Below are 51,797 nucleotides of genomic sequence, written 5' to 3'. Positions count from 1 at the left end.
CTGAAAACCCTAAATTAGCTAAACATTATATCAAGAATTATGCTATGGAGGATAGTCACGGTTCTCCTGTTAATGTAAAAATTAAAGCAAGAGGTTATAGAGGAGCCGCTAGTTATAATTGGCACTCCCGTGGTGTATGGAGCCCTGATTCCATCTAAAAAGTTTAAGTTGGTCCTTTAATTTTAAATTGTGAATAAGGAGAATCATATTGAAGACTAAATTAAAAAAACTTATTGGAGCTATAACTATTGTAAGTCTTGTATTGACAGGGTTTGCCGTAAGCAATGCAAGTGCTAAAGGAAATACCAAAGATACTAATTTTTCTTTTCATTTCACCAACAGTACAAGTGGAAAATATGAATATACTGGTTCAAGAGAAAAACGTGATAATACAAGCGCTTATATGAGCGTTAAAAGCATTAACATGACAGGTTCTGTTCATTATTATGCAGAACTTGTTACCAGCTCCGGAAAAAGTTTCTCAAAACGGTATAGAAACGTATTTGGAAACAATTTCAGATTATACCCTAAAACCCAATACTTAAAAAACTATGCTCATGAGGATTATAAAAAAACCATTAAAGTAAAAATTAAAGCAACAGGTTATGGAACAGTTAATAGTTGGGGGGCTTCTGGAGTTTGGAGTCCTGATTCTATCTAAAAGGTTATTAATCTCAGATGATAAGATATGAAAGTTTCTTTCATATCTTATCCTTTATGTAAAGGAGATTTGCAATGTTTAAAAGCATAACAACTAGAGGTTTCACTAAAAGTACAACTTTATTTATTTTAGTTTTAGGTTCAATTATTGCTATCTTAGATGTGATAGAAAATAATGTTATTCACTTAAAACCATCTGATTATTGGGATTATCCTCTTGGCGTATATAACTGGTGGTTTTTATTTAACCCAGAAATATACCTTTCAATCATTATCACTGTTTTTCCATTGCTAGCATCAGTACCATATGCAGATTCTTATATAGAAGAAAAGAAAAGTGGATTTTTAAAGAATATTCTACTAAGGCAAAACAAAAACAAATATTTAATAACAAAGTTTTTCGTTAACTTTTTAGTTGGTGGGATGGCATCGATTGTTCCGCTTGTATTAAACTTAGTAGTTTATTTCTCCTTACTACCAGCTATTAAACCAAACCTATACTTTGGTAATATTCCTATTATTAGTTTTTTGCCTGATTTATATATAAACCATCCTTTAATATATATAATTTTAAGAATTGGAAACTGTTTTATGTTTGGAGGCATTTTTGCTTCAGTTGCTTTGACCTGCAGTCTTTTTGTCGAAAATCGTTATATAGTTATTGGAATACCTTTTTTTATTTACACAATTTTAGACATTATTTTAGACACATTACACTTTCAAAGTTACTCTCCGCTTAAATTTTTGTTTTTAGATGTCCCCTTTACATATGGAATCTACGTCATTACAGTTATAACAATAATCATACTATTTGTTGTCTTTTGTGTTGGAGGTAAAAAGAGTGAGAACATTTAGACTCTTCATTTATGTATGCAACCAAACTAAATATTCAATATTCTTAACTGTATATCTCGCTGCTTTACTCATGTACTACCAAATAAAAAATAATATTGACCTTGATCAGCTTTCGATATTTGATTTCCTATCTGACTTAAACGGTATCATGGGTCTTACTAATAAAAATGTGATGATTTTTATACTTATCCCAATTATTTGTTTGACAGTACTATTAATTATGAAACAAGAAGAAACATATAATAAAATAATTAAATTACCATCTAGAAAATCGGTGTGGAATAAACATGTAATAATTTCATTGGTTTATATCTTTCTATTGACATTCACTTTAGTCTTTGGAGGATATATAATTGGTGGATTAATTTTTGGTTTTGATAATAAATGGATAGGAAACAACGGACAAATTACTGTACTTTTAAACGAAAACAAGATACCGAATCCAGAACACTACTTAGATAAGCTTTCAACATTTAATATTTTAATAATTATATTTTCCACTAAGTTTTTGTGCTTATCAATCGTAGCATTAATTACGGGCATCATTAAAACCATTATAAAAAATAGCAGCTTGACTCTCTTATGTATATGCATATACAGTTACATTGATGCTATGTATTTAAATCCTTCTTTATTTATAAATAAATCTATCATCGATGTCAATAACTGGTTGAATTTAAGAAGTGTATTAATTAATAATATGTATTTCATCATCTTACTATTTGCTGTGTATTTAATTGGCCGAGAGTTATATTCGAGAAAGGACTATCAAAATTAGGAGGAAAAATGCTAAATGATATAAATATTGTATCCGAATTACTAATAAGAGATATACGTAACAATTTTCACAGAAACAAGTGGAAGTATTTATTACTTAGTATATTAATATGTTATATGTCAATAATAAACTCTAATCAGTTTGAAGATGCGTCTATAAGTATAATTGAACTTTTTTATCTAAACTTTAAGGATGTAGGCTTTATAGATAAATATGAATTAAGCAGTGTCCCAACAATTTGGATTATTATAAATGTTTTCGTGATATTTATATGTGGTGATGCATTGTACTATGATAGCAAATTAAATCTTTACCTTTTATTAAGAGTTCAAAAAATCCATCTATATTGGATTTCTAAAACATTGTTTATTATTTTAAATATAATCAGTACCTATCTAATTTTGTTTCTTGTTACATATATAGTAGGTTTGATATATAACTTAGACTCTTTACATTGGAACATGCGGGCTGTCAATATTATAAATGACTTAAGATATGTACAGGTTTCTGAAGGAGAACTTTTAATTACAATTTTCACGCTATATGTTTTAACATCTATATCACTGACTTTAATTCATGTATTTTTATCCCTTAATTTAAATTCTAACTATAGTTTTCTAATAGTTGCTATCGTCATATGTCTTTCAATATTTATAAATCATCCATTGCTCCCAGCAATACATTCAATGATTCTTAAACATACTATTTTTGAACCAAGTCATCATCTAACGCTTCAATATTCAATATGCTATAACGTCTTGTTAAGCATTTTTTTATTTATTGCTATTTACATTTCTTTATTAAAAAGGGACTTAATTTAAATGAAAGCAGAGGATTAACATGTCAAAAAGTACATATTTAAAAGTAGATCACCTTACAAAAAGAATAAGAAAGCAAGTCCTAATTGACGATATCAGTTTACAATTAGATCGAGGAAAAATTTATGGATTCACAGGGAAAAATGGATCGGGAAAAACAATGCTATTTAAGGCTATATGTGGTCTTATTAAACCATCAAGCGGATTTATAGAAATTAACGGGAAAAAACTTGGGGAAAAAATTTCTTTTCCAGAAAGTGTTGGAGCTATAATAGAATATCCAGGATTTTTACCTAACTATACAGGGTTTAAAAATCTTAAAATGATAGCGGATATAAAAGGAAAAATCACTAAGGATCAAATAAAAAACACAATAGAATCCGTCGGTTTAAACCCTGATGATAAAAGAAAATTTAAAAACTATTCATTAGGTATGAAGCAAAGACTTGGAATTGCCCAGGCAATTATGGAAGATCCAGAACTTATTATTTTAGATGAACCTACCAATGCTCTTGATAAAGATGGAATATCTCTTGTAAAAGATTTATTAATAGATTTAAAAGAGAAGAACAAATTAATTCTTCTTGCTAGCCATGAATCGGAAAGCTTAAAATTTCTTTCAGATGAAATTTTCACGGTTGAGAAAGGAAAAATTATCAATCATATAATACTAAAATCATAAGACATAAAATTCAAGGGAGAATTTTAAATGTTTAAAAAGAAAAAATATATACTATTACTAATAACTCTTTTTATATTATTTTTTGTTTATCGTGTCTACATAATAAACAAAAATGTTCCTACTGAATTTTCAATTGAGTATTTCCATAAAAAGGAAGTGATAAAATGTGAAAATATAAATATAAAGATTTTATCTTCTAAAATAGGAGACGCAAAAAACAACAATATAACACCAATAACAATTGAAGCAGAAATTAAAAATAAAAATGATCATGTAACAACTGATGGAGCATTGTTTATAGAAACAATGCTCGGTATAAACAATTATACAAGCCAAACCAATGAAGGCAATTTTGATATGAACAATTTAAAAAAAATGAAGCCCCACCAGTCAACTAAAATTAAATTGGTTTATCAGGTTAATGACTTTGCCCTTGAAAATAAAAGTAAAAATTTAATTTTGTATTTGCCAACTAAATTGTATAATAATGAAGCACACGATAAATATAATCAAGGGATTCGTTATGCTAAAGCAATTAAGCTATAAATAATATTAAAAAAAGGATTTCTAAGTTGAAAGTATTATCATCAACTTAGAAATCCTTTTTCGTTTGTTTTTAATTTCTTTTCACCAGCCGTTTATAAAATTTCGTAAACGGCTTAAATTTTTCATTCACAAGTCCTGTCACTTCCGCTATGATCTGCATAAAAATAATTAAAATGAAGATAATAAACAAAGAGAACCAAATTGTGGCACTTTTAAGTACAATTGCACAGATACTGAATATAAACCCTATCAGGTAAATAACAATAACCGACATCCGATGTGAAAGGCCAAATGCCATCAATCTATGGTGGATATGCGACTTGTCGGGTGCCGATATCGGCTGTTTGTTTAATATTCTCCTGATGATAGCAAATGTTGTATCAAAAATTGGCACGCCTAAAATAATAACCGGTATAACGATACTGAACAATGTTACGCTTTTATACAGACCTAATAATGAAAGAATCGAAATACTATACCCTAAAAAAAGTGATCCTGTATCACCCATAAAGATTTTTGCCGGGTGAAAGTTGTAAAACAAAAATCCAAGTGTGCTGGCGATCACAACCAATGAGAGCGACAGAATCAGTACTTTTCCGCCGGATAGCGCCATAACGGCGATTGTTGACAAGCCAATAACAGAGAGACCGGCGGCAAGGCCATCCAATCCGTCAATCAGATTAATCGCGTTTGTAATGCCAACAATCCATAATACAGTCAGCGGATAAGCCAGCCATCCTAACTCAAATCGTTCTGCTAAAAAAGGCACTGAGAAAAAGTCCATTTTTAAGCCAGTGCTTACAATCATAATGGCTACACCTAATTGAATCAAAAACTTAACTTTTGCACTTAATTGATATTTATCGTCAAGAATACCTAACACAATAATGATGAATGCTCCGACTGTAATAGCCGTCATTCTTGTTTCTGTGTAAATACCGGATGCAAGCACACCTGCAACCACCCCGATAAATATGGCCAGCCCGCCCATCCGGGGCATAATTTTGTCATGTACTTTTCGATTGCTGGGCTGATCAACTGCACCTATTTTAATCGCAATCCTTTTTACGATTGGGGTTATGATTAAAACTGTAAGCAGCGAGACAATAAACGCAACAACAATGCGAATCATGCGTTCGTCAAGCATAAAGAAGTCTCCTTTGGAATTAAATGAAGTCTTTATTTATATAGAGAACCGTTCCTTCCATTATACCTTCTCCTTAGTTATTATAACAAGCTTCATCAAAAAGAAACACGTTTAATCAAAAAACGCGCATCCCAAATTATAGGACTACGCATGTTTTTGAATCCCTGTATATTTCATAATTTGTTTAAATAAGCAATTCCAATCCTGTGCGCGGGCGATGTTTCTGCGTATTTCTTTATACGTTTCATCTCCGTTTTGGCCGATTACTTTTTCGCACGCAGCTATAAAATCAAGCGGATGATCGCCTTCTACATATTCGTATACATACGGCTTTTTCATTTTTGAAGTTGACGGAAGATTAGAACCGACAACAGGCTTTCCAGCCGCTAAAAATTCAAATAGTTTCAGCGGAAACACAGCTTGATTATACGATGATTTTTTATATGGCATGATGCCAATGTCAATAAGCTCCATATAATGCGGAACTTCTTTTGGGTCTGCCGGGCCGGTCCATATAACATTGGGAAGTCTCAGAAGCTCTTGAAACGAAACGTCGCCATTGGTGGCATCCGGGCCAACCCATAAAAATGTCCACTCAGGCTTTTGGAGCGCAGCCTCTTCAATCATTTTAAAATCGAGCTTAGGTTTAATCCCGCCGATAAAGCCTAATACTGTTCCTTCTCTACCCTGCAATATGCTGCGATCAGGAGCCGGTTGATTTGCAGAAAACAGCTCATATTCAACACCGTTTTCGACAGTATGCACCTTTTCTCGCCCTTCAGTCAGTTTTTTATCTACTTCTTTGTGAAGATAATCCGATGAACAGGTAATGGAATCTGCACGATATATAATTCTCAGCTCCGCCGATTTAATGACTTTTCGCCGGAATTCAGACAGCAGATTTGAACGGCCGCTGATCGGCGCCGCCCATAAATCACTGCAATCATAAATGACATGATCCCAGGGATACAGCGATGACAGCAGCGGGAACCCGGGGAACGTATACCATAAACAGCAGCGTTCACCGTTTGCAGAAGCAGAGGTCAGTTCATCAAGTAATGGTGAGAGCTTATGTCTGTAAAACACATCTGTGTATCGTCCGAAACGAAACATTTTTTTCTGCAGCAAGTCTTTGATAGCGAATTGCCTGATGCCTGAATGAACTTGCTGAAATTCATTTCCTTGGGGGCGCGGAGCCGGACACACCCAAATGACTTCCTTCGTTTCCTCCTGAGCAGCTAAAAATTCCGCCAGTCGATGCCTTCTGTATCTCAATTGGTCTTTTCCCCATTCGGCAGTGGCAACGATGACATGAATGATTGCTTCTTTTGTTTCCACCTTCATCACCTTTTCTCTCTGTTTGCGGCTATAATCTCTTTTTCACCGCATTTTTTGCATATTGAACAAAACACCATGTTGCTTTCATTAAATGTAGACGTTCGATCTCCCTATAGACAAACCACGTTTTTTTCGCAGCCTTCCATTTGTTGCTGGATATCGAGTTATTTACAAGCCGATATTCAGCCAGGCATTCATTCATACCATATGCGGTAAATCCCTTTTTCAAAAGAGACAGCCATGTGGCCAAGTCCTGTCTCGTTCTGATATTTGGCATTTGGATCTGTCCCGTTTGCTCCCTGTCAATCATCACCGTCAAGCAGCCGATAATCGTATTTTTCAGAGCGTCATCGTACGTCAGGCTTTCCGGAGCATGAATAAATTTATCGAGCGGGGTCCCGTCCTGCGCCATTAAGCTGTAGCCTGTGAAAGAAAACGCACAGGAACGTTCCATCATAAACTCAAGCTGCTTTTCCAGTTTGTCTTCTTTCCATTTGTCATCACTATCCAGAAATGCTACGTAACGTCCTTGAGCGCGCTCCAATGCTTTATTGCGAGCAACTGCAGCTCCGCTGTTCTCGTCCAGATACACCACATGAATTCTTTCATCTATCTTTTCATACTGCTGTAAAATGTCGCGTGTGCCATCCGTTGAGCAATCATCCACGATAATCATTTCCCAATGAGAGTGGCTCTGATCTAACACTGAATGAATCGTGTCTTCAATATAGTCACGCGCATTAAAGGAAGGCGTAATGACAGATACGAGAGGTTTCCAATTGGTCATGATCACATCTCCATCGTATGATTTTAAAAGGATTCCCTGAAAAATTCAGGAATGACAACGAACATAAAGGCAATCGTGAGGCCAATCATAACGCCGAGAACCGCTTTCTTTTTCGGAGACATTCCGCCGCCTGCTGTCTCACCTACGGTTTCAGAATCCGTGACACTGGCCGCTTTCAAATTAAGCTGCGTGTTTTTCAGCTCATACAAAAATCTCTCTTTATCCACTTTGGAATCCTCGCTCACCGACTCGCCTTCGAGCGCATCTATGCTGCGGCGGATGACGGCTTCTCTTTCTGCATACAGTTTTTGATCGTTTTTGAGAAAAGCAGAGGAAATGGCATTTAAGACGGATTCCGTTTTATCCTTATCCTTGTCGCTATAACTCAATGTCAGCAAAGATTTGGATTCCATTTTGATGGTAAGCTTCTCTTTGATCTCTGCCAAATCTTCATCCTTTTCGCCAGGAAGCGCCTCCTTCAAAAAAGAGTCGCTCTTGAGCAAAAGGGGAATCTCCTCTATGCTGTTATAAACCGGATGGTCATATCTCCCCACAGCTAAAGTGTCCTCAGCTGTATAGCTCTTTTGATCAGCGATCTGTGACGGCAGGATATACCCCGCCGCACCTAATATAATGGGCACTGCTATTATCCAAATGATATTTTTTTTAATGCGACGGGCTATTCTTATCAATATATCGTTCATATAAGTCTCCCTGCTTTTTGTAGTCTGTTTATCTGTACATCGGTTCAGGCATCTGTCTGGATCGCCTTAACACATTGACGGCGGCGATGACGAGTGCCAGAAATACCCAATGGAAAAATAAATTTGAAACAGAGCTTGGGCTGATACTAGATACCAGAAAACTGACCAGAGCAGTAATAAGCCCTTCTGTGATCAGTTTTGACTGATTTTCTAATTTTCTTTCATAAAATTTATAAAGCACCCATATGAGGTAGGCATAAACGGCCAGATATCCCAGCATGATGAACAAGCCAAAGTTAGTAAGGATTTCAACGAGCCAGTTGTGCACCTCTGCCACATTGTCAGTATCATATAAAGCATTGTGCTCAAGATAGTAGGATACATTCCCTGCTCCGACTCCGAATCCGTATGAATCAAGGAAAAAGTGCCATGCGTTTTTCAGCAGATTGGCCCGGGCCACATTTGATGGAAGCCTGTCATGAAATGAATGCAGTGTCTGTGGTGCCAGAAACAGCTCCCAAAACTTTGAATAAATTCGGCTGGCGAAAAGAACTGCAAAAATGGCAATTCCCGCCGCTGACAGCCATATGGCCATTTTCTTTAGAACAGGCGGCAAAACAATGAAGATATAGACAGCAATGCCTGCAAAAATCCCCAGAAGGCTGGCTCTTGAACCAGTGGCAAAAATTAAATACAACGTACAGAGCGAAAGCACAAAGCCAATCGCCTTGATGTATCCATTCTTTATGTTTTTCATCAAAGTGATGTAAAAAAAGAAGCTGATTGATAAAAAGGTCGCAAAGTCATTTTGATTAAAAAATACCGAGGTCGGATAATGCTGCTTATATTCCGGTCCGCTGTACAGCGTGGAACTCGGGAGATGATGATGGGTGATATGATTGTAAAAACCAATGATCATCAGGAATACTGTCATCACCAGCCAAATGGCATAAACAATCATCAGCCGCTCCATTTTTTGCACATACATGACAATGAGGTAAATGAAGAAAATTCCCATTGCCAATAAGGCCAAATATTTGATGCCGGCTGTCACCGACTTAGCCCATAGCAGAGAAACAAGGCCGTATATAAACCAAAAGGCGAAAAAGAGCAATATCCCTTTCACTTGCAGTCCGTTCCATCTTTCAATATGTGTTCGATTCCGAACCATCCCGATCACATGGAGGCACCCCGCTGCAATGAGCAGAAGCCTGTAAAGGAACAAACTGAAAAACCCAAGATGTATCGCGAAAAATGCATTATTTAAAAAAGTGCAGGCGATCAAAATATAGATTACAGCCATAAAGAGCCGTTCTTTTGTTGTAAATGCGGTTGCAAGCGTCAGCGCAAACAGACCGATCGCCAACACCGCAAGCAGGGCAGCCATCTGTACGAAACCTATATCTTTACGGATGGCTCCCAGCAATAGGACGACTCCAAATATGACAGCGGCCAGTAACGCAAGCGTATGGACCGCTGAACGTTTGATACTCACATGTTTAACCCCTTTCCTGATGTTTCAGGAGCCGGCGGCCGAGCCTAGCAGCCGGCAGCTTCAACCAAGTAACACTTTTTTCTTTTTATAAATTAACGCTCCCAAAGTCTTTAGCCAACTCCTCGAGCGGCAAGCCCGGAAAATACTTGTCAGAAGGTTCCGTTCCCCGAACAGCAGGACGGCCAATAGAGTGGTAAATGTATCCTGCTACCTGCATCTCTTCAAGTGAAAATAAATTTCTGCCGTCGATGATGATTGGCTGTTTTAAGAGGGTTTTCACCTTTACAAGCTCCATTTCTTTGACTTCCGGCCAGTCCGTTAAGATCAGGCAGGCATCTGTGCCCTCAATCGCATCATACACATCTGTGTAATACTCGAGCTGTTCGCCAAGGATCGCTGAAGCTTCAGGAATAGCGATCGGATCGTATGCTTTTACATGTGCGCCCAGCTGTTGCAGCATCGGAATAATATCAAGAGCGGGAGCGGATCTCACATCGTTTGTATTCGGCTTGAAGGCCAATCCGAGGACGGAAATGGTTCTTCCTTTGATGCTTCCCATAACAGTTAAGAGTTTATCTACAATATGAACGCGCTGCTTTTCGTTCGTTTCAATGACAGCTTCGATGAGCTTAAATGGATAGCCAGCCGATTTTGCGATTTGAAGCAGTGCGGTTGTATCCTTAGGAAAACAGGAGCCGCCAAACCCAATACCCGCTTTTAGAAACTTTCTGCCGATACGGCTGTCAAGCCCCACGCCATCAGCAACTTTTGAAACATCTGCGCCGACTCGCTCACAAATGTTTGCGATATCGTTGATAAAGGAAATCTTTGTCGCCAGAAACGCATTCGCGGCGTATTTAATCATTTCTGCACTTTCTAAGTTTGTTTTAATGACAGGAGCATGGAAAGGCTGGTGCAGATCCTCAATGATGGCAGCTGCTTTATGACTTGTTGAGCCAATCACGGCACGCTCCATCTTCATCGTGTCATGAATCGCTGAGCCCTCCCGAAGGAATTCAGGGTTAGATACAACATCAAACGAGAATCTTCCCTTTGAAGCTTTTTGAACGATAGATTGAACGAGTTTTCCTGTTCCGACCGGGACTGTGCTTTTATTTACGATCACTTTATAGCCGTTGAGGTGCTCACCAATTGTTTTCGCTGCCGCTTTTACGTATGTTAAATCTGCTTCACCTGTTTTGGACATCGGCGTTCCGACTGCAATATAAATAATGTCTGACGCCCGAATGGCGGACGGGATATCGTTAGTAAAGGACAGACGCTGATCCAGCACATTTTTTTCAACTAAGTCTGCAAGCCCTGGCTCATAGATCGGGATTACCCCATTTTTCAGACTTCTGATTTTTGATTCATCGATATCACAGCAAACAACTTTATTGCCAATCTCCGCAAAGCAAGTGCCTGACACGAGTCCTACATAACCTGTTCCAATGACAGCTATCTTTTTCACAGTGCTCATCCCTCTCCTGTAAAATGACCTTCCTATTTATATTGGTCGCAGTTTCTTACGATTAAACGGACGTTTTCATGACCGTCTGATACTGATGATGCAAGGCCTTGGCATTTTTTCCGGCGTCAAATTGAGCCTGCACGATTTCATACAAATCATCTGCTACTTCTGGTTTCCAAATTTGCTCATGTTCGTACAGAGCGATCGCCTCCGCCAAGGCTTGAGCCGATTTCGGTTGAATCAACAGATGCCGATGCTTTCCGAATAACGATGCCACACCGCCAACATCTGTACTGATGACAGGAACCCTTAGCGCCAGCGCCTCAATCACGACAGTCGGCATCCCCTCACTGTAAGAAGGAAGCACGAACATGTCTGCCGCAAGCAAATAGTCTCTTACCTTATGATTCGGCACTTGGCCTGTGACGATATGTCCTTTCTGGGTCAGCATTGATTTTGCCGGACCATCCCCGACAAAGACTGCCTTAGGAGGTTCCTTCAACGATTCGATGGCTTCAGACAGTTCAAAAATGCCTTTCTCCCTGACGAGCCGGCCCACATAGACGGCCAGACGCTGACCGAGCGGGAGCCCGAGTTTTTCTCTGATTTCTTCTTTTGTCTGCTTATTCTCCTGAAAGCGGCTGAGCTGTATGCCTATCGGCAAAACCGAGCTTTCAAAGCCAGATAGCTTTTTGGTTTCTTCCTGGAGCTTGTCGCTGACTGCTAAAACGGCTGACGCAGAACCTACCGCACGATTGAAGGCTTTAAACGCCCCTTTGCTGTAATGCGGATAGACATTCACATCACTTCCGTGCAAGGTCAGAACATAAGGAATTCGCTCTGACTCCGACACGACTGCCGCAGCCCCGCCCGATGGCATGGCAAAATGCGCATGAATTAGATCCGGATGTAAGTCGTGCTGTTTCATTGTTTTTAAAACAGATGATGCGATTCTTCGGTGAGGCTGCGCCCACTTCAGCTGGCCGGGAACTGCTCGATAGAAAGGCCGGTAAACCGGTATCCCCTTCCTAATCTCATACTCCGGTCTGGCATCCTTTTTTCGATATGCCTTTTTCAGCATGCGGACAGGCGCAGAGTGAAAAGGCCTTGGGCATATGACGGTGATATCAAGCCCGAGCTTTTGCAGCTCTTGCACCTGTGTCTCATGAAACACACCCTCACCGGGTTTCAGGCTGCTCGGATATACGCTTGTGATCCACAAAATCTTCATGACAAACGCCCTTTTCTTAGTAGTTTGCTTTTCGTTTGAGGGTACGCTTTTACTAAAAGAAAGAGATAGCATAGCGCCCCGGCCGCCACTGAAATGGCCAGCCGCATTTCTGCCTGCAGACTGAAGTGTTCCGTACCTAGGCTTACACCAAACGCGATGATGGCCATCACGGCTGTGAGCAGAAACGGCTTGATAATCGACTGGAAATAAGCTGAAAGGTTAAGTTTGATGACATAAGCCAGCAGCCAGCGTCCGATCAGGAAATTGAAAACGCTAATGATGGCGTATACCCATGCGACTGTCAGCAGACTTCCCGTTTGAACGGCTGCAAATAATGACAATCCGTACAGCAGCAGTACACCGGAATCCCAATAAAACGCTAAGTCCGCTCTTCCTTTAGCAAGAAGCACAGATCCATTTGGATTCATGAGCACTCTGAGTATCCCGACAATGGCCAGAACATTTAGGACTGGAACAGCCGCAAGCCATTTTTCTCCGAAAACTGCTGCGATAAAGGCGTCTGACACAGACACGAGCCCGATTAACAGCGGAAACGAAACAAGCGCCAGCATTTTTGTCATATTCAGAAAGCCTTCTCTGATCACGCTGTTTTCATATTTATTTTTTGCGAAAACAGGGAATGCCACGCGTGTCACGATCGGATTGATCTTCAAAACCGGAATGGTGACAATCTGGTAAGCAAGGTTATAAATCCCCAATGCTTCAGCACCAATAAAACGGCCGATCAATATCATATCGATATTCGCTCCCAGCCTATTCACAAGGCGGGATGAAAGCTGAAAGGCTCCAAAGGAAAAGAACGCCTTCATTCCCCTCAAGTCAAAAACAAAAGCGGGGTGCCATTTTTTCCGGTATACGGCCCAATATAAAATCCCTTTACTGGACTGCAGCAGCACTTGAGAAATGACGTACGCCAAAATTGCATCCATCATAAAAACCGCTACAGCTAAATATCCGAATGACAATACATTTGAAAAAATCTCAATTTTGCTTAACGTATTAAAATGCAGCTGCTTTTGCAGCATATACTGATACTGCTGTCCGATTGGCGCGATCAAAAACATAATCGCTAAAATCCGAATCAGAAACACCAGCTCTTCCCTTTGATAAAATCCCGCAATGACGGGACTGCTCACATATAAAAGAACAAACAGCAAAACGCCGGTCATAATGTTAAGCCAATATAATGTTGACATCTGGCGCTCCGTCGCATCATCTCTCTGAATTAACGCTGCGCCAAAACCCATATCAAGCACAATCTGGGCGAAAACTGTAACCGTTGTGATCATGCCGACGAGTCCAAATTCCGTTAAGGTCATCATATTTCCTAGCAGTGCAAACTGAACGATTTGTATGATTGTAATACACATGGTTGAAATACTTGTCCACTTTGCACCGCTCAAGATTTGTTTAGTAATACTTGGCATCATATTCCCTACTTCTTTTTAAGCTCAGATTGATGGTGAATGCAGGCATTCAGTTTTATCTTGCACCATCACCTGTCCAGACTACTTTACAAGTTTTTAACATAATTTTTAATTCCAAAGTGAAAGTCAGATTGCGAATGTAATATAAATCAAATATCAGCTTTTCCTTCGGCGTCATATCGTAACCGCCGTTCACCTGAGCCCAGCCGCTCAATCCCGGTTTAACAGCCAGACGCTGTGTAAAGCCTGGAATCTCATTCTGGAATTTTTCCGTAAACACAGGACGTTCCGGACGAGGGCCAATCATACTCATATCGCCTTTCAGCACATTAAATAGCTGAGGAAGCTCATCAATTCTCGTTCTTCTGATAAAAGCTCCGATCCTCGTCACCCGCGGATCTTGCTTCTGCGCCCAAACAGCACCGGACTTCTCGGCATCTATTTTCATGGAACGAAGCTTATAAAGCTTAAATGGTTTCCCGCCTTTCCCTACGCGTTCCTGCGTATATATGGCAGGCCCCGGCGTCTCCAAACAAATCAATATTGAAAATACCGCAATCATTGGCAGCGCAATCGCCAATCCAATGAGCGCAAACCAAATATCCATTACGCGTTTTACTGCCAAATAACGAGCCGTCTTTTCAGATAATGTAAATGAATGTATTTGCTGGACTGAGAATTCACGACTCACATTCATGCTTTTCTCTGCACTCACTGACACACACCTCACGATTTGTTTGGGATGTTATGATGACCTATGCCAGTCAGTTTAGCAGACGGATGTTAATTGGATGTAAATGGTATGTTAAGAAGTGTGAATTTGTTATTTTTTCTGACATTTAATCGTAAACTTTTTATTGTTTTAGACACTTTTTTTAAAAATTAAGCATATTGTATAAAAAAAGAGACAAACCATTTTGCAGATTTGTCTCTTTTCGCTGCGAAGCATTTAATATTGAAAATAAAATTTTGATTTAGAGGTTAGCAGCTTGTACTGAACTTCAACCATTTTATTGAAGAATAACATGGATTTTCGTTCCACGCTTTTTGTGTCTAGGATAATTGCTTGGTTATCTACTTTTGCACTGATTTTATTTTGAGAAGTGTTTATCGCAAATTGAATTAATCGCTCTTTCTTTACATGAGCTAGCTGTTCAAGCAAACTCTGCACGTTTACCGTCAATTTTGTGCAATTAGGCTCTAAATCAATACGTTTTACTGGTAATGAAATTTCAGACTGTCCAGTATTCACAATGATTTTTGAATGATTTGGCAAACAGATTTGCTTATCTTTAAAAACAAATGATAAATCTTTTGATTCTGTCTGATAGGAAAGTTCAGCTGCTGTATATGCATGTTTCTTGATATCAATCGAAAGATTATCATAGTTCATTGTAAAATATGGTCTAGCGCTGAAGATAAATAAAGCATTATGTCCTAAATACATCGTCTTGGTTGAATATTTGTACGGGGCTCGTTTGTTTCCGATTCTTCCCCTTAGTTTATAGCCATCTATTGATGATTCAATAAAGAAATCCCAAACGCCTAAGTCTTCTTCAGCAGATGCTAATTCACCAAACTTACACTCAAATGTAAACGTAGAATTTTCAAATGAGACTGGAGAAATATATTTTTCTGCTTTCGTATTGCGATGAACAAACACTCCTGTTAGCGACTGATTACAATTTGTTTCATCATCCGCTAATTTGTGTTTAATCGTTCCCTCAATCCTGAGGCAGCGATCTCTGAATTCAATATTCTGCAAATGATGTTCAAGCTTGTTTTTATAATTTACCTTTAACAATTCTTCAGAGATGGGATACCCCTCTAAGCTTGGATAACGTGCAATTAAATTCCCATTATGCACAGTACAGAACTTTTTAATGTCCTGCTCCTCTCGTTCATATTGGGTTAATCCTTGCAAATCATTATTTCGAATAAACAGCAGCCTTAATTTAATATGCGGAAGTACAAATTGATCCACCTCTTCAGGCACTGTTCGAATAAATGATGACAGGTATTGAAACCACTCTGCTCTTACTTCTTCTTTTTTTATTTTAATGGTGACATTTCTGGTCCGAGAAAAATCAAAATGCCTATTTAAAAATACTGCCATCAGCTTAATTTTTCTGTCTTCTTCAAGGTCACTGGCTCTAATTGCACGAATAATATCTTCCATTGCCTCATAAAAATTATCCGGAGAAACATAAGCGCTACTCATATGATCTCCGTCTCGTTTGACAGCATAGTAATAATCATAGTCAGCTAAAACAGATATCTTCTTTGCTTTCAAATATGCCTTCATCGTAAAGACTTGATCCTCTGCTGCCTTTATATGAGTAGGAAAAGTTATCTGATTCTCTTTTAAAAGTGATGTCTTATATAATTTTGTAGGTCCCAGACTAAAAACAATTCTAGAATCTACCAAATCAACATCGGAGTTTGTTTCATTAAACATTGATTTCGGAACGCCTCTGCCGTTTACCCCTTTTAATTTCCCCAAAGTAATATCAGATTGATTCTCCTTTGAGAAATTATACCATCTCAATAATGCTTCATTTCCTAAATAATCATCGGAATCAACAAATAGAATGTATTCACCCTTGGCAATTTTTATAGCATCATTCCGCGGAGCACCTGGACCGCCTGAATTTACTGTTCTTTCAATAACAACAACATTTTCATATTTCTTTTTATATTGATTCAAAATGTCTAAAGATGAATCCGTAGATTTATCATCAACACATATAATCTCATAATCCTCTTTTGGCATCGTTTGATTAACTAAGCTGTCAAGACATTCGGAAATAAGATCTTCTGAATTATATACAGGGATAACAATGCTTATTTTCATCGATTACCTCACTACCCTAATGGATCGGTTATATTTTTGCCTAATAATTATATCAAATACATCTGTTAATAAGAATAGGCCTAACCTTAAATTTTGTTAAACTTTTACATAGCATTTAGTATACCTTTAAAATTTTTCTCATTTTATCGTATAAAAAAGCTTGCCGGCAATTCCTGATGGGTTCTGCCGGCAAGCCGCTATCAATGTATACAAATTTTCCTAATAATAACCAATGATTCCTTCATATATTGCTTGAGCTGCTTTTTCTTGGTACAAAGCACTCTTTAGTTTACTTGCGTCGTTCACATTTGATATGAATGCCAGCTCCACTAAACTGCTTGGCATTGTTGATTCTCTGATAACATGGAAATTCCCGATTTTCACGCCTCGGTTTTGAGTATTGAGTGCTTTATAGAGTCTGTTTTGTATTTCTGTCGCAAGCCGTTTGCTGTTATCTGCCTCATACTTTGTATAATAGTATGTTTCAGTACCGGTTGCAGCAGGACTCGCTGAATTGGCATGAATACTCACGAACAGGTTTGCATTATTGCTTTTAGCTTTGGCAACCCGTTCAGAAAGCTCTAAAAAAACATCTGTAGATCTGGCCATAACCGGAATCGCTCCGCCTGCAGAGAGTTTGCTGTTTACAATCTTTGCTACGGCAAGATTAACGTCTTTCTCCTTTAATCCGTTACCGACGGCACCGCTGTCATAGCCCCCGTGTCCGGCATCCACAAATACCTTTTTGCCTACAATTACATTTTTCAGCTGGTTGACGACATTAGTTGTAACAGAGATAGTACCCCCGAGTACAGTGAACGTATTCTTGCTGTTTGAACCGATGACTGCTCTTGTGGCAGTCGGCAGTGAGCCGGCATCCGTAAATAGCATTGGACGATTTTGTTTAGCCGCCAGAACGGAACCCGCTAGAGCATCCGCATATTGATAGCCATTGCTGACAAAAGCGGCTTTTGATGAAGAATAATATTTTTTCGCTATGTTTGCAGCCACTTCGAAACGGCTGTTTCCGCCGATTCTTGTTGGTGAAGGAAGCTGGCTGTAAACACTTTTTGAGACACTGATTTCTCCCCCGACCACAATAGTCGATGTTGTTCCTTTGCTGCTCATCGCATTTTTCGTTGGTTCAGGAATGGAGCCTGCAGTCGTCAGAAGAATGGGAATGCCATTACGTGCAGCATAAGAACCGATTGCCAGACTGTCAGCATATGCCGTTCCATTTGCGATTACTGCTTTTGAATTTGAAGACAATTTTTTAGAAATATTTTGAGCAACTTCGTAACGGCTTCTTCCGCCGATTCGTTCCACTGTGGAAACACCCAAATTTTTAATTTCACTTACAACATTGTTAGACACACTGATCGATCCGCCAATGACGATGACCTTGCTCGGTTTAAGCTGGCTGATTCTGTTTTTCGTCGGTGTAGTCAGTTTAGATGATTCCGTTAATAGTATCGGAGCATTGTATTTATAAGCCAGAGGAGCAGCCGTTAATACATCGGCATATGCTGTTCCGTTCGCCACAACAACCGTGCTCGCACTGCTCCATCCTTGTTTTGAAACATTTACAGCAACCTCATATCTGCTTGCTCCATCCAGCCTTGTAACAGAGTTGGCCGCAAACACATTTGGTACAAATAACACGACTCCTAATATCAGCATCGGTATGCTTTTAAGAAAGATCCGCAAAGATAGTCCCTCCAAAGATTGATTATGATTCGTACATCAAATAACGAACGAAGGAGGCATACGCCTCCCTGGACTGCTATCAATCTTTTAATAGCTTGATAGAGTCGTTCCTGGATAGTAAAAACTTAAGATCGTTGTATAGGATTGTCCGGCAGCAGCTCTGGCATTGGCTCCGTACTGGCTCATGCCTATGCCATGTCCGTATCCTTTGCCGCTGATGATAAAGGCGTTTGTATTGCTTGAGACAGACGCATATGTACTCTTCATATTCGAAGCTCCAAGCATTGTTCTCAGCTCTGTAGTTGGTACAGAAATTGTTGCTGTTTTTTCACTCAGGCTTCCATTTGAAAGAATGTAGCCATTTGATTTTTCTTTCACGAAATATGAGAATGTTACACTTGCTGTTTCCGGCCGCTGACCGGCAGTTTTCTCCGTGCTGAATTTCACACTGGATATGTTCGTGATTTTGATAGACTCGGCACTGCTATATTTATTTTTAATAAACCAGCTTTTCAAACCGCTCAAATAGGCTGAGTTCGTTTCATTTTTAGTGCTCCACCAGGATCCCGGGCTTTTCAGATTCAGACTGCTTTTATCAAGCTGGGTTTTGTTTAAAGACAGAGACCAGCTGATTTGCGGGTCGTACGTATCTTTTTTGGCGATTAAATAAGGAAGCTGGCTGCTCCACACCTCGCCGCTCGCTTCTGTGTAGCCGCCGTTACTTGAGGAATACGTAGCCGAAATCAAATTGCCATTGTGTTTCAAAACTTTTCCTTTTGTAGCTTCTACTACTTCTGAAGTTTTCGAATTCCAGTCATATCCGCCATATACCTGAAAAGCGGTGGTGTCTTGTACTTCTTTTCCGGCCGAGGTGATGGAATAAGTTCTGGCAGCGACAGCTTGAGCTTTAAGCGCTTCTTTCTGCCAGCTCGCCGGCATCTCATGAGGTACAACACCCTTTAAATAATCTTCAAAAGGGATATCCACATTGATCGGACGAACGTATTTGCCTGACTCAATCGTAAATTTCATGTTTCCGAGATATGGCGTTCCATTCAGACTGATAGAATTTGTCGTTGCATATTTTTTAGGATTTGCTGTGAAAGAAGTTCCAAGCGTCTTGATGGCAGTGCTGTTTTTATAAAGCACTAGATTTCCGCCGGATAACTTGACTGTAAAGCCAGTTCCTGCAAAAGTATCTGCCAGTTTGTTCTTTAGCGTATCGCTGATGGAGATGCTTCCTCCAAGCAGCGCAAATGACTGAGTTCCTTTTGTTGCAACTACATCAGCGACTGGTGACGGCAGGCTGCCGGGTTCAACTAGCAGTAAAGGACTGCCTTGCTTCGCGGCAAGCACAGACCCCGTCAATGCGTCCGCAAAGGTTTGACCGTTTGACATGAATACCTTTGTTGCTTTCATATTTAATTCTTTTACGATATTGGCAGATACCTCATACCGGGAAACCCCGCCAATCCGTTTCACAGTCGCCTGCTTTTCTAAAGTTGCTTCCACGCCAGTGCTGACACTCAACGGACCGCCGACTATTGTTACGTTGCTCGGAATTTTGTAATCGCTGCGGATGTTATTGTCTCCCGCAAGTAAAATCGGATAACCGTTCATTGCAGCATATGGCGCGATTGACAGGGCATCTGTAAAGACCATGCCCGTAGCCACTACTGCCTGGCTGTAATTCCCCATTCGATCGGCTATGTTTTTAGAAACTTCGTAACGGGTTGCTCCGCCAATCCGATCGATAGAACCGTATTTTTTTAATGTATTTTCTACATTTTTAGAGATACTGATTGTCCCGCCAATGATAAGAATATTGTCAGGATTTAGTTTTGCAATTTCGCTTTCTGTTTTTGGTGTTAGCGAATCTGAGTCTGTTAATAGAATCGGTGCATCGTACTTTTTGGCAAGCGGTGTTGCTGAGAGCGCATCTGCAAAAGCGTCTCGATTCACAACGACCACAGTCGTTGGATTTGTCCATCCGGCTGAAGCTACATTATTGGCAACATCAAAACGGGTTGCTCCCCCATATCGCTCTGTATCCGCAATTCTTGAGCCGGGAATTTCATAACCGCCTGTGATATCGACATCCAAGCTTGATTTGCTGCCTACATAATTACTCAGCTTAACAGAAATGGTTTTATCAGCGGCTTTCGCAGACTGCATAAACGATGGGCATGCTAAAGCTGCCGCAGTGACTGATGATAGAAGCAAGAGCTTCATTTTTTTCAAAATATGGAACCCCCTAAGAAGTTTTTATTACTTTGTCTCAAGATCCTTAAGCATTAAGACACCATTTGAATCCTTTGTATATTTGACCACAACTTTTTGTCCTTCTGAAATGCTGTTCATTTTGTCCTGAAGGTCTGAACCAACCTGAATCGAAGTCTCTGTACCATCAATAGTGACTGCAATCGTATGGCTGTCCGCCAAACCGGCAAATGTTCCTTCCTTCGTTACAGTCTCTTCAGCAGCCGCATCCTGGCTACCTGAATTTGTTTCTGAACCTGATGAGTTCTCAGTTGTCCCGCACGCAGACAAAAGAAGCAGCATTGAGAACATTAAAATAGCAAATTTTTTCATTCCTATATCACCTCTCCACTTTTTATCGACAATTTTAAGCTTATTTTAAGATTTCTTTCAAAACAACGAAAAATTTTTGCGGATTTTTTTAAAATACCGAAATATTTGTACCCGTCTACTGTGATGAATTAGAAAATTTTTAGTCATTTTCAAGTATTAAGAAATTTATAATTGATTGCACTTGATTACAAAAAAGTCGAGAAAATTTATTATGAGAGCTGAAAAATTGAAAGGTATATTTTAAATTAGCCATTGTGGCGTTTGTAAGTGGAACTGGCGGCTATGCATACTACTTAGACATGGTCAGCATTCCGCGTGACACATATACAAAAAATTATCGGGAAAGGCACAATGGATAAAATCAACCATTCATATGCATTCGGCGGTACGCAGATGACGGTTGACACGGTTGAGAACTTCCTCGATGTTCCGGTTGATTATTTTGTAAAAGTGAACATGGAAAGCTTTAGAGACGTTGTTGATACACTTGGCGGCGTCACAGTAAACAGCACATTCGCGTTCAGCTATGACGGTTATTCGTTCGGCAAAGGAGAAATCACGCTGAACGGAAAAGAGGCGCTCGCCTATACCCGGATGAGAAAAGAAGATCCAAGAGGCGATTTTGGCCGTCAGGACCGCCAGCGCCAAGTGATCGAAGGAATCATTAATAAAGGCGCAAATATTTCTTCCATCACGAAATTTGGAGATATGTTTAAAGTCGTTGAAAAAAATGTGAAAACGAATTTGACCTTCGATGACATGTGGGATATTCAATCCGACTACAAAGGCGCTCGTAAAAATATCAAACAGCATGAATTGAAAGGTACTGGCACGAAAATCAACGGAATTTACTACTATCAAGCAGATGAAAGCGCCCTTTCAGATATCACAAAAGAGCTGAAGGAAAGCCTCGAAAATTAAAACAAAAAGAAGCTTCGCACAGTGTGCAAAGCTTCTTTTTTATTTGCCTGTAAATGAATCTGGATGTTCTTTCCGAAACCCGTAGTGAAACAGCAATTCTTCCACAATTCGTCGGGAAGCCTCTCCATCGCCATACGGATTAGAAGCGTAGGACATTTTCTTGTACTCATCATCATCAGTTAACAGCTGTTTTGCCAACTGATAAATGTTTTCCTCAACCGTCCCTGCAAGTTTCAGCGTTCCTGCTTCCACTCCTTCAGGGCGTTCCGTCGTATCGCGCAGCACAAGCACCGGTTTCCCGAGAGAAGGCGCTTCCTCCTGCACGCCGCCCGAATCTGTCAAAATAAAATGCGATTTTGCCGCAAAGTTATGGAAATCAATGACTTCTAAAGGTTCAATCAGATGCACTCTGTCAGAATCACCAAAATGCTTCTGAGCCGCTTCCCGGACAACAGGATTCAGGTGCACAGGGTAAACGACCTGTACATCGTTAAATTCCTCAACAATTCTTCGGATAGCCTTGAACATGTTTTCCATTGGCTCACCCAGATTTTCCCGACGGTGCGCGGTCAGCAGAATCATTTTATCCTCACCTACCTGATCGAGGACAGGATGAGAATAGCCTTCCCTCACCGTTGTGCGGAGTGCATCAATCGCTGTATTGCCTGTCACAAAAATAGAGTCAGCCTTTTTATTTTCTTTTAATAAATTGTCTTTCGCCTGGCCTGTCGGCGCAAAATGCAAATCAGCAATTGCCCCGGTCATCTGGCGGTTGAGCTCTTCCGGAAACGGGGAATACTTATTCCCTGTACGGAGCCCGGCCTCCACATGGCCGACAGCAATTTGATGATAAAAAGCAGCTAGGCTTCCGGCAAACGTCGTCGTTGTATCACCATGGACAAGCACAATATCGGGTTTAATATCTTTAAACAGCTCATCCAATTTCACAAGTGCGTTGGATGTAATCTCTGCCAGCGTCTGCCGCTCCTTCATTATGTTCAAATCAAAATCAGGCTTAATGTGAAATGCATCTAGAACCTGATCTAGCATTTGTCTGTGCTGGGCAGTGACCGTCACATAGGAATCTATTTCAGGATATTTTTTCAATTCCAGCACAAGCGGTGCCATCTTGATCGCCTCAGGCCTGGTCCCAAAGACGGTCATGACTTTTAGTTTTTTCATATTTGTCACCTGGTTTCTTTGTTTAACGGGCTGTTAGATAGAATTTTGATTGGTCTGATTGTATAAATAGGTCTACTTTCTTCTTTATTTTAAAGCACCACAGCTTTTTTTCAATATTTTTACTGCAAAAGTACACGCTGACATCCTTTTTTGGAACCAATGTCGTTTTGTATGAATTTATTGATAAAACGATATTCATGTTTTTCAAGTGAGCCGGGGCAAACTTTTGTTCAACTAGATTCCGGTCAACCTGTATCACTGTCCCATCAACAGAACTGATTTGATTTTTTATTGGGATTAAAAACTCTTGATTATTGCATTCCAGCAATAATAAGGATTGCTTCGGAAAGAACAATTGGCTTCCAGGAAATACGAACGTTAAATCTGAATCATTATTTTTAAATTCCACTTTCAAAACTTCTTGCTTTCTTATATCCACAGACAGATTACCGTATGTTTTTGTAAAGTATGGCCTTGCGCTAAAAGCGTATTTCCCGTTATTCCCAATATATTTAGCATGTTTTGAATAAGGATACGGTTCTCTGCTGCTGCCAATTCGGGCGCGTTTTTTATACCCGTCTATCTCCGATTCAATAAAGAAGTCCCAAACACCAATATCTTCTTCATGAACAGCCAAATCAGTAAACTTCGTGAGAAATTCAAATTCTCCGTCCTTAGAATATACCGGAGAAATGATTTTTTCAGTTTTTCTTTCGCGATGCACCCAAATGCCTAATAAAGTTTGCATAGCTTGTTGCTCTGGTTGTAAAGCCGTGTGGGTAACCGATCCTTTTAATGAAAAAGTATCGTTCTTCATTTGAAATTTGCTCACGTAATGACTGATTTTATTTCTGTCATCAATAATCCGTTCATTCTCTGTTAACTGATACGGCATAAGGCTGGGATAGTTTGCTATGATATGACCATTTTCAACAGACGTAAATTGAGTCATATTTTCTTTATCAGCTTCAAACTGCTTCAAGCCCTTTAAGTCATTCTGACGTACAAAATATAATTTTAACCGCGTATGGGAATGAACAAGCTTATCAATTTCCTGCGGAATATTTTGTTCAACAAAATGATGCAGCTCTGTCATCCATAATTGCTGTTCCTGCTCACTCTCGATCGTTACGGTAAAGTCCGTTGTTCTGGAAAAATCAAAATGGCGATTTATAAACTTCGCCATAAACTTCATTTTGCCGGTATGAGAAAGACGGCTCTCACAAATCATATCTATGATTACCTTCATTGCACCGTAGTAGCTTTGAGGCGCAACATAAGCAAATGTCATATGCTCGCCGTCATGCTGTACAGCGTAGTAATAATCATAGTCGGCCAAGACAGAAATTTTGTCCGCTTCTAAATAAGCTTTCATGACAAATACCTGATCCTCTGTGGCCTGTATATTGGAAGGGAAATATATGTCATGATTTCTAAGCAGTGAAACTTTAAAAAGTTTTGTCGGGCCAATTGAATAGACAAGCGGAGATTTAACAAGATCCGCCTCAGGTTTTGTTTCTTTAAAAATAGCTTGCGGAACCGATCTGCCATTTACACCGACCATTTTTCCAAGCACAATATCTGAATCGTGCTGTTTTGCAAATTGATACATTCTCTCAAACGCTTCAATTCCTAAATAATCATCGGAATCAATAAAAAAAATGTATTCACCGCTGGCCGCGCGTATGGCTTGGTTTCTTGGTTCTCCTGGCCCCCCCGAGTTTTCCTTTCGTTCAATAACCGTTATATTAGAATACTGTTCACTGTATTTTTTCAATATTGAAACCGTGCCATCCTGAGAACAATCATCTACACAAATAATTTCATACTCATTATTCGGCATGGTTTGTTGAACCAGACTATCCAGGCAGCGGGAGATAAAATGTTCTGAGTTGTATGTGGGTACTGCTGCAGTAATTTTCAACATTACACCTCTATCCTTATCCGCTTCTATTTCTTCACAAAGCTCATATAATGAACAAAAATGGTATAGAAATGCACTATTTCGTCATTTCAAATACTTCTTCCCATCTTTCAAACAATCGGTCTTCACTATATTGTGTATCCATTAAATTCTTTGCATTCTTTCCATATTGAATGGCTTTGTCTGGGTTGTCGTACAAATAAATGATACTCTCAGCAAGCATTTCAATATCATCAGGTTCTACAAGCATTCCCGTTTCGTGTTCTTTTATGAGCTCTCTTGGGCTGTATTTCACATCAAAACTGATAACAGGGGTTGCGCACGAAAACGATTCACAAATGGCAAGACTGAACCCCTCAAATTTTGATGTTAATAATGTAGCAAGCGCCTGCTGATAAAATGGAGCAGGATTTGCAATATAACCTTTTAAATGTACATTATCCAGCTGAAGATCATCAATCAATTGCTGGTATTCCTCGTGGCCAGGGCCGCTGCCATAAATATTAAGGACAACCTCAGGACGCGATTTTTTTACGATTTCCATTGCTTTTATGACCTTATCGATCCCTTTTTCCTCATGATATCTGGCCACCATGACAAATTCGTTTTTCTTTTTTTCATACGTTTGTAATTTTTCAAGCCTTCTTGGAGCATGGGGAATAACAAAAATATTATTGTTCGATTCGAAATCCTTCATGATATCTTCTTTTTGTTCATTCGTTAATACGATCAGCCCGTCATAATCTTTAATATGTTCCATCGCGTATTGATGATTTTTCCGAACTTTGCTGCCTAATGTGTATGGATAATCTAAATGGTTTGAATGAACACAGTAAAATCGTTTTGCCAATCCTTCACGCATTTCATTTACTTTTGAAGCACTTCCGACCCCATCACAGATAATAATAGGGTCTTTTTCTTTTTCACATAGCTTTTCAAGCCAATGTGTATGAAATGTGTGCTTGTTTTTGAAAAATACAGCTTCCTTTTCATCTCGTTCAAACAGCATAACTCCCTGACTGGCTCCTGTATTAAAATGGTGCCATTCTGTTAAATAACAAAAGCCGTCCGGTGCTGTGTAGTGAATTTGATTGATTTTTCCGCTTCTCGTATCGAAAAACACAGTTTTATTTACATAAGCGCCAGAAAAGAATTCCCGCTTTGTCAGCTGCATATTTTCATTGAAATGATCCACATATAAAAGGTTATTCGACTCATCCCACTTTTTCTTTTTTATATATAAACCATTCTTGAAGTATTCCGTTTCTAATTTTTCTTCGTTATGAAAAACGGCATATGGTTCTTCAAAGCGATTACGATTTTGTTCATAATAACTTTGTTGTGCATTTCCGACTTTTATATGCTTATGCTGATTTTTATAGTCATCATAAATATTGAGGATATTTACATCAGCATGCAGTCTTCCTGCGTTCTTCAGTTCTTTCTCTATCTGATCATAATTCTCTTTATAATCAAGTGTGACCAAATCGATTTTATGGCCGCGCTCCGCAAATGTAAAAGATCTTGACATCATCGAGCTTGTAATGCCGCCTTTTTCAATGTCTATTTCATATATTAGTGAAAAGATCCTTCTCATCTTCAAGCTCCTTCTTCTGGTAAAGCTTTTTCTTCTATTTTTTTGCAAACAGCCGTTTCATTAATTTTCTCCTAAGTCCCTCGGCTGTATGAACATGCAAATAATTATTTTCTACTGCCAAAGTAATTTGCCAGCCCAAAATACTTTGTTCAGATGATGGAATTTCCTTTGGATCGGTGACTCGTACACTCGATGCAAAGAAGCTATTATCCCACTCTGAACAGAGATACAATTCAATCATGGACAGCTGATCTAATACAGAATGAACATAGAGAGTACCGCTTACAGTAAACATCAGCTCTTCCTCACTGCTTACTTTTGCGTTATATGTAATTTCAGTACCGCTCTTCTTATTTTTTAATTTCCAATACATTTTGTGACGGCCTACAGAATGGGTCGGAACGTCGCCTTTAAACTCGACCTTGGCTGACAAATATAAGTCGGATTTTGATTGCCATTCTGCCGTTAACAGCTCAACATCCATATCTTTCAAGTGATTATTAAAAGGCACCTGATCAATTAGTTTGTCTACAAAACGTTTGCGGGTAAATGGCTCTTCAGAAACATAGTAAATATTTGTGCGAGGTCCCGTTTTTTCAATCGTGTCATGATATCTCTTCAATGAAGGGACCACGAACGCATCAAGGTGGCCTATTTCCTTTTCAGGATTGTCTAACAGCTCATTCGTCTCTATAAAACCTAAGTACATGGATGAACATTTAACCGAAAGAGACTTCAGTGTTTTATATATCTCGAATTCTGATGTTAAAAATAAATATTCCGTCTTATTTATCAAGCGGCTTAGAAAATAATAGGAAAGTTCATTTTCTGAATACAATACATTGACTATATTCTCTTTTTCGTCAAAAATGACAATTTTTTCAGTTGTTTCATCATTCTTATACCATTTGGTCATATAACAGGTGCCATCTGCTCTTAAGTAAAGATGCTGCTTCGGTTTGTTAGTCTCCAGATTCATGTACATTAAACTGTGTACATAGCCGGATGAATCGTATTCTTCTCTTTTAAACCTTTGCCTGTTTTCATTAAAGTAATCAATAACAGCAAGTTCTCCTGATGCTGTAAACCTTTGGTATTTGATATAACGCCCATTATGGTAATAGCGGTAAATGGGCTTGTTCGGTTCTTGAATATATGTTAAACCTTCTTGTTCAATCGGATGCTTAATTTTATCTTTCTGAGGTTCATATCCTTTAAAGTAGCTGTACATATTGATAACAGCAGCATCTTTAAAAGAAGAAGGCCCATTAGGCTCATGATTAAAAGTGACAATTTCCATTGGATAATTCCAATCGATTGTATTAATACTAAACTTTTTTGCAGCCTGCAGTCTTGAACAAACATATGCTAATTTTGGGGTAGAAACCTTCATCGTCATCATCTATTTTTTACCTTTCGAAAAAATTCGTACAGTCACATTTTCAGAACTACATTATAACATTTTTGCTTATATGGCTCTAGCTATAATCTAGAGTCCACACGCTTTTGGTTGATATTAAAATATAATTAAAAGTGTTTATCGATATCTATCGCTAAATAAACATTTATTTATGGTATTTTCCTTCACTTTTCTGATCATAAAGTCTATGAATTTACCCTTGTTTAATATTGGTTTTTCCTATATCATTAACTGTGTTTATCAAATTTATTTTAGGGTACTAAATGTAGAGAATGGATTTGAAACTATATCTTTAAAGATAAAGGAAGGTGCTTATATTGAAAAAAGTACGGAAGGCTATAATCCCTGCAGCTGGTCTCGGTACAAGATTCTTGCCGGCTACGAAAGCAATGCCGAAAGAAATGCTTCCTATCGTTGACAAGCCAACCATTCAATACATAATTGAAGAAGCTGTTGAATCTGGTATTGAGGATATTATTATTGTAACAGGAAAAAGCAAACGTGCGATTGAGGATCATTTTGATTACTCTCCTGAACTTGAAAGAAACTTAGAAGAAAAAGGGAAAGTTGAACTCCTTGAAAAAGTGAAAAAAGCCTCTAACCTGGCTGACATCCATTATATCCGCCAAAAAGAGCCTAAGGGACTCGGGCACGCTGTCTGGTGCGCACGCAACTTTATTGGCGATGAGCCTTTTGCGGTTCTGCTTGGAGACGATATTGTCCAGGCTGAAAAGCCAGGATTGCGCCAGTTAATGGATGAATACGAAAGAACACTTTCTTCCATTATCGGTGTTCAGCAAGTGCCTGAAGAAGAAACACACCGCTACGGCATAATCGACCCACTGACTAGTGATGGCCGCCGTTACCAGGTGAAAAACTTCGTTGAGAAGCCCCCTAAAGGAACGGCTCCTTCTAATCTTGCCATCTTAGGCCGTTATGTATTCACACCTGAAATCTTCATGTATTTAGAAGAGCAGCAGGTTGGCGCTGGTGGAGAAATTCAGCTGACAGACGCTATTCAAAAGTTAAATGAAATTCAAAGAGTGTTTGCTTACGATTTTGAAGGCAAGCGTTATGATGTTGGTGAAAAGCTTGGCTTTATCACAACAACTCTTGAGTTTGCGATGCAGGATAAAGAGCTTCGCGATCAGCTCGTCCCATTTATGGAAGGTTTATTGAACAAAGAGGAAATCTAAACAACAGGGCTATTGGACATTCATCCAATAGCCTTTTCTTATTTCGTCATCAAGGTTAGCGTATGCTCTTCATTATCAACTGCAAAAACCCTATCAGCTGTATTCACAAGAAAACGATTCTCGCTGCTGTCATACAATACATCGGTTTCACTTAAAGATAGTGATGCCGGGGTAACGGGAGAAATGTTGTAAAAGATAAGCTCTGATGCTTTATCATCCTCCAGCACATAGCTGATTTTTTCATAATCAAAATCCAACGTTTTTCTGCCGTCAGCTGTATCACTTTCAGTAAAGCCTTTCATTTTAGAATGAATAGTGACACTGCTTTCTCCAAGAAACGTCAAAAAATATTCATAGGAATCTGCTGCAGTTTGCTGGATATAAGGTGTAAAAGCAGAAATCTGCAACTCTGTCTCCTTTAAGTTAGTCTCAACATCCTTCTGGCTAACATAAAAGGATTTTCCGTCAAACTTAATTTTAGCAATTTGTTTACTTTTAGCGCTAACCGGCACCTTTGTACCAAATTGAAGCGTAACGTCAGCCTTATGCTTTAAACCTTGATCTTTATAGACAACTGCTTTTTCAACATCAATAAAGCCTTGCTTATTGACAGTCGTTAAGCTATCTTTTGCCTTAGTTTTCACACTGCCCTCATGGTTCTTCACTTCATTTTGCGGAATAGCGCCAAGCGAAGCAATTGTACGAAGCGGGGCATTAAAGAACATTGTTCCTGCAGTAAAAACCGTCAGGATAGACAAAATAGCAATTTGAACAGCATTAGCCAGTGATTTAGGCTTTTTCTTCTTTTGCCGGAAACGGGCAAAAGCTTCAGGATCTTCTTTCTTCCGCTCTTCCGTTTGCTCTTTTTTATATGTCTCTTTTTCTTTTTTCGACAGCTTATTAAACCAGTCAATAAACGCTTTGTACTCTTTGACAACCGTTTTTGTTTCATCAAACATCCGAAGCTCGCCGTAGTGCATCCAAGCGACGCGGTCACACATCTTTTCAATCTGGCCGATGGAGTGGCTGACAAAGAAAATGGTTTTTCCTTGCTTTTTAAACTCATTAATTCTGTCTACACACTTCTGATAAAACGTTTGGTCCCCTACGGAGAGCGCTTCATCAATAATTAAAATGTCAGGGTCAATATGCACGGAAATCGCGAAACCGAGACGCGATTTCATACCGCTGGAATAGTTTTTAACCGGCTGATTAATAAAATCGCCAATCTCGGCAAATTCCACGATACTGTCGTACATATCATCAATTTCTTTATTGGTTAACCCCATCATCAAACACTTAAGCCGGACATTGTCCCGGCCCGTCAATTGGTTATTTAAACCGGCAGCAATCGCAATCAGCGACGGCTGGCCGTTCATTTCAATTTCACCGCTGGTCGGCGGAATAATTTTAGCCAGCAGGTTAGACATGGTCGATTTCCCTGACCCGTTTATCCCTACAAAGCCGATTGTCTCTCCCTCATACACGTCAAAGGAGACATTCCGCACAGCAAAAAAACCATTATCCTTAGCCGGAAAAAACAATCCTTTAATCTTGTCCGATTGTTTTTTATACAAATGATATTGCTTTGAAACATTTCGAAACGAAACTTTTAGTTTCATCGTACAATCTCCTTACGTATTAAAGAAAGTCAACAAACTTGTCTCTGAATTTCATATGCAGGATAGAACCTACTAACAATAAAAGGAATGTGAACAGCCAGAAATACAGCGTGTATTTCATGTCTTGGAAGAACCATTTGCCATCTAAGAAGCTGTTCCGGAACCCTTCTATAAGATAATAAATCGGGTTTAATTTAATCACAGGAAGAAGACCAGGATAATTCTTCCCAAGTTGCTCTGTGATATTCCAGAAAACCGGAAGCAAAAAGAACAGTAATCTGGTTACCGCTTGCAGAAAAAATTGATAGTCTCTGACAAGCACACTGATTGTAGAGTTAAACAAGCTAAACGCAAACATAAATACAATCATGCAAATAAAATAATAAAAATATTGTATCCAATGCAAGTCGGGATACACACCGCTTGCTAAAAGGACTATAACATAAATACCCATCATCACAAAATAACTAAATAAATTTGATGCAATCACAACAGATGGAAGCGAACTAATTGGAAAATTCATTTTCGCAACCATATTGATCCGTTTAAATACACTGTTTGATCCATCAAGAATCGTCGGACTAATAAAAAACCAAGGAATCAAACCAGCCAGCATCCAAACAATAAAAGGCACTTCGCCGATACCGGTTACGACCGGCTTACTGTTGCGGATCCCCATGCCAAATACAAACCAGTACGCCAGCATTTGAATGAGTGGGTTTAGAAACTGCCATAATACACCAAGATAATTCATCTGATACTGAGACTTTGTCTCATACGAAGCCAAGCGCAAAATTAAAGGAAATGATGTCACTTGCTCTTTTACGATTTTTACTAATGCATTCATTGTTTATCTTCCTTAGACTTAAATGTTTTTTGGATCTTTCGGTTAAAGAAATTTGAAAGCACCGGTCTTATTTTAACAGATGTTGAGCTTTTTTTCATTTACTGCATTAGATAAATTCCTCTCTAAATTTAGTTAGTCGAAAAAAACATACCGGGCCAGTAAATTATAAGCAAATTTAACGTGAATTTAAAGGAAGAACTGTTTGTACTGTTTTCAAAATTCTATTAACCTAAAATTTCCTTAAAAGTTTAATGTCTCTCCAACAAGCATGTCCATTTCTAGGTAAATAAGGTCCAACCTTGATATATTTACCTTTTTCAGGTCTGAATTTTAGTGTATACCTAAGCCATTTGTTATTACACAAGTCTTGTATATCAGTTGTCTTAACATTTCTGAACCAAACTGCATCTGTTTGCAAATATTTTTCCGAAGAGTCAAACATCCTTATAGAAAAAATACACTTATAACTATCGATTAAATTAATATCAGAAACCTTAATATCAAAAGATAATTCAAATTCTTTGTGACCATCAGCATTAATTTCAATTGCATTCGACCATACTTGGTTATTCTCGTCTTTTACTAACCTTCTTTTTGAAATACTTAAAACGTTGTACTCTAGTTTGTCAGAATCAGGATCTTTTATTTCGAATTCATTCTGCCAAAATGACCAGTTGCTCTTGCCTAAAGAAAATGTTGGATTCTTGATTAAGTTATTTTCTTTATTTTTTTTGATTTTTATCCTTGGATCATCAAGTATATTCCTAAAATCGTTCGTTATAATTGATAGGAATTTACTGGTAAAGTCCAAATAAAATTCATTAACATAATGTAAATAAAATAATCCCCATTTGTGCATAGGATCTAATAAATAATATTTATCTTCGTAATCGATGAATTGTACGTCATGATTTTTTATAACATAATTATCTAGTCTATCCCAAATTTCATTATACAGAGAAGTATTAATCTGTTTTACTTTTGTAGTCTTGCTAAGATATTTATAAGAACCGGATATTTCATCATAATAAACATCTGAAAATCTTGCTTTATTAACAACCACTTTACAGTTAGGTAAATTTTGATTTAAAAAATCAAAAAGATTTTTTATTGATTCTTTCCATCGCTCGAAATAGTGTGTAAAGTCTTCTAATAAACTCAAAGGTTCTCCTTCTTTAAAAGTCTTATACAAAGTCGTCTTACTAAAGAGCCACCGTTTATTAGTAATAGTACTACCTTCTAACTCTCTAATACCATAAAATACATCAGCATAAAAGTCTAAAATAAGATAATCTGGCTCATTAATAATTAAAGTATCTAATATGCTTTTATCTAACTCTGTCTCGAATTGTCTCTTATCAAAAGGTTTCAAATTGTCTAGTTTTTCATAATCAAAAGCAATTGGATCAGCCATTAATGATATGATAGACATTTGGTTTTGATGAACAACACAACTATAATATTTTTTATAGTTTTCTATAAAACAACTATTAAAATTATCTCTTGAAACACAACTACCTATAATAGCTACCTTCAACATAATTTCCCTTCCTTTTAAAAAAACCCATAACATTGAATAATGCTATGGGTTTTCAAATATGTTAATCAACGTTTAAGAATTTCTTTACAACTTTTTCAGAAGCATTTCCATCGTCAAATTCACAATATTTTGCTCTAAAACTATTATATTTTTCACCATATTGGGTAAAATAATTATCTAATTTTTCGATAGAATCAATCAATGACATATTATCTCTTACTAATGGTCCCGGAGCTTCATCTTCAATATTCAAGTACATACCTCGAAGATTATCCCGATACTCCTCTAAGTCATACGTGAAAAATATCATTGGTTTCTTTAAAATACCATAATCAAACATTACAGATGAATAATCAGTGATTAGAACATCCGAAAGTAAATATAAGTCTTGAATATCATCGTAATTGGAAAGATTATAAGCAAATCCCTTGAAATCGCTAATATCAAGCTCATCAGATATAAAATAATGTAGTCTTAATAATATTACATAATCATCTTTCAGTTTTTTTCTGAGCTTCTCTAAATCTAGTTTCAACTCAAATCCATTTTTAACTCTAAAAGTTGGAGCATATAATATAATCTTTTTATCATTTGGTAAGTTCAACTTCTTTTTCAATTGATTTCTAAAAACTTCATTATTGTCTTTGAATAATTTATCATTTCTAGGGTAACCCGTTTCAAGTATTTCATTTTTATAGTCATAAATTCTTCTTGCTAGATCACTAACATATTTGCTTGGTACAGTTAAATAATCCCATCTGCCGCACCGTCTCAAGAATCTATTTCTCTTATCTTCTGTATCTACTTCTCCAGGGACATCTAACCCTAGAGTTTTTAGCGGGGTGCCATGCATAGTTTGTAATTCAACTGCATTTTTTCTTTTTTCATAAAAATCTGGGAAGTTAACATTATTCACAAAGTATTTGGCACGAGCCATATACTGAAAGTATTTCAAAGACTTTATTTTAACTTTAATTGCTTCTCCATCTACTTTTACATAATCATTATTTACCATCCAAACACATTCATATTCTGGATAATGTTCGTTTATATAATCATATATAGCTTTAGGGTTACAACTAATTTGTTTGCCCCAGTAACTTTCAAAAACAATTGTCTTCTTTTTCATTGGTAAAAGTCTGAAAAGCGGATAAAGAAATTTTTCTATCACTTCTTGCCTACGAGGACCTCTCTCAATCCAATTCCATTCAAATATATTATTAATACTTATATTGTCCTCTTTTGTAACATATGGAGAATACTTTATATTACCGACAGTTTTTTTAGGGAAATTTATTTCTTTATCTCTTACTTTTATACGTTTTAATTTTTTAAAGCTCTTATTACCCTTTACTGTAAATTCTAAGTAAACTCTCCATACTCCGTATTCTTCATTGAATGGAGTTCTGACTTTATTGTTTGAAAGATCGAAACCTGTTTTAAGAAAAAACTCACCCTTCTCTTTGTATTCTCTAAGTATATTTCCAGAAACCGTGTGACCTGTCTCCACATTCTTTAAGACCATATTGATATCGGTTAAATTTTTTAAAGTTTTAATATATTTATCCGTAATAGATGCTTCTATTAATAAATTCTCATTTGAAAAATTAATATCCTTAAGATACGCTGTGTAATTTCTTGTTAGAATTCTTAGGTTTCCTGCTGGGCTAGCATCTATTGAAATCTCTTTAGTATCAAGAACAATATTTTCAACTTTTACACTTTCCAAATAAGTTAAAGGTTCATTATCATTATTATACCTTACATAGCCTATTAACTCAGTATTATTTTTTAATCTATTAATGGTTGATTTAGGGATTATTGTTTTAAAACTGTTCGAATGTCCATCCTTTTCCATATAATATCTATATTGTTCATTCTTATCATAATCTCTAAATAGAAGTTGGCATTCGTTTAATGGTAGAGACGTCTCACCTTTAATGATTAAATTTCCATTTTCATATATTAAACTGTTAACCTGAGTAGTAACAGGTCTTAAGTCTAAATATAAGTCCCATGAACTATTGTATTTGATGAAAATCCTTCTCGAGGAGTAGACTCTGTGCTTTGGTCTAGGTTTTTTACCACTAACAGGTTCACCAATTCTATAACTTCTCGTTTTTCCAGAACAGTTAATCTCTACCCATATTTCTAGTTTTCCAGAAAGCCTGTCAAATAAATCATTTGTATCTACTTCAATAATATATCCGGACCAATCATAGTTATTAACCCTTGAAAGAGGGATATTATTATTTTTTTTGGTACCGAATTTTAATGTTATATCTGGCCTTTTTACTGAAAAACAATTTATGAATTTCTTTTCTCCCGAAATTGGATCAAAAACATAAGCCTTTAAACTAACATCTTTTTTTCTTTTTATGTCAAGATGTCTAATAAAATGATAACCTTCAATACGGATTACGGAGCTATCCCATTCTACTCTTTCTATTTTTCTTTTAATAGTAAACTCACTGTCTGGTTTACAAATATCTTTTGGAAGTTCCTTCCCAAATGGGAATTCCCAAAAGAATTGACCCTTTACTTTTTTAGGCTTACTATATTTAAATTCATTCTTTTGGAACTTTAAAACATCGAGTAATCTTTCAATATCATTTTTAGAAATAAAATAATACTTAGCTCTATCTATTGCATTTAACTTTCTAAACGTTTCATCTGATATAGTTTGTAAGTATGTTGACACTTTGGTCATAAAAACTTTAATGTACTCAGAATCCGCAGTGTCTAATATATTCAAATAGAGTGGGATATCAAGACTCAGGGCTTTATAATCCTTTAAATCCTTTAGTTCCCCTTTTATATTTGCATGATTAAAAAAGGAATCAACTAAATCTAATGCTTTTAATCTATCTGTAAGATTAACCAGATCATTTCTCTGTTGTGTTATTGATTTATCCCCTGCTTCCCGGGCTCTCCAAAAATAAATAAAATCTTCAAGAACACTAACTGACTCAGCTTTATAATGTGCAGGTATTGTTACAGGTAAATCTTCATATAGCATGCCCTCAGGAAATTTAAAATCATTTTTTATCCAAAATTCTCTTCTAAATATCTTATTCCATGCAGTTGTATCATAAATTAATTCGTTATTTTTGGTAATATGAGTTTTAGGAATTGTATCACTAAATACTTTTTTATGAAGTCCAGAACCATAAACCTTAGTCGAGTTGAACCTTTTTACATTCCCTATAACAATGTCTGTTTGATTTTCACTAGCTAATTGATACATTTTTTTATATGCATCTAAACTTAAATAATCGTCTGAATCAACAAAGGCTATAAATTCACCTTTTGCATATTGGACGCCATAATTCCTGGCATGCCCTAGACCGCCATTTTCTTTATGATAAGAATAAAAGTTATCGTACTTAGAAGAATATTCATCCATTATTAATCCACTATTGTCTGCTGAACCGTCATTTACCATTAAAACTTCAATTGATTTTAATGTTTGATTAGCTAAAGAATCTAAACATTCTCTTAAATATTTTTCAACATTGTAAACTGGAACAATTACACTAATCTTAGGTTTTCTTTTTGTCACTAACTCTCTCTCCTATTTCTTTACCAAATATCTTATCAACAACTCTTTTTGCAGCTTTGCCATCTTCATATAAACAAAACTCATTATAAAATTGAGTATAATTATCATGCAACTTGGGATTTTTCAGTAGTTTTTTTAATTCTTCAATTAGATTATCTGTATTGTCTACTACATTACCAGGTGCATTTGATTCAAAATCAAAATAAAATCCTCTAAGTCTATCTCTATAGTACTCTAAATCATAGGCATAAAATAATATTGGTTTTTTTAAATTAGCAAAATCAAAAAAAACAGATGAATAATCCGTGACCAAAATATCAGATATAATATATAAGTCTCTTATATCTGGATAATCAGAAACATCCATGATAAAATCCTTATAATCGACAAGCTCAAAGTCTTGATTAACCAGATAGTGCATTCTAAGTAAAATTATAACTTGATTCCCCAATTCCTTTTTTATCTTTTCTAAATTTAAATTGAGATCAAATTTGTAATTGCCTTTTGAATAAAAATTATCATCCCTCCACGTAGGGGCATACAATATTATTTTTTTTCTCCCTAAACCTAATTTCTTCTTGAGTTTTTCTTTATAGAGTTCTATATCTTTTTGATATAGTATGTCATTCCTAGGGTAGCCAGTTTCAATAACTGTATTATTGAATTGAAATGCTCTCTTAAATATTTCTGTTGAATATCTATTAGGAGATATTAATATATCCCACTTACTTGATTCTTTAGAGAAATTTTTTTTGTACTTTTCTGTAGTAGTTCCCGGCATACGAACTACATCCATATCATTAGCTAGTCTCTTTAATGGTGTACCATGCCAAGTTTGGATGTATATTGTTTTTTTAGGCTTTGGAAGCCATAATGGTAACCTGCTATTTGTTACCCAGTATTTTGCAGTTGCCATTTTCCATAACCAAGAAAGTGTAAATCGATTATTGTACTTTAAGCCTTGTCGGTTAAATTCATGTTCGTATTTTCTATCAACACTCCAGACCATATCAAAACCATATTTACTATTATTCTGCTGCAAATACTCGTATATCGCCCTTGGATTACAACTAAATTGTTTACCTAAATAACTTTCAAAAATAATCATTCTCTTATTTTTCGGTAATGTACCTATTACCGAAAAAAGTATGGAGTAAATTTTAATTAAAATGTTTTTCTTTTTCATTTAAAGAAGCCTTCCATCTCACTTTTATAAACTACTTGTAATAAATTAAAGAGGCAATACAAGAAAAAAAGAAGCAACGTTACATTACTTCTAAAGATTTGCTATCTCTTTTTTTATCTTAGTCGTAGAAATCCCTTCAGTTCTTGGCAGATAAACAACCTCACAATGATCTTTTAAGAAATCAAATTTACCTTCCCAATCATTCCCCATCACAAAAACATCAATGTCATATTCCTTTATATCAAGTATTTTCTGATCCCAACTTTTTTCAGGAATTACTTCATCTACATAGCGTATTGTTTCTAAAATTAATTTTCTATGTTCATAACTATGATAGGCTTTTTTTTGTTTCTGTAAATTAAATTCATCAGTACTAATTGCAACCACTAAATAGTCACCAAGTTCTTTAGCACGTTCAAGCAATTTAATATGACCCCAATGAAGCAAGTCAAACGTGCCATAAGTAATAACCTTTTTCACTTTAAAAAACTCCTTTCAGGGTTGAGAGAAAAGACCGAGCTTTTTTACAATCTCTTAATAATTCCGACATAATTTTCACATATCCTTAATATTTAACAATAATAGCATAATCACCTATAAAAGTTAAGGGGATTTAAAAAACAGAAAACTACAGTAGTGTTAAAGACCTGTTGTCAATAGTTCTATTTTAACATTTCAGATCATTACCCGACACCAAACTTACTGATTTTTTTCTAAAGCCTGTGAAACGATTTTCTTTCTGCTGCGTCATTTATTCTGTACACCCTCCTCATATTAATTCATCGTCAAAACGTGAAGGAATTGTAATGTGAATGTTAAAAGTTCCTAAAGATTTTTGTGGTAAAATAGAGTAAGATGTTTTCAGGCAAAGAGTCTTTAATCAAACTATACGAATGACACGTGTTTTTTATAGACATATAGATGAAAAGGAGGGTTGATACGATGCAAACGAAACCCATTAATCAATTAGATTTTGTAGACAGTGAACTAACTTCATTTGTATCACATTTAGAAACGTCATATTTAGATCAGAATAAAGGTGCGTTCATCGTAACAGCGAATCCTGAAATCGGATTTGAAGCAATGCAGAATCCGCGTTATGAAGCGGTTCTTTCGTCTGCTGATTTTATTTTGCCGGATGGAATTGGTGTTGTAATGGTTTCCAAAATGATTGGAAAACCTCTTCAATCCAGAATCGCCGGTTATGATTTGTTTACGTCTCTGCTTGAGAAAGCCGACCAAAAGAAAAAACGGGTTTTCTTTTACGGTGCGGCTAAGCATGTGATTGCGGAAACAATTGAGCGAGTTAAACGTGATTTTCCCGGGATTGAAATTGCCGGATACTCTGACGGCTATGTGAAAGATCAGCGTGAGGTGGCGGACAAAATTGCGGCCTCAAATCCTGATATGGTATTTGTCGCATTAGGTTATCCTAATCAGGAGTTCTTTATCCATAAATACCGCCATTTATTCCCTCAGGCTGTTGCTGTAGGGCTGGGCGGAAGCTTTGATGTGTTCAGCGGCAATGTAAAAAGAGCGCCCTCATTTTTTATCCGTTTTCACCTTGAATGGATGTACAGGCTGATTACCAACCCTGCCCGCTGGAGAAGGATGCTGAGCATTCCTAAGTATGTTACAGCCGTGCTGAAACATGAACGGGCTTCAGCAAAGCCGCAATATACAGGACAGGTTAAAGATCAATCACGCCATCTGTAATCGGCCTTAAAGGAGCTATGGTATGTAATGAAATGCATGAATCATTCGCTGAGCCTGCGGACAATCTGTGAAAGCCGTTTTGAGCTGATGACAGATTGAAATCCTGGTTTGCGTTTTTTTATTATTTGTTCATCAAAGTCATTGGCGCATTGCTGTTTTGGGTCAAGCCGGGCAATCAAGTGACGCTTCTGGTTTCCTTTCCTGATAATGCCCGTGCCATATTAAAGGAATACCAGAAGGGGCACTTTTCATTTCCCATTTATGTACTGCTGACCCAGCATGCCAAGTCGCTGGAAAAAGAATTTCCTGAGCTTACTGTTTCGGTTATTAACGAAAAACACCCGCTTCATATATGTAAAGCGATCTTTTCTATGCTGAGCAGTAAGACTGTGATTGTTGATAACTATTTTGTTTTGACAACTGTTCTGACCAGCAGGCCTGATATCGAGTGTATCCAAGTTTGGCATGCGAACGGGGCGTTTAAGCGTTTTGGGTTAAAGGATATCAACACACAGAATCGTTCTCGGGCTGACGTAAGACGCTTTCGAAAAGTGTATGCTTCATTTGACAGGATTGTCGTTGGTTCTGAACATATGGCTGACATATTCAAGGAATTTTTCGATATAAAAGGTGATAAATTTCTTCGGTTTGGTGTGCCTTTAACCGATGCTTACTATGAGGAGCAGGAAAACAGCAATGACCTTAAAAGCAAATATCATCTGCCAGTGGAGAAAAAAATCATTTTGTATGCGCCGACCTTTAGGGACGACCAGTTCGAAAGATTTTCGCTGCCGTTTTCAGAAAAACAGCTGCAGCATGATTTAAAAGGTGAATATATACTTGCAGTAAAACTGCATCCTGTTATGAAGCAATCTGCTGAATTACCTGAGGATAGTGCGTGGATAAAAGATGTGTCAGATCTCCCTCTTGCAGACCTTTTAAAAATGAGTGATCTGTTAATATCAGACTATTCTTCTGTCCCATTTGAATTTGCGCTGCTGGACAAACCCATTTTGTTTTATACGTATGATATGGAAGCTTACAACAAAAACCGCGGTTTAATTCGGCATTATACAGAGGTGATCCCCGGGGTGCCTTGCTGTGATTCAGGAATGCTCTTGGAGCAGCTGAAAGATATGGACAAGCTCCAATCCGAAGTAGAGCGCTTTTCACGTGAGTGGAATCTGTACTCTAGAGGGCATGCCAGTAAGCAGCTTTTAAGCTATGTGAATGAGAAATCAAGCTGATCTTTATATATAATAGAGGTCGGTATTGCAAATAATATGAAAACCTTTTATAAAACATTATGAGTTGTAGTAAGGAAGGAGTCATTTTATGATTTATGCTGAGATTCTAGCCGGTGGAAAAGGTTCCCGCATGGGGAACGTCAATATGCCAAAACAGTTTTTACCGTTAAATAAACGCCCTATTATCATTCATACGGTTGAAAAGTTTTTATTAAATGACCGTTTCGATAAGATTTTAATCGTTTCACCTAAAGAGTGGATTAACCATACAAAAGACATTTTAAAGAAATTCATCGGGCAGGATGATCGCCTGGTTGTTGTTGAAGGCGGCAGTGACCGTAATGAGTCTATTATGAGCGGCATCCGCTATATTGAAAAAGAATTCGGCATTCAGGATGATGACGTGATCATCACTCATGATTCTGTGCGTCCATTTCTGACTCATCGCATTATCGACGAAAACATTGATGCTGTTCTTCAATACGGTGCGGTCGATACTGTGATCTCAGCCATTGATACGATTATCGCTTCAGAAGACCAGGAATTTATTTCTGATATTCCTGTCCGCGATAACATGTATCAAGGGCAAACACCGCAAAGCTTCCGGATCAGCAAATTGGTCGAGCTTTATAATAAACTGTCCGATGAACAAAAAGCTGTCCTGACTGATGCTTGCAAGATCTGTTCGTTAGCAGGTGAAAAAGTGAAGCTGGTCCGCGGTGAAGTCTTTAATATTAAAGTAACAACACCATATGACTTAAAAGTGGCTAATGCCATTTTACAGGAGCGAATTTCACAATGATTAATCAAACGTATCGTTTAGTTTCTGCCCGACAATTTGAAGTGACGTATAAAGATAAAGTTGTCCATTCAGATAAGGTCGTCGTCCGGCCCACCCATTTATCGATCTGTGCTGCCGACCAGCGCTATTATACTGGCTCACGCGGCAAAGAAGCGATGGATAAAAAACTGCCGATGGCTCTAATTCATGAAGGAATCGGGAAAGTCATGTTTGATCCGACAGGCACATTTAAAGTCGGAACACGGGTTGTTATGGTGCCGAATACACCGGTTGAAGAGCATGAAGTCATTGCGGAGAATTACCTGCGTTCCAGCAGATTCCGTTCAAGCGGCTATGATGGATTTATGCAGGATTACATGTTCATGGCGCCGGATCGGCTCGTTGAACTTCCGGACAGCATTAATCCGCATGTCGCAGCCTTTACTGAGCTTATTACGATTGCAGTTCACGCGCTTTCCCGCTTTGAGCGTATGGCACACAAGAAGCGCGACACATTCGGTGTCTGGGGAGACGGAAATCTCGGATTTATCATGACGCTTCTCCTGAAGAAGAAATATCCGGACAGCAAAGTGTTTATCTTCGGAAAAACACCTTACAAGCTTGATCATTTTTCTTTTGTTGATGCAGCTTATCAAATTAACGACATTCCTGAGGATGTCAGACTCGATCATGCCTTTGAATGTGTAGGCGGTCGCGGCAGTGAAAGCGCAATTGAGCAGATCATTGCCCATGTTCACCCTGAAGCCTGTGTAGCGCTCTTAGGCGTATCTGAATACCCTGTTGAAATTGAAACGAGAATGGTGCTTGAAAAAGGAATTACGCTGATCGGCAGCAGCCGCAGCGGACGCGAGGATTTTGCCCGTACTGTGGACTTTTTAGCTCAATACCCTGAAGTCGTTGATTATTTAGAAACATTAGTAGGCGGACGCTTCCCGGTACGCAGTATTGAGGAAATTACAAACGCGTTTGAAGCAGATTTGACTTCATCTTGGGGAAAAACTGTTATCGAATGGGAAATTTAAACAGTGAAAACATTCCTTACACGAATCGTAAAAGGAGTATTCGGCACTGCTTATAAACTATTGAGCGCTTTATTACCAGTACAGCACAACAAAGTTGTCATAGCTTCCTATCGTGAGGATCAATTAAGTGATAATTTTAAAGATGTCTATGAAAAGCTGAAGCAAGATCCGTCTCTTCGCATCACCCTGCTTTTCCGCAAGATGGATAAGGGGCTGGTCGGACGAGCTGCATATTTGCTTCATCTTTTCAGCTCGCTATATCACCTTGCCACGTGCCGTGTGCTTTTGTTGGATGATTATTACTTTCCTTTGTATGTTGTGCCAAAACGCAAGGAAACTGTCGCCATCCAGCTTTGGCATGCTTGCGGCGCCTTTAAAAAATTCGGCTACAGCATAGTGAACAAGCCGTTCGGCCCATCTTCTGATTATCTGAAGATTGTTCCCGTGCATTCTAACTATGATTATGCCATCGTCAGTGCACCCGCTGCCGTGCCGCATTTTGCCGAGGCTTTTCAAATGGAGGAAAAGCAGATTTTGCCGCTCGGCATTCCAAGGACGGATTATTTTTATCATAAGGAACATATGCGCACTGTACTGGATGAGTTTCATCAGGCTTATCCTGAACTTAAGCATAAGAAAAAGCTTTTGTATGCTCCTACTTATCGAGGCAGCGGACATCATCAAGAGGGTGACGCTACCCCGCTTGATCTGCTACAATTAAAGTCGGCGCTACACCATAAAGATTATGTCGTGATGCTCCATCTTCATCCGTATATGCGCAAGCATGCGCACACGGAAGAGGATGATTTTGTGCTGGATTTAACCGATTCGTACTCTTTGTACGATTTGATGGCAATCTCCGATGGGCTGATAACCGATTATTCTTCAGTCATTTTCGAATACAGCCTGCTGAAACGTCCAATGTATTTTTACTGCCCGGATTTAGAAGACTACTTGAAAGAACGTGATTTCTACTATCCGTTTGAATCGTTTGTACCCGGGCCGATTTCGAAAGACGTTCCATCGCTTGTACACGATATCGAGAGTGATCACGAGGCTGATACGAAGCGGATTGAAGCTTTTTCACAGACATTTATTACCCATCAAGACGGCAAATCTTCAGAGCGGGTAGCCGATTTTATTTCATCATTTTTAACATCTGGTGCCGATTAGGAGAAAGTGAGGTACAAAGTGAAGCTGGCCAGAAAGATTAAGAACAGACTTTTCAGATCAAAAAAGAAAACGAAAAAAGAAAATGCAGCTGTTATTGTCAATCAGACAGATAACAGGGTTTTTTCTCTTTTTGATAAAACGAAGCGAATTGAAGAAAACCAGCAAGTCCCTGTCAGAAAAATTTCTGAGTTTTCTTGGAATGGGTCAATTCTTAAAATTGCGGGTTATATGTATATCAAGGGCTTACCGCTTCAAAAAGAGGATCAGGTTCGAAAACGTTTATTATTGGTGAACAACGGTGTTTTATTTACAGCTGTTTCACTGCGGGATATTCCGGTAGATCAGCTGTCAATTGATACTTCAAATGTGCCAGGGGCCTATAAGTGGGCAGGATTTTCACAGCAAATTAACTTTTCTAAGCTGATGAATGACAAGCCTCTTCCGCAGGGCGAGTATAAGCTGTTTCTCGAAATTGAAGCTGTAGATGATCAAAATGTAAAACATCAGGAAGTGCATACGGTTGGAAACGTCAGCAATTTCCTCTCTAATGATGTGTATGCCACAAAGATGGAATTTCATTCTGCTAAAAAGCTGATGAAGTTCAATTTGATTGTTAACTATGATGAGGGCGAAAAGACCATTAACTTGTCTTGCAACAAACTGCAGGAAATCGATCCGAGCCTTTTGGAGCTGGATACTGGAAAAGAAGCAAACCGCTTTATGCGCAAGCTGAATACGAGCTTATTCCATTTTGCTTATGATGTATTCCGCCTGCTGCCAATTAAGTCCAATAAGATCGTCTTTGCTTCTGACAGCCGGCTTGATATGACAGGAAACTTCGAATTTGTTTATGAAGAACTGCTGAAGCGTGAAGAAAACTTTGATTTCAAATTTTTCTTAAAGAGCAGCATTCGAGATAGAAAAAGCCTGTCTGAACTGATGTCTATGGCTTATCACTTTGCGACAAGCAAAATCATTTTTATTGATGATTTTTATCCGATCATTTATCCGTTGAAAATCCGTAAAAATGCTGATCTTGTCCAGCTGTGGCATGCTGTCGGCGCCTTTAAGACATTCGGCTACAGCCGAATCGGGCTGCCGGGAGGACCTTCGCCGCATTCGAAAAACCATAGGAACTACACGAAGGTTATTGTCAGCTCTGAAAATATACGAAAACACTATGCAGAGGGCTTTGGCGTAGACATAGAGAACGTCATCGCTACCGGCGTACCTCGAACAGACTTCTTCTTTGATGAAGCGAAGAAGGCATTTGTAAAAGAACGTCTCTATACAGAATATCCGTTTCTGAAGGACAAAAAGGTCATTCTTTTTGCGCCAACCTTCCGCGGAAACGGTCAGCAATCAGCTCATTATCCTTTTGAAGTGCTTGATTTTGACCGTCTGTATCGTGAGTTAAAGGATGAATATATCTTCTTATTCAAAATTCATCCATTCGTACGTAATGATGCCAATATTCCTTATCAGTACAGTGATTTCTTTTATGATTTCTCCTCGTTCAGGGAAATTAACGAGCTATTGCTAGTAACAGATGTTCTGATCACGGATTACTCTTCTGTCTGCTTTGAGTATGCTTTATTAAATAAACCGATGATCTTCTTCAGCTATGATGTAGATGATTATATTCGCAAACGTGATTTCTATTATGATTACTTTGACTTTATTCCTGGTCCGCTTGCGAAAACGTCTGATCAAATGATTTCGATCATTAAAGAAGAGAAGTATAACTTTGAGCAAATTGATTCATTTGTTCATTATTTCTTTGATGATCTTGACGGAAAAGCAAGTGAACGTGTGGTCGATCAAATTGTCTTCCCTCAGGAAGAGGAGCCGGTAGACGATAAAGTCCTTAAAAGATAAATCAAAAACACCTTTTGCAGCTGCAAAAGGTGTTTTTTTTATTGATATTCCGGAACATCAAAGTAAAGCGTATAACCGTCCAGCAATGAATACAGGCTGTACATGCGGTTTACTTGTTTGTACGCCCAGCCGATGTCTGTTGCGTATTGGTGTGTCGCTGTGGATGACCATCTCATTTTGTACAGTGTGTCCTGATTGTAGGCTGTGTTGTGTATATACGATGAGCCTATGAATTTGGCACCGCCGATAATAGCAGCTTCTGGTGTGAACCAGCCTTGCTCGTATGCATATTTAGCGCCGTAGTAATTCGGGTTGCCGTCGTAGGCGCCAATTCCGTACATGTTATATACTTTTTTTCCGTTATAGGTTAAACCATTGGCTAAATCGGATGTTCCGTTGCCTGTTTCAAGGAGAGCGTGTGAGATTAAATACAGCTCGTTGATGCCGTATTGATTGGCAGCATCGATAAATGCCTTTGCTTTCCCTGTCAGGATGCCTTTGCCCGCAAGCACTTTCTGATTGACCTCAGTAACGCTGAGGCCGGCTGTCTGTGAGAGCTTGAGAAATTGGAAGTAGTATTTGCTGTCTCTGGAAAAGTTATTCGGATCTACGTATTGAACCACTTCATCACTGCTTGCGTTTCGCCAGCCTAAATTGATTTTGGCCCAGCCGTTTGTCTGGCTGATGATTTTCACCTTATCGCCTTTTTTAAATTGGCCGATCACGTTCGTCGGGATGACTGCCGGTGTTGACCGGATATTCAGTACATCAGCCATAACGGTTGAAGTTGCTGTATTAATATAAGTGAGCGATACGTAAGCGGCCCCGTCTGTTTGCGGGCTTACCGTCATTTGTTTTTGGACCATATCACGAAGAGAGAGATTGTAATTGGTTTTCATGATTTGCGGGCCATTTTTGATTTTCACGATAGATGATGTCCATCCGTATAATTGTTTTAGCTTTGTTGATGCCGCAGTAGCTGTATCATTCCCTGTGAACTGTTCGTTTAAGCTGATCTTATAAAGCGTATTGCTTTTCGTTGTGTAACTTGGGCTTAAACTTTGCGTTTTAAGATAGGTTAACCCATTGTTCAATGCTGTTTTGCTACTGAGCTGAGCTGTTACAATTTTGTATTGTGTATATGCCGTCTCGCCTGTTTTTGCTGTGGTGCCGGCGGCTTTGTTTTGTTTAAAAAACGCTAAAACGCGGTCAATATCTTCTTGGCTGATGATTGCTCCAGTTATGATTTGATAGCTGCTCGCTGTAGTCTGACCGGTTTTCTGGCTTGTTGCTGATATGTGATTTGATTGAAAGAATGTAAGTGCCTGATTGACTTTCGCTGTATCAAGCAGAGATTCAGTTGTTATTTTAAACGTCTTAGCTATTTGTTTATTTACTGTTTTCGCAGTTGCACTCAGCTGATTTTTCTTTAATATGTTCAAGCCCTTTGTAACTTTTGCTTGATCTGATGTTTCTTCTGAGATGAGCTGATATTGGTTTTCTGCTGTTGTTCCAGTTGCTTTTTTCGTTGCCTTTACTTTTTTCTGAGAAAAGAAGGCTGCGGCTTTGTTTGCTTGCTGCTCGCCTAAAATCTGTGCCGTCATTATTTGATAGGCTGTAGACGTGGTCGTTTTTTTGACGCTGGATGACGTGTAATGCCATTTTTTCTTTTTAAAGAAAGTGTCTATCTTTTGCAGCTGCTGTTTCGTTACCCCCTTCATATTCACTGTATATGATGTGCTTTTGCCAACCTGTTGATAACTCCCTGATACGCCGGTGTTTTTCTTGATTTGGCTGATGGCGTCCTTCACTGTATTCAGCCCTTTGAAATAAGCTGATTGGACATTGTATGACTCAGCAGTTGTTTTTTGATTGATTGACTTGTAGCTTCCTGTGATACCGGTGCTCTGTTTCAGCTGATTTAATAGATTTTTGGCATTCGCTTCACCTGAAATGGCGGCTGTAGTGAACGTGTAGTAGGCTTGTCCTTTCACCGTTTCTTTTAATGATGCCTGCAGCCCTGATTCCTTTTGGAATGCACTTTTGATCTGCTCTGCTTTGCTATTTCCCACAATTGTGCCTGACTGAATGGTTGTGACAGACACCGTGTGGGTGATGGGCTGATACGAGCTTTTAATCCCCGTTTGCTTAGCCAGGCTCTGAATAAGCGCCTTGACTTTTGTCTCATCAGCGATTTCTGATGTCATGACGTTCACATAGGACTGAGCTTCTCCTGAAGCTTTTACAGCGCCAGCCACTCCCGTCTCCTGTTTAAGCTTGGTCAGCAAAGTGTTTGCCTGTTTTTCCCCGGAAATGGCACCTGAGGTGATGGTGACATAGGGCTGTTTGCTTCCGACAGGGCTTGTCGTACCTGTAATCGCTGTCTGTTTGGTGAGTCCGCTCAGTATTGCTTTCGCTTCTGCTTCGCTATGTATGCCTGCAGCGGAAATTTGGTAGGTCGTTGTTGTCCCTGAAGCCTGATAAGAAGCATTCCAGCCAGTGTCCTTTTTCAGTTGGGCGACAGCCTGCGAGGCTTGGCTTTCTGTACTGAACGTTTTTGACGGCTCTACCTCATATATCGAGTAATCCGTATACGCTGCAGCCTGGGCAGAACCGGATATGGCAAAAAAGGCAAGGGACGCGGCGGACAGAAGCATAGGTGCGATTAATCTCTTTTTCATTCCTTCTCCTCTTTCTTATTCAATGAGTATATAAAACTAGTTTATTTATCGGCACGCATATGCTTCATTTATAGGTGAATCACTTCCATTTTTTAATAAAAAAAACTTAATCTCGAAGTGAGATTAAGTTAAATGTGAGACACGATAAGTGTACAGGTTCCTTTAATCGTAAAATCGGGCATTTGAGCCGGCAACATAAAGTGATCGCCTTTTTTGAGCGGACATGTTTCGTCTTCATACATCAGCAAACCGCTTCCTTCTATCACGCTGCAAAGCAGGAAGGATTCATCCTGAGATAGTTCAGCCTCGCCATTTATGTCCCATTTATATACCGAAAAATATTCCCCTTGGACAAACGTTTTAATGGTTATTCCTTTTCTTGATTCGGTCGATTCATCTATATACCCGTCCACATGAGGTACCGTGGCCGCATTGACCGCTTTGGCAAAATGAAGCTCTCTCGGACTCCCATTGTTATCAAGCCGGTCATAGTCGTACACCCGGTATGTGGCATCTGAATTTTGCTGGGTCTCTAATACAAGTGCCCCCTTGCACAATGCGTGCAGCGTTCCGCTCGGCACATAATAGAAATCACCCGGTTTAATTTTGATTCTTCGCAGCAGGCCTTCCCAATCACCGCTGTTGATCATTGTGACAAGTTCTGTTTTTGAGCGGGCCGTATGCCCGTAGATAATCTCCGCGTTTTCTTTACAGTCGATAATGTACCAGCATTCCGTCTTGCCGAGTTCTCCCTCTTCGTTTTCTCCGGCATAGTAATCATCAGGGTGAACTTTAATTGACATATCTTCCTTCACGTCCAGCAGCTTTGTCAGAAGCGGAAATCGCTCCCCCTCCACGCAGCCGAATACTTCCCGATGCTCATCCCAAAGCTCAGTCAGTGTCTTTCCTTTATACGGGCCATTCGCAACTGTGCTCGGTCCATTTGGATGAGCGGAAATGGCCCAGCATTCCCCCGTTGTTTCTGAAGGAATACCGTATCCAAATCTATCTCGTAAAGCGGTGCCGCCCCAGATTTTTTCTTTAAACACAGGCGTTAGAAAAATCGGTGATTGCGTCATGATCTGTACCCCTCCCCTGTAAATAGCTGATCATTATTTTCCCGGTGCGCTCCCCTTACAAACGCCGTATAAGCTGTCTTTTTCCTATGACAACATATGTAAAAAGCATTATGTATCAATGACCCCTTTTGAGAAAACTCTTCCTTTTTATTATATCACTTTCAAAAGAAGGTTTGTTTCAGCCTTTTCCTTATAAAGAATAATTCTCCTTTTTTGATACAAATTAAGAAAAACCGTCAATATGTTTTATAAAGGAGAGAAACTATGCAAATCGACTCTGATCTCCAGTGCAATATAGAAACATTGAAAAAAAAATTGGGGCAAAACGACGATATCATATTTTATACGTTTTCTTTCGGAGACAGCAGACAGAAGGCGTGCCTGCTGTATATTGACGGTTTAACAGAAAATAATCTTCTGGCGCAATACGTCATTTCTCCTTTACAAAAAGAATCGTTAGCTCAAAAAGAAGGCTTGATTGAAGATTTATCCGCTTTTTTTTTCGGTTATCGCCACAGCGTGATCTCTACAATGAAAGATATACAGCAGCTCATTTTTTCCGGACATACCATTTTGCTGGCTGATGGTTACAGCGCGGGACTGGCATTTGACACAAAAACATTAAAGTCGCGCAGCCTTGAAGAACCTTCCTCAGAAATCGTAGAACGCGGTCCGAAGATTGGCTTTATTGAAAAACTGCGGACAAATACGGCGCTTTTACGAGAACGGTCAAGTGACCCTAATCTCGTCATAAAAGAAATGACGATAGGCAAAAGGACGAAGAAAAAGATAGCTGTCGCATATATTCAGGATATTGCCCCTGATTATGTTGTAAAAGAAGTGTTTAAACGGCTGAAATCCATCACGACAGATGATTTGCCAGAATCAGGTACACTAGAGCAGCTCATTGAGGATGAACCTTTTTCCATCTTTCCAACGATCTTAAGCACAGAACGTCCGGATCGTGTAGAAAGCTCTTTGTTAGAAGGGCGGGTTTCCATTTTAGTAGATGGCACCCCATTTGCACTCATTGTACCGGCAACGCTTGATGAATTTATCCATTCACCGGATGATTACAGCCAGCGCTGGATTACAATGTCACTTATTCGTTTGCTTCGTTATTCGAGCATCCTGATTACCATTTATTTGCCCGGCTTATATATTTCTCTCGTTTCCTTTCACACGGGCCTTCTGCCAACGAGAATGGCCATTTCAATTGCAGGTAGCAGGCTGAATGTACCTTTTCCGCCTTTTGTCGAAGCATTTATTATGATATTTACGATAGAACTGATCAGGGAAGCCGGTTTACGGCTGCCAAAGCCGATCGGACAGACGATCGGGCTCATTGGAGGCGTTGTCATCGGTCAGGCTGCCGTACAGGCTCAAATCGTCAGTGCGCTGATGGTCATTGTGGTATCCGTTACCGCATTGGCATCCTTTACCGTTCCTTCATACGCCTTTAACTTTCCGCTGCGGATTATTCGCATTGCGGGTATGATAAGTGCTGCAACGCTTGGCATGTATGGCGTCATTATGGTCTTTCTGTTTGTAATCGGGCACTTGATGCGACTGAAAAGCTTTGGCCAGGATTACATTATTCCGATTATGGCACAGCCCGGACAAGATTTGAAAGACACTGTGATTCGCGTCCCTACCCTATTTTTAAAAAGAAGGCCCACCCGAAAAGACACAAAAGATAAAATCAGACAAAGGTGATAGCTATGATGCAATCAGAGGACAAGCTTACATTTATGCAAACGTTTATTATGGTCAGCAGTACAATGATCGGTGCCGGTGTCTTAACCCTTCCCCGCTCAGCCGCTGAAACGGACAGTCCAATCGGATGGATCATGATCCTGCTGCAGGGCGTTATTTTTATTATTTTTGTACTGCTTTTTTTACCTTTTCTTCAACGAAACAGCGAGAGAACAATTTTTGAGCTCAACAGCATTGCAGCCGGAAAATTGATCGGTTTCTTTTTGAATGTATTTATATCCCTTTATTTTATCGGTATCGTATGCTTTCAAGCACGAGTTTTGGGTGAGGTTGTCGGATTCTTTCTTTTAAAAAACACTCCGATGGCAGTTGT

At 38.6% G+C, this 51,797-nt stretch carries 39 protein-coding genes and 1 pseudogene (1 of these 40 cut by a window edge); 15 read left to right on the top strand and 25 right to left on the bottom strand.

Annotated elements, in window-relative coordinates:
- Positions 1-208 precede the first annotated feature (208 nt).
- The 5 genes from AC0DBE_RS19110 (at position 209) to AC0DBE_RS19090 (ending at position 4,339) form a co-directional block, all read left to right on the top strand.
- Entirely contained in the window at positions 209-661 is a 453-nt protein-coding gene (locus AC0DBE_RS19110; RefSeq protein WP_014115360.1) for a hypothetical protein, read from the top strand.
- Positions 662-735: 74 nt separating this feature from the next.
- Positions 736-1,515, top strand: coding sequence for a membrane-spanning protein (locus tag AC0DBE_RS19105; RefSeq protein ID WP_472963356.1), 780 nt, complete (start codon positions 736-738; stop codon positions 1,513-1,515).
- Positions 1,502-2,293: a hypothetical protein gene (locus AC0DBE_RS19100; RefSeq protein ID WP_014115362.1), complete on the top strand. Its 792-nt coding sequence runs from the start codon at positions 1,502-1,504 to the stop codon at positions 2,291-2,293. Before AC0DBE_RS19105 ends, AC0DBE_RS19100 begins: the two co-directional genes overlap by 14 nt.
- 840 nt (positions 2,294-3,133) lie before the next feature.
- Positions 3,134-3,793, top strand: coding sequence for an ATP-binding cassette domain-containing protein (locus AC0DBE_RS19095; protein ID WP_014115364.1), 660 nt, complete (start codon positions 3,134-3,136; stop codon positions 3,791-3,793).
- Between the two features lie 27 nt (positions 3,794-3,820).
- Complete coding sequence (locus tag AC0DBE_RS19090) at positions 3,821-4,339, top strand: hypothetical protein (RefSeq protein WP_014115365.1); 519 nt, start codon at positions 3,821-3,823, stop codon at positions 4,337-4,339.
- A 70-nt stretch (positions 4,340-4,409) separates the two neighbouring features.
- On the opposite strand, the gene AC0DBE_RS19085 is transcribed toward AC0DBE_RS19090, so the two are convergent.
- The 13 genes from AC0DBE_RS19085 to AC0DBE_RS19025 all read right to left on the bottom strand — a co-directional run bounded on the left by AC0DBE_RS19085 (position 4,410) and on the right by AC0DBE_RS19025 (position 21,113).
- Complete coding sequence (locus AC0DBE_RS19085) at positions 4,410-5,486, bottom strand: MraY family glycosyltransferase (RefSeq protein WP_014115366.1); 1,077 nt, start codon at positions 5,484-5,486, stop codon at positions 4,410-4,412.
- A gap of 144 nt (positions 5,487-5,630) precedes the next feature.
- Positions 5,631-6,824 (bottom strand): teichuronic acid biosynthesis protein TuaH, encoded by a 1,194-nt coding sequence (gene tuaH / locus AC0DBE_RS19080; protein WP_472963367.1) that lies wholly within the window; start codon positions 6,822-6,824, stop codon positions 5,631-5,633.
- Positions 6,825-6,852: 28 nt separating this feature from the next.
- Positions 6,853-7,611, bottom strand: coding sequence for a teichuronic acid biosynthesis protein TuaG (gene tuaG / locus AC0DBE_RS19075; protein WP_014115368.1), 759 nt, complete (start codon positions 7,609-7,611; stop codon positions 6,853-6,855).
- A 23-nt stretch (positions 7,612-7,634) separates the two neighbouring features.
- The gene (gene tuaF / locus AC0DBE_RS19070) at positions 7,635-8,315 is read right to left on the bottom strand and encodes a teichuronic acid biosynthesis protein TuaF (RefSeq protein ID WP_014115369.1); all 681 of its coding nucleotides are present in this window, start codon (positions 8,313-8,315) and stop codon (positions 7,635-7,637) included.
- Between the two features lie 28 nt (positions 8,316-8,343).
- Positions 8,344-9,810 (bottom strand): teichuronic acid biosynthesis protein TuaE, encoded by a 1,467-nt coding sequence (gene tuaE / locus AC0DBE_RS19065; protein WP_472963351.1) that lies wholly within the window; start codon positions 9,808-9,810, stop codon positions 8,344-8,346.
- A gap of 85 nt (positions 9,811-9,895) precedes the next feature.
- Positions 9,896-11,281, bottom strand: coding sequence for a UDP-glucose 6-dehydrogenase TuaD (gene tuaD, locus AC0DBE_RS19060; RefSeq protein ID WP_472963349.1), 1,386 nt, complete (start codon positions 11,279-11,281; stop codon positions 9,896-9,898).
- A 61-nt stretch (positions 11,282-11,342) separates the two neighbouring features.
- Positions 11,343-12,512: a teichuronic acid biosynthesis protein TuaC gene (gene tuaC / locus AC0DBE_RS19055; protein ID WP_472963347.1), complete on the bottom strand. Its 1,170-nt coding sequence runs from the start codon at positions 12,510-12,512 to the stop codon at positions 11,343-11,345.
- Positions 12,509-13,960 (bottom strand): teichuronic acid biosynthesis protein TuaB, encoded by a 1,452-nt coding sequence (tuaB, locus tag AC0DBE_RS19050; RefSeq protein ID WP_041521199.1) that lies wholly within the window; start codon positions 13,958-13,960, stop codon positions 12,509-12,511. The genes tuaC and tuaB overlap by 4 nt, the downstream gene beginning before the upstream one ends.
- A gap of 55 nt (positions 13,961-14,015) precedes the next feature.
- Positions 14,016-14,675 (bottom strand): sugar transferase, encoded by a 660-nt coding sequence (locus tag AC0DBE_RS19045; RefSeq protein WP_014115374.1) that lies wholly within the window; start codon positions 14,673-14,675, stop codon positions 14,016-14,018.
- A 234-nt stretch (positions 14,676-14,909) separates the two neighbouring features.
- Positions 14,910-16,814: a glycosyltransferase family 2 protein gene (locus AC0DBE_RS19040; protein WP_014115375.1), complete on the bottom strand. Its 1,905-nt coding sequence runs from the start codon at positions 16,812-16,814 to the stop codon at positions 14,910-14,912.
- Between the two features lie 219 nt (positions 16,815-17,033).
- Positions 17,034-18,521: an N-acetylmuramoyl-L-alanine amidase gene (locus AC0DBE_RS19035; protein WP_072565356.1), complete on the bottom strand. Its 1,488-nt coding sequence runs from the start codon at positions 18,519-18,521 to the stop codon at positions 17,034-17,036.
- An 87-nt stretch (positions 18,522-18,608) separates the two neighbouring features.
- A complete protein-coding gene (locus AC0DBE_RS19030) occupies positions 18,609-20,762 on the bottom strand; it encodes a SpoIID/LytB domain-containing protein (RefSeq protein WP_472963344.1) in 2,154 nt (717 codons plus the stop codon).
- Positions 20,763-20,789: 27 nt separating this feature from the next.
- Positions 20,790-21,113 carry a hypothetical protein gene (locus AC0DBE_RS19025; RefSeq protein ID WP_242733798.1) on the bottom strand — a complete coding sequence of 108 codons (324 nt, stop codon included), beginning with the start codon at positions 21,111-21,113 and terminating at the stop codon, positions 20,790-20,792.
- Positions 21,114-21,409: 296 nt separating this feature from the next.
- Between AC0DBE_RS19025 and tagU the strand changes: the two are divergent.
- A pseudogene (gene tagU / locus AC0DBE_RS19020) lies at positions 21,410-22,034 on the top strand (polyisoprenyl-teichoic acid--peptidoglycan teichoic acid transferase TagU); the annotation flags it as partial.
- A 39-nt stretch (positions 22,035-22,073) separates the two neighbouring features.
- On the opposite strand, the gene wecB reads toward tagU, so the two are convergent.
- The 4 genes from wecB to AC0DBE_RS19000 all read right to left on the bottom strand — a co-directional run bounded on the left by wecB (position 22,074) and on the right by AC0DBE_RS19000 (position 28,139).
- Complete coding sequence (gene wecB / locus AC0DBE_RS19015; protein WP_472963342.1) at positions 22,074-23,216, bottom strand: non-hydrolyzing UDP-N-acetylglucosamine 2-epimerase; 1,143 nt, start codon at positions 23,214-23,216, stop codon at positions 22,074-22,076.
- A 22-nt stretch (positions 23,217-23,238) separates the two neighbouring features.
- Positions 23,239-25,143 carry a glycosyltransferase gene (locus AC0DBE_RS19010; protein WP_472963340.1) on the bottom strand — a complete coding sequence of 635 codons (1,905 nt, stop codon included), beginning with the start codon at positions 25,141-25,143 and terminating at the stop codon, positions 23,239-23,241.
- Positions 25,144-25,216: 73 nt separating this feature from the next.
- On the bottom strand, positions 25,217-26,737 hold the full coding sequence (locus AC0DBE_RS19005; protein ID WP_472963337.1) for a glycosyltransferase: 1,521 nt from the start codon (positions 26,735-26,737) through the stop codon (positions 25,217-25,219).
- Between the two features lie 34 nt (positions 26,738-26,771).
- A complete protein-coding gene (locus tag AC0DBE_RS19000; protein ID WP_072565361.1) occupies positions 26,772-28,139 on the bottom strand; it encodes an alpha-glucosyltransferase N-terminal domain-containing protein in 1,368 nt (455 codons plus the stop codon).
- A gap of 335 nt (positions 28,140-28,474) precedes the next feature.
- Between AC0DBE_RS19000 and galU the strand changes: the two genes are divergently transcribed.
- Complete coding sequence (gene galU, locus AC0DBE_RS18995) at positions 28,475-29,353, top strand: UTP--glucose-1-phosphate uridylyltransferase GalU (protein ID WP_326246957.1); 879 nt, start codon at positions 28,475-28,477, stop codon at positions 29,351-29,353.
- Between the two features lie 38 nt (positions 29,354-29,391).
- On the opposite strand, the gene tagH is transcribed toward galU, so the two are convergent.
- From tagH to tagD, 6 genes are all read right to left on the bottom strand, one after another.
- On the bottom strand, positions 29,392-30,975 hold the full coding sequence (gene tagH / locus AC0DBE_RS18990) for a teichoic acids export ABC transporter ATP-binding subunit TagH (protein ID WP_472963334.1): 1,584 nt from the start codon (positions 30,973-30,975) through the stop codon (positions 29,392-29,394).
- 19 nt (positions 30,976-30,994) lie between these two features.
- The gene (tagG, locus tag AC0DBE_RS18985) at positions 30,995-31,822 is read right to left on the bottom strand and encodes a teichoic acids export ABC transporter permease subunit TagG (RefSeq protein ID WP_326198468.1); all 828 of its coding nucleotides are present in this window, start codon (positions 31,820-31,822) and stop codon (positions 30,995-30,997) included.
- Positions 31,823-32,051: 229 nt separating this feature from the next.
- Positions 32,052-33,362, bottom strand: a complete 1,311-nt coding sequence (locus tag AC0DBE_RS18980) for a DUF6270 domain-containing protein (protein WP_014115387.1) — start codon at positions 33,360-33,362, stop codon at positions 32,052-32,054.
- Positions 33,363-33,423: 61 nt separating this feature from the next.
- Positions 33,424-36,924, bottom strand: coding sequence for a bifunctional glycosyltransferase/CDP-glycerol:glycerophosphate glycerophosphotransferase (locus tag AC0DBE_RS18975; protein WP_472963332.1), 3,501 nt, complete (start codon positions 36,922-36,924; stop codon positions 33,424-33,426).
- Entirely contained in the window at positions 36,905-38,110 is a 1,206-nt protein-coding gene (locus tag AC0DBE_RS18970) for a CDP-glycerol glycerophosphotransferase family protein (protein WP_014115389.1), read from the bottom strand. The genes AC0DBE_RS18975 and AC0DBE_RS18970 overlap by 20 nt, the downstream gene beginning before the upstream one ends.
- Positions 38,111-38,200: 90 nt before the next feature.
- Positions 38,201-38,590 carry a glycerol-3-phosphate cytidylyltransferase gene (gene tagD / locus AC0DBE_RS18965; protein WP_014115390.1) on the bottom strand — a complete coding sequence of 130 codons (390 nt, stop codon included), beginning with the start codon at positions 38,588-38,590 and terminating at the stop codon, positions 38,201-38,203.
- A gap of 462 nt (positions 38,591-39,052) precedes the next feature.
- Here tagD and AC0DBE_RS18960 point away from each other — a divergent pair, with 462 nt between their 5' ends.
- The 6 genes from AC0DBE_RS18960 to AC0DBE_RS18935 all read left to right on the top strand — a co-directional run bounded on the left by AC0DBE_RS18960 (position 39,053) and on the right by AC0DBE_RS18935 (position 45,948).
- Positions 39,053-39,826 (top strand): WecB/TagA/CpsF family glycosyltransferase, encoded by a 774-nt coding sequence (locus AC0DBE_RS18960; protein ID WP_014115391.1) that lies wholly within the window; start codon positions 39,053-39,055, stop codon positions 39,824-39,826.
- Positions 39,827-39,921: 95 nt separating this feature from the next.
- Positions 39,922-41,073, top strand: coding sequence for a CDP-glycerol glycerophosphotransferase family protein (locus AC0DBE_RS18955; RefSeq protein WP_472963329.1), 1,152 nt, complete (start codon positions 39,922-39,924; stop codon positions 41,071-41,073).
- 88 nt (positions 41,074-41,161) lie between these two features.
- Positions 41,162-41,875: an IspD/TarI family cytidylyltransferase gene (locus AC0DBE_RS18950; RefSeq protein WP_014115394.1), complete on the top strand. Its 714-nt coding sequence runs from the start codon at positions 41,162-41,164 to the stop codon at positions 41,873-41,875.
- Positions 41,872-42,897, top strand: coding sequence for a ribitol-5-phosphate dehydrogenase (locus AC0DBE_RS18945; protein WP_003219623.1), 1,026 nt, complete (start codon positions 41,872-41,874; stop codon positions 42,895-42,897). Before AC0DBE_RS18950 ends, AC0DBE_RS18945 begins: the two co-directional genes overlap by 4 nt.
- 3 nt (positions 42,898-42,900) lie before the next feature.
- Entirely contained in the window at positions 42,901-44,070 is a 1,170-nt protein-coding gene (locus tag AC0DBE_RS18940) for a CDP-glycerol glycerophosphotransferase family protein (protein WP_014115395.1), read from the top strand.
- Positions 44,071-44,088: 18 nt separating this feature from the next.
- Positions 44,089-45,948, top strand: a complete 1,860-nt coding sequence (locus tag AC0DBE_RS18935; protein WP_472963326.1) for a CDP-glycerol glycerophosphotransferase family protein — start codon at positions 44,089-44,091, stop codon at positions 45,946-45,948.
- 38 nt (positions 45,949-45,986) lie between these two features.
- Here the strand turns inward: AC0DBE_RS18935 and AC0DBE_RS18930 are convergent, their stop codons facing one another.
- A complete protein-coding gene (locus AC0DBE_RS18930; RefSeq protein WP_472963324.1) occupies positions 45,987-48,629 on the bottom strand; it encodes an SPOR domain-containing protein in 2,643 nt (880 codons plus the stop codon).
- A gap of 128 nt (positions 48,630-48,757) precedes the next feature.
- Positions 48,758-49,708, bottom strand: coding sequence for a mannose-6-phosphate isomerase, class I (manA, locus tag AC0DBE_RS18925; RefSeq protein WP_072565372.1), 951 nt, complete (start codon positions 49,706-49,708; stop codon positions 48,758-48,760).
- 264 nt (positions 49,709-49,972) lie between these two features.
- Between manA and AC0DBE_RS18920 the strand changes: the two genes are divergently transcribed.
- Entirely contained in the window at positions 49,973-51,424 is a 1,452-nt protein-coding gene (locus AC0DBE_RS18920) for a spore germination protein (protein WP_472963322.1), read from the top strand.
- Positions 51,425-51,429: 5 nt separating this feature from the next.
- Positions 51,430-51,797 carry the start of a spore germination protein gene (locus AC0DBE_RS18915; protein ID WP_072565374.1) on the top strand. The gene runs 739 nt beyond the window's last position, so 368 of the gene's 1,107 nt are visible here — the first part of the coding sequence; the start codon lies at positions 51,430-51,432; its stop codon lies beyond the right edge, outside the window.

It is taken from the genome of Bacillus sp. VA15, from assembly GCF_055721145.1.
Note: the sequence above shows the minus strand (reverse complement) of the source record. Positions and strands in the feature narration are given on the sequence as shown.

Excerpts from the sequence above, each read along its gene's own strand:
- AC0DBE_RS19105 (WP_472963356.1), top strand. The coding sequence starts at position 736 with ATGTTTAAAAGCATAACAACTAGAGGTTTCACTAAAAGTACAACTTTA.
- AC0DBE_RS19095 (WP_014115364.1), top strand. The coding sequence starts at position 3,134 with ATGTCAAAAAGTACATATTTAAAAGTAGATCACCTTACAAAAAGAATA.
- AC0DBE_RS19090 (WP_014115365.1), top strand. The coding sequence starts at position 3,821 with ATGTTTAAAAAGAAAAAATATATACTATTACTAATAACTCTTTTTATA.
- AC0DBE_RS19085 (WP_014115366.1), bottom strand. The coding sequence starts at position 5,486 with ATGCTTGACGAACGCATGATTCGCATTGTTGTTGCGTTTATTGTCTCG.
- tuaG (WP_014115368.1), bottom strand. The coding sequence starts at position 7,611 with ATGACCAATTGGAAACCTCTCGTATCTGTCATTACGCCTTCCTTTAAT.
- tuaF (WP_014115369.1), bottom strand. The coding sequence starts at position 8,315 with ATGAACGATATATTGATAAGAATAGCCCGTCGCATTAAAAAAAATATC.
- tuaC (WP_472963347.1), bottom strand. The coding sequence starts at position 12,512 with ATGAAGATTTTGTGGATCACAAGCGTATATCCGAGCAGCCTGAAACCC.
- tuaB (WP_041521199.1), bottom strand. The coding sequence starts at position 13,960 with ATGCCAAGTATTACTAAACAAATCTTGAGCGGTGCAAAGTGGACAAGT.
- AC0DBE_RS19040 (WP_014115375.1), bottom strand. The coding sequence starts at position 16,814 with ATGAAAATAAGCATTGTTATCCCTGTATATAATTCAGAAGATCTTATT.
- AC0DBE_RS19025 (WP_242733798.1), bottom strand. The coding sequence starts at position 21,113 with ATGAAAAAATTTGCTATTTTAATGTTCTCAATGCTGCTTCTTTTGTCT.
- wecB (WP_472963342.1), bottom strand. The coding sequence starts at position 23,216 with ATGAAAAAACTAAAAGTCATGACCGTCTTTGGGACCAGGCCTGAGGCG.
- AC0DBE_RS19010 (WP_472963340.1), bottom strand. The coding sequence starts at position 25,143 with ATGTTGAAAATTACTGCAGCAGTACCCACATACAACTCAGAACATTTT.
- AC0DBE_RS19005 (WP_472963337.1), bottom strand. The coding sequence starts at position 26,737 with ATGAGAAGGATCTTTTCACTAATATATGAAATAGACATTGAAAAAGGC.
- AC0DBE_RS19000 (WP_072565361.1), bottom strand. The coding sequence starts at position 28,139 with ATGATGACGATGAAGGTTTCTACCCCAAAATTAGCATATGTTTGTTCA.
- tagH (WP_472963334.1), bottom strand. The coding sequence starts at position 30,975 with ATGAAACTAAAAGTTTCGTTTCGAAATGTTTCAAAGCAATATCATTTG.
- tagG (WP_326198468.1), bottom strand. The coding sequence starts at position 31,822 with ATGAATGCATTAGTAAAAATCGTAAAAGAGCAAGTGACATCATTTCCT.
- AC0DBE_RS18980 (WP_014115387.1), bottom strand. The coding sequence starts at position 33,362 with ATGTTGAAGGTAGCTATTATAGGTAGTTGTGTTTCAAGAGATAATTTT.
- AC0DBE_RS18970 (WP_014115389.1), bottom strand. The coding sequence starts at position 38,110 with ATGAAAAAGAAAAACATTTTAATTAAAATTTACTCCATACTTTTTTCG.
- AC0DBE_RS18960 (WP_014115391.1), top strand. The coding sequence starts at position 39,053 with ATGCAAACGAAACCCATTAATCAATTAGATTTTGTAGACAGTGAACTA.
- AC0DBE_RS18950 (WP_014115394.1), top strand. The coding sequence starts at position 41,162 with ATGATTTATGCTGAGATTCTAGCCGGTGGAAAAGGTTCCCGCATGGGG.
- AC0DBE_RS18945 (WP_003219623.1), top strand. The coding sequence starts at position 41,872 with ATGATTAATCAAACGTATCGTTTAGTTTCTGCCCGACAATTTGAAGTG.
- AC0DBE_RS18930 (WP_472963324.1), bottom strand. The coding sequence starts at position 48,629 with ATGAAAAAGAGATTAATCGCACCTATGCTTCTGTCCGCCGCGTCCCTT.
- manA (WP_072565372.1), bottom strand. The coding sequence starts at position 49,708 with ATGACGCAATCACCGATTTTTCTAACGCCTGTGTTTAAAGAAAAAATC.
- AC0DBE_RS18920 (WP_472963322.1), top strand. The coding sequence starts at position 49,973 with ATGCAAATCGACTCTGATCTCCAGTGCAATATAGAAACATTGAAAAAA.